Source organism: Marinobacterium ramblicola, assembly GCF_019084545.1.
Classification (GTDB): domain Bacteria; phylum Pseudomonadota; class Gammaproteobacteria; order Pseudomonadales; family Balneatricaceae; genus Marinobacterium_D; species Marinobacterium_D ramblicola.
The window spans coordinates 57,672-115,342 of record NZ_JAHREP010000001.1; the positions used below are offsets into that span (position 1 = coordinate 57,672).

Annotated in this window: 49 protein-coding genes (2 of these 49 cut by a window edge); 29 read left to right on the forward strand and 20 right to left on the reverse strand. The window is 58.0% G+C overall.

Annotated elements, in window-relative coordinates; translation table 11 throughout:
• The 6 genes from KQ940_RS00065 to KQ940_RS00090 all read left to right on the forward strand — a co-directional run.
• Window positions 1-405, forward strand: partial view of a two-partner secretion domain-containing protein gene (locus KQ940_RS00065; protein WP_217410611.1) — the 3' portion only. The gene continues 8,202 nt to the left of window position 1, outside the view; 405 of the gene's 8,607 nt are visible here — the last part of the coding sequence; its start codon lies beyond the left edge, outside the window; its stop codon occupies window positions 403-405.
• Window positions 406-426: 21 nt separating this feature from the next.
• Window positions 427-735, forward strand: a complete 309-nt coding sequence (locus KQ940_RS00070; RefSeq protein ID WP_217410612.1) for a DUF3467 domain-containing protein — start codon at window positions 427-429, stop codon at window positions 733-735.
• A 61-nt stretch (window positions 736-796) separates the two neighbouring features.
• Complete coding sequence (locus tag KQ940_RS23030; RefSeq protein ID WP_217410613.1) at window positions 797-2,533, forward strand: HlyD family efflux transporter periplasmic adaptor subunit; 1,737 nt, start codon at window positions 797-799, stop codon at window positions 2,531-2,533.
• A gap of 2 nt (window positions 2,534-2,535) precedes the next feature.
• Entirely contained in the window at window positions 2,536-4,680 is a 2,145-nt protein-coding gene (locus tag KQ940_RS00080; RefSeq protein WP_217410615.1) for a PqqD family peptide modification chaperone, read from the forward strand.
• Window positions 4,681-4,682: 2 nt separating this feature from the next.
• Complete coding sequence (locus KQ940_RS00085) at window positions 4,683-6,662, forward strand: preprotein translocase subunit SecA (RefSeq protein WP_217410617.1); 1,980 nt, start codon at window positions 4,683-4,685, stop codon at window positions 6,660-6,662.
• Between the two features lie 8 nt (window positions 6,663-6,670).
• Window positions 6,671-7,405, forward strand: a complete 735-nt coding sequence (locus KQ940_RS00090; protein ID WP_217410619.1) for an efflux RND transporter periplasmic adaptor subunit — start codon at window positions 6,671-6,673, stop codon at window positions 7,403-7,405.
• 84 nt (window positions 7,406-7,489) lie between these two features.
• On the opposite strand, the gene gltA is transcribed toward KQ940_RS00090, so the two are convergent.
• Complete coding sequence (gene gltA, locus KQ940_RS00095; RefSeq protein ID WP_217410621.1) at window positions 7,490-8,770, reverse strand: citrate synthase; 1,281 nt, start codon at window positions 8,768-8,770, stop codon at window positions 7,490-7,492.
• A gap of 431 nt (window positions 8,771-9,201) precedes the next feature.
• Between gltA and sdhC the strand changes: the two genes are divergently transcribed.
• The 10 genes from sdhC (at window position 9,202) to KQ940_RS00145 (ending at window position 20,924) form a co-directional block, all read left to right on the forward strand.
• Window positions 9,202-9,579, forward strand: a complete 378-nt coding sequence (gene sdhC, locus KQ940_RS00100; protein WP_217410623.1) for a succinate dehydrogenase, cytochrome b556 subunit — start codon at window positions 9,202-9,204, stop codon at window positions 9,577-9,579.
• The gene (sdhD, locus tag KQ940_RS00105) at window positions 9,573-9,920 is read left to right on the forward strand and encodes a succinate dehydrogenase, hydrophobic membrane anchor protein (RefSeq protein ID WP_217410625.1); all 348 of its coding nucleotides are present in this window, start codon (window positions 9,573-9,575) and stop codon (window positions 9,918-9,920) included. The genes sdhC and sdhD overlap by 7 nt, the downstream gene beginning before the upstream one ends.
• Window positions 9,921-9,923: 3 nt before the next feature.
• Window positions 9,924-11,696, forward strand: a complete 1,773-nt coding sequence (sdhA, locus tag KQ940_RS00110) for a succinate dehydrogenase flavoprotein subunit (protein WP_217410626.1) — start codon at window positions 9,924-9,926, stop codon at window positions 11,694-11,696.
• 12 nt (window positions 11,697-11,708) lie between these two features.
• The gene (locus KQ940_RS00115; protein ID WP_217410627.1) at window positions 11,709-12,413 is read left to right on the forward strand and encodes a succinate dehydrogenase iron-sulfur subunit; all 705 of its coding nucleotides are present in this window, start codon (window positions 11,709-11,711) and stop codon (window positions 12,411-12,413) included.
• A gap of 294 nt (window positions 12,414-12,707) precedes the next feature.
• A complete protein-coding gene (locus KQ940_RS00120) occupies window positions 12,708-15,539 on the forward strand; it encodes a 2-oxoglutarate dehydrogenase E1 component (RefSeq protein WP_217410628.1) in 2,832 nt (943 codons plus the stop codon).
• Between the two features lie 48 nt (window positions 15,540-15,587).
• Window positions 15,588-16,814: a 2-oxoglutarate dehydrogenase complex dihydrolipoyllysine-residue succinyltransferase gene (gene odhB / locus KQ940_RS00125; RefSeq protein WP_217410629.1), complete on the forward strand. Its 1,227-nt coding sequence runs from the start codon at window positions 15,588-15,590 to the stop codon at window positions 16,812-16,814.
• Window positions 16,815-16,855: 41 nt separating this feature from the next.
• On the forward strand, window positions 16,856-18,295 hold the full coding sequence (lpdA, locus tag KQ940_RS00130) for a dihydrolipoyl dehydrogenase (RefSeq protein ID WP_217410630.1): 1,440 nt from the start codon (window positions 16,856-16,858) through the stop codon (window positions 18,293-18,295).
• A 124-nt stretch (window positions 18,296-18,419) separates the two neighbouring features.
• The gene (sucC, locus tag KQ940_RS00135) at window positions 18,420-19,586 is read left to right on the forward strand and encodes an ADP-forming succinate--CoA ligase subunit beta (protein ID WP_217410631.1); all 1,167 of its coding nucleotides are present in this window, start codon (window positions 18,420-18,422) and stop codon (window positions 19,584-19,586) included.
• Window positions 19,586-20,467 (forward strand): succinate--CoA ligase subunit alpha, encoded by an 882-nt coding sequence (gene sucD, locus KQ940_RS00140; RefSeq protein WP_217410633.1) that lies wholly within the window; start codon window positions 19,586-19,588, stop codon window positions 20,465-20,467. The genes sucC and sucD overlap by 1 nt, the downstream gene beginning before the upstream one ends.
• Window positions 20,468-20,615: 148 nt before the next feature.
• A complete protein-coding gene (locus KQ940_RS00145) occupies window positions 20,616-20,924 on the forward strand; it encodes a c-type cytochrome (protein ID WP_217410635.1) in 309 nt (102 codons plus the stop codon).
• Between the two features lie 28 nt (window positions 20,925-20,952).
• Here KQ940_RS00145 and KQ940_RS00150 read toward each other — a convergent pair whose 3' ends face one another.
• Window positions 20,953-22,179 carry an EAL and HDOD domain-containing protein gene (locus KQ940_RS00150; protein WP_217410637.1) on the reverse strand — a complete coding sequence of 409 codons (1,227 nt, stop codon included), beginning with the start codon at window positions 22,177-22,179 and terminating at the stop codon, window positions 20,953-20,955.
• A 319-nt stretch (window positions 22,180-22,498) separates the two neighbouring features.
• On the opposite strand from KQ940_RS00150, the gene KQ940_RS00155 reads away from it, so the two are divergent.
• Window positions 22,499-23,398 carry a GGDEF domain-containing protein gene (locus KQ940_RS00155; RefSeq protein ID WP_217410638.1) on the forward strand — a complete coding sequence of 300 codons (900 nt, stop codon included), beginning with the start codon at window positions 22,499-22,501 and terminating at the stop codon, window positions 23,396-23,398.
• 137 nt (window positions 23,399-23,535) lie between these two features.
• Here the strand turns inward: KQ940_RS00155 and hisC are convergent, their stop codons facing one another.
• Window positions 23,536-24,609, reverse strand: a complete 1,074-nt coding sequence (hisC, locus tag KQ940_RS00160) for a histidinol-phosphate transaminase (protein WP_217410639.1) — start codon at window positions 24,607-24,609, stop codon at window positions 23,536-23,538.
• 218 nt (window positions 24,610-24,827) lie between these two features.
• On the opposite strand from hisC, the gene KQ940_RS00165 reads away from it, so the two are divergent.
• On the forward strand, window positions 24,828-25,598 hold the full coding sequence (locus tag KQ940_RS00165; protein WP_217410640.1) for a GGDEF domain-containing protein: 771 nt from the start codon (window positions 24,828-24,830) through the stop codon (window positions 25,596-25,598).
• A gap of 19 nt (window positions 25,599-25,617) precedes the next feature.
• Here the strand turns inward: KQ940_RS00165 and KQ940_RS00170 are convergent, their stop codons facing one another.
• On the reverse strand, window positions 25,618-26,097 hold the full coding sequence (locus KQ940_RS00170) for a MarR family winged helix-turn-helix transcriptional regulator (protein ID WP_217410641.1): 480 nt from the start codon (window positions 26,095-26,097) through the stop codon (window positions 25,618-25,620).
• Window positions 26,098-26,381: 284 nt separating this feature from the next.
• Between KQ940_RS00170 and ectA the strand changes: the two genes are divergently transcribed.
• Genes ectA through KQ940_RS00190 form a run of 4 tightly spaced genes read left to right on the forward strand, consistent with a single transcriptional unit; the run spans window position 26,382 to window position 30,126 of the window.
• Window positions 26,382-26,900 (forward strand): diaminobutyrate acetyltransferase, encoded by a 519-nt coding sequence (gene ectA / locus KQ940_RS00175; RefSeq protein ID WP_217410642.1) that lies wholly within the window; start codon window positions 26,382-26,384, stop codon window positions 26,898-26,900.
• Window positions 26,901-26,931: 31 nt separating this feature from the next.
• Window positions 26,932-28,206, forward strand: a complete 1,275-nt coding sequence (gene ectB / locus KQ940_RS00180; RefSeq protein WP_217410643.1) for a diaminobutyrate--2-oxoglutarate transaminase — start codon at window positions 26,932-26,934, stop codon at window positions 28,204-28,206.
• A 59-nt stretch (window positions 28,207-28,265) separates the two neighbouring features.
• Complete coding sequence (locus KQ940_RS00185) at window positions 28,266-28,673, forward strand: ectoine synthase (RefSeq protein WP_217410644.1); 408 nt, start codon at window positions 28,266-28,268, stop codon at window positions 28,671-28,673.
• A complete protein-coding gene (locus KQ940_RS00190; protein ID WP_246589569.1) occupies window positions 28,666-30,126 on the forward strand; it encodes an aspartate kinase in 1,461 nt (486 codons plus the stop codon). Before KQ940_RS00185 ends, KQ940_RS00190 begins: the two co-directional genes overlap by 8 nt.
• Window positions 30,127-30,244: 118 nt before the next feature.
• Here the strand turns inward: KQ940_RS00190 and KQ940_RS00195 are convergent, their stop codons facing one another.
• Together KQ940_RS00195 and KQ940_RS00200 are read right to left on the reverse strand one after the other, a co-directional pair.
• A complete protein-coding gene (locus tag KQ940_RS00195; protein WP_217410645.1) occupies window positions 30,245-30,436 on the reverse strand; it encodes a PA3496 family putative envelope integrity protein in 192 nt (63 codons plus the stop codon).
• Between the two features lie 247 nt (window positions 30,437-30,683).
• Window positions 30,684-32,417 (reverse strand): PHA/PHB synthase family protein, encoded by a 1,734-nt coding sequence (locus KQ940_RS00200; RefSeq protein ID WP_217410647.1) that lies wholly within the window; start codon window positions 32,415-32,417, stop codon window positions 30,684-30,686.
• 415 nt (window positions 32,418-32,832) lie between these two features.
• Between KQ940_RS00200 and KQ940_RS00205 the strand changes: the two genes are divergently transcribed.
• A complete protein-coding gene (locus KQ940_RS00205) occupies window positions 32,833-35,568 on the forward strand; it encodes a bifunctional acetate--CoA ligase family protein/GNAT family N-acetyltransferase (RefSeq protein WP_217410649.1) in 2,736 nt (911 codons plus the stop codon).
• Window positions 35,569-35,575: 7 nt separating this feature from the next.
• Here the strand turns inward: KQ940_RS00205 and KQ940_RS00210 are convergent, their stop codons facing one another.
• Window positions 35,576-35,866, reverse strand: coding sequence for an ArsR/SmtB family transcription factor (locus tag KQ940_RS00210; RefSeq protein WP_188747694.1), 291 nt, complete (start codon window positions 35,864-35,866; stop codon window positions 35,576-35,578).
• A gap of 284 nt (window positions 35,867-36,150) precedes the next feature.
• Between KQ940_RS00210 and KQ940_RS00215 the strand changes: the two genes are divergently transcribed.
• Genes KQ940_RS00215 through KQ940_RS00225 form a run of 3 tightly spaced genes read left to right on the forward strand, consistent with a single transcriptional unit; the run spans window position 36,151 to window position 40,869 of the window.
• Entirely contained in the window at window positions 36,151-38,736 is a 2,586-nt protein-coding gene (locus KQ940_RS00215) for an efflux RND transporter permease subunit (RefSeq protein WP_217410651.1), read from the forward strand.
• Between the two features lie 16 nt (window positions 38,737-38,752).
• Complete coding sequence (locus KQ940_RS00220; RefSeq protein WP_217410653.1) at window positions 38,753-39,559, forward strand: outer membrane lipoprotein-sorting protein; 807 nt, start codon at window positions 38,753-38,755, stop codon at window positions 39,557-39,559.
• A complete protein-coding gene (locus KQ940_RS00225; protein ID WP_217410655.1) occupies window positions 39,556-40,869 on the forward strand; it encodes a hypothetical protein in 1,314 nt (437 codons plus the stop codon). Before KQ940_RS00220 ends, KQ940_RS00225 begins: the two co-directional genes overlap by 4 nt.
• A gap of 2 nt (window positions 40,870-40,871) precedes the next feature.
• Here KQ940_RS00225 and KQ940_RS00230 read toward each other — a convergent pair whose 3' ends face one another.
• Together KQ940_RS00230 and KQ940_RS00235 are read right to left on the reverse strand one after the other, a co-directional pair.
• Window positions 40,872-42,134: a GGDEF domain-containing protein gene (locus tag KQ940_RS00230; protein ID WP_217410657.1), complete on the reverse strand. Its 1,263-nt coding sequence runs from the start codon at window positions 42,132-42,134 to the stop codon at window positions 40,872-40,874.
• A 92-nt stretch (window positions 42,135-42,226) separates the two neighbouring features.
• Entirely contained in the window at window positions 42,227-42,634 is a 408-nt protein-coding gene (locus KQ940_RS00235) for a YgaP family membrane protein (protein ID WP_217410659.1), read from the reverse strand.
• A gap of 136 nt (window positions 42,635-42,770) precedes the next feature.
• Here KQ940_RS00235 and KQ940_RS00240 point away from each other — a divergent pair, with 136 nt between their 5' ends.
• Window positions 42,771-43,676, forward strand: a complete 906-nt coding sequence (locus KQ940_RS00240) for a universal stress protein (protein ID WP_217410661.1) — start codon at window positions 42,771-42,773, stop codon at window positions 43,674-43,676.
• A gap of 18 nt (window positions 43,677-43,694) precedes the next feature.
• Here KQ940_RS00240 and xthA read toward each other — a convergent pair whose 3' ends face one another.
• Entirely contained in the window at window positions 43,695-44,510 is an 816-nt protein-coding gene (gene xthA / locus KQ940_RS00245) for an exodeoxyribonuclease III (protein ID WP_217410913.1), read from the reverse strand.
• 191 nt (window positions 44,511-44,701) lie between these two features.
• On the opposite strand from xthA, the gene gor reads away from it, so the two are divergent.
• Window positions 44,702-46,069: a glutathione-disulfide reductase gene (gene gor / locus KQ940_RS00250; RefSeq protein ID WP_217410663.1), complete on the forward strand. Its 1,368-nt coding sequence runs from the start codon at window positions 44,702-44,704 to the stop codon at window positions 46,067-46,069.
• A 53-nt stretch (window positions 46,070-46,122) separates the two neighbouring features.
• Here the strand turns inward: gor and KQ940_RS00255 are convergent, their stop codons facing one another.
• Both KQ940_RS00255 and KQ940_RS00260 read right to left on the reverse strand, forming a co-directional pair.
• Window positions 46,123-47,160, reverse strand: a complete 1,038-nt coding sequence (locus tag KQ940_RS00255) for a GGDEF domain-containing protein (protein WP_217410664.1) — start codon at window positions 47,158-47,160, stop codon at window positions 46,123-46,125.
• A 52-nt stretch (window positions 47,161-47,212) separates the two neighbouring features.
• The gene (locus KQ940_RS00260) at window positions 47,213-48,379 is read right to left on the reverse strand and encodes a cation diffusion facilitator family transporter (RefSeq protein ID WP_217410665.1); all 1,167 of its coding nucleotides are present in this window, start codon (window positions 48,377-48,379) and stop codon (window positions 47,213-47,215) included.
• 511 nt (window positions 48,380-48,890) lie between these two features.
• On the opposite strand from KQ940_RS00260, the gene KQ940_RS00265 reads away from it, so the two are divergent.
• Complete coding sequence (locus KQ940_RS00265; RefSeq protein ID WP_217410666.1) at window positions 48,891-49,772, forward strand: bile acid:sodium symporter family protein; 882 nt, start codon at window positions 48,891-48,893, stop codon at window positions 49,770-49,772.
• Here KQ940_RS00265 and queE read toward each other — a convergent pair.
• From queE to KQ940_RS00305, 8 genes are all read right to left on the reverse strand, one after another.
• Entirely contained in the window at window positions 49,769-50,401 is a 633-nt protein-coding gene (gene queE, locus KQ940_RS00270) for a 7-carboxy-7-deazaguanine synthase (protein ID WP_217410667.1), read from the reverse strand. The genes KQ940_RS00265 and queE overlap by 4 nt on opposite strands.
• 6 nt (window positions 50,402-50,407) lie before the next feature.
• Complete coding sequence (locus KQ940_RS00275) at window positions 50,408-51,325, reverse strand: recombination-associated protein RdgC (protein WP_217410668.1); 918 nt, start codon at window positions 51,323-51,325, stop codon at window positions 50,408-50,410.
• 107 nt (window positions 51,326-51,432) lie between these two features.
• On the reverse strand, window positions 51,433-51,975 hold the full coding sequence (locus tag KQ940_RS00280) for an adenine phosphoribosyltransferase (protein ID WP_217410669.1): 543 nt from the start codon (window positions 51,973-51,975) through the stop codon (window positions 51,433-51,435).
• 238 nt (window positions 51,976-52,213) lie between these two features.
• Window positions 52,214-52,990 (reverse strand): fumarate/nitrate reduction transcriptional regulator Fnr, encoded by a 777-nt coding sequence (fnr, locus tag KQ940_RS00285; protein ID WP_217410671.1) that lies wholly within the window; start codon window positions 52,988-52,990, stop codon window positions 52,214-52,216.
• 83 nt (window positions 52,991-53,073) lie between these two features.
• Complete coding sequence (hemN, locus tag KQ940_RS00290; protein WP_217410672.1) at window positions 53,074-54,465, reverse strand: oxygen-independent coproporphyrinogen III oxidase; 1,392 nt, start codon at window positions 54,463-54,465, stop codon at window positions 53,074-53,076.
• A gap of 75 nt (window positions 54,466-54,540) precedes the next feature.
• On the reverse strand, window positions 54,541-55,209 hold the full coding sequence (locus KQ940_RS00295) for a sulfite exporter TauE/SafE family protein (RefSeq protein WP_217410673.1): 669 nt from the start codon (window positions 55,207-55,209) through the stop codon (window positions 54,541-54,543).
• Complete coding sequence (gene ccoS, locus KQ940_RS00300) at window positions 55,202-55,417, reverse strand: cbb3-type cytochrome oxidase assembly protein CcoS (RefSeq protein WP_217410674.1); 216 nt, start codon at window positions 55,415-55,417, stop codon at window positions 55,202-55,204. Before ccoS ends, KQ940_RS00295 begins: the two co-directional genes overlap by 8 nt.
• Before the next feature lie 25 nt (window positions 55,418-55,442).
• Window positions 55,443-57,671: the 3' portion of a heavy metal translocating P-type ATPase gene (locus tag KQ940_RS00305; protein WP_217410675.1), read on the reverse strand. 222 nt of this gene lie beyond the right edge of the window; 2,229 of the gene's 2,451 nt are visible here — the last part of the coding sequence; its start codon lies beyond the right edge, outside the window; the stop codon is at window positions 55,443-55,445.

The window sequence follows — 57,671 nt, forward strand, 5'->3', positions numbered from 1 at the left end:
CAGGCTGACCTGGTGTATGGCGGTGAGGTGATCAACGCGGCGGGTCAGGGCGGCTATGCGCTGCTGACAACGGATCAGGTGGCAACGGGTAATCTGAGCATCGAGACGCCGGTGATCAACCTGAACACCGGTGAAGAGTTCAGAATTTCGCTGGCCAAACTGGTGGGCGAATCTGAGTTGGTGAGCGTCACCGTTGACGGCGGTCCGCTGCCGGTCTGGATTGAGCTGATCGGCACCGATCTGTCGGCACGTCTGTCGGGGATCATTCCGGCGGGCGCGAAACCCTTCGTCGTTCAGATTGAAACGAAACATCCGTTGACGGGCGCGCTGCAGATATTGAAACTGCTGATCGTCCCGGTCGAATCTGAGGAAAATGAGGGCACACAGGAACAGACTTCTGTGTGACCTGTAATTGAGGAGTAAATAATGTCTGGAACAGGGGAAGAGAAAAACATGAGTGAACAGCAGGCCACACAGCCGGTCGTGCCGAAGGTCAAGTGGAATGATTCCGAGATGAACTCCACCTATGCCAATGTCTGCAATGTCATGGGCACCCGTGAAGAGATCATGGTACTGTTCGGTTCCAATAAAAACTGGCAGGGTAACCAGGAAGAGGTGGAAGTGATGCTGTCCCAGCGCATTCTGCTGACTCCCTATGCTGCCAAGCGTCTGCAGATCATGCTGGATATGGGACTGAAGGAATATGAAAAACGATTCGGTGAAATCAAACTCTGATACGCCGAATCCGGAAAAATATATGCACTGGTTCAGGCTCCTCCATGAGGAGACTGATCCGGTGTTTTTTTCGGCCTGGTTTAACCTGCTCAACGATGGAGTGGGTGGCATCCAGGAAGGTGTTTTAGTTCTGGGGCCCGCCAATACCGGGCCGTTCGAACCCAGGGCATCCTGGCCCTACAAGACCCCCTGCAGTGAATCGCTGATGCTCGCCGCGGAGCAGGCTCTGGAGCAGTGTCGCCCGGTGATGCAGCGCGCCGACGGCCGTCTGCTGTTCGCGATGCCGGTGGTGCGACAAAACGATCTGATGGGCGTACTGGCGATATCTCCCTTATCGCCGGGGCTATCGATTCAACAAAAAAACTGGATTCAGTGGGGACTGGGCTGGCTGTTCGGGCATGCCTTGGTTCAGACCGGCAGTGGCGAAGGCGAACTCAACGAACGCCTGATTCTGTTGCTGGAACTGCTGATGTCGTCGCTGGACAGCGATGATCTGGAGCAGGCGGCGCAGACGGTGCTTTCGCAGGCCAGCGTTAGCCTCAACTGCGACCGTATTGCACTGGGTTTCTCCCATAAGCGGGGGATCAAACTGTTCAGCCTGGCAAACGTGGCTGAGTTTTCCCGCAAGATCGATCTGGTGCTGGATCTCGAAGCGGCGATGGAGGAGGCGGTCGATCAGGGTGAAGCGGTCTCCTGGCCCGGTTCGGAGGATAGTCTGGTCATCTGTGACGCCCATAAGGCTTTGGCGGAGCGTCAGGGCAACCATACCCTGCTGTCGATCCCCTTTATTCGCGATAGCGACCAGTACGGCGTACTAACGTTCGAGTGGGCGGATATCCCCGAGTCTGAAAACCTGGAGCTGGCGACGGCGATGGCGCCTATTCTCGGCCAGGTGCTGCTCAAGGGCAGAAACCAGGATAAGGGTGTGCTGGATATCACACGCCACGCGCTGGTGGCCCCATTCAAGCGTATCTTCGGCGCCGGTTATCTCGGTACCAAGATGATCGCTGCAGGCGTGGTGGTGGCGGCACTGTTTTTCAGCCTGGCAACCGGCGAATTCAGAATCGATACCGATGCGCGTCTTGAGGGGGCCGTTAACCGTTCGCTGGCGGCACCGTTTGATGCCTATCTGGAGCAGGCGATCCTGCGTGCCGGACAGGTGGTGAAAGCGGGAGATCTTTTGGCCAAGCTGGACGATCGCGACATGCGGCTGGAGCTGGTCAAGCTGGAGAGCCAACAGGCACAGTATACCCGCCAGCTGCAGTTGGCGCAGGCGAGTTGGGATTCGGCGCAGGCCGGGGTGGTGTCGGCACAGCTGGGGCAGGTAGACGCCCAGTTGAACCTGGTACGGGCGATGCTGCAGAGAACCGAGATACGGGCACCTTTTGATGCACTGATCACCAGCGGCGATCTGTCCCAGGATCTTGGACTGCCGATCTCCAAGGGACAGGTTCTGTTTGAGCTGGCACCGCTGGCGGATTACCGCCTGGTATTGGATGTACCCGAAACTGACATCGGCTTTCTACACGTGGGCGAGCGCGGCGAACTGGTACTGAAGGCGTTTCCGGATCAGCCGACCCTGTTCGAGGTGTCGCTGATCACGCCGCTGGCGGAGGCACGGGATGGGAAAAACCTGTTCCGGGTGGAGGCCAGGCTGGATGAGGTGACCGAGGGGATGCGTCCCGGTCTGGAAGGGGTTGCCAAGGTGAGCGTGGATCAGCGCAAGTTGATCTGGATCTGGACACGAGAGTTGCGCCAGTGGTTGACCCTCTCTCTCTGGAAGTGGTTCGGGGTCTGAATATGTCGTCACTGTTTTCCGCGTCCTGGTATCGCACCGCGGAGCTGGTTCCCCGGCTCAGAACCCAGGCGCGCATCTTTCGACATATCTACCGCGGCGAGGTGTGGCGCGTCGTTCAGGACCAGAGCAGCGGTAAGTTCCTCCGTCTCAACGCCCAGGCTTACCGTATTCTAGGGTTCATGGATGGCCAGAGAACGCTGGAGCAGATCTGGCAACTGGCCTGCGATACCATGGGGGATGACGTCCCCGGGCAGGATGAGATCCTCCAGCTGATGACCCAGCTGCATAACGCCGGCGTGTTGATTACCGGGCAGGTGCCGGATCTGGATGAGCTGCAGGAGCGTACCCGGCAGTCGCGGCGCAACCGGATCAAGCAGTACCTCTCCAACCCGCTGGCACTGAGGATTCCGCTGGTAGATCCCGACCGCTTTCTGGCCCTGCTGGTCGGCTGGGTGCCGGTGTGGATGCGTCCTGTTCTGCTGGCTCTGTGGGGGATGTTGATTGCCTTCGGCGGCTGGCTGGCGTTTGTGCATTGGGAGGGGCTGACCGCCGATGTGGGGCAACTGGTGTTCACCCCCCAATATGTACTGACCCTGCTGCTGGTCTTTCCGGTGGTCAAGGCGATCCACGAACTGGGGCACGGTATCGCGATCAAGCTCTTCGGCGGCCAGTGTCACGAGATGGGGATGATGCTGCTGGTGATGATGCCCGTGCCCTATGTAGATGCGAGTCACGCCACCGGCTTCGTGAGCAAGTACCAACGTATGATTGTGGGTGGCGCCGGCATGATGATCGAGCTGGCGCTGGCATCGGTCGCCCTGTGGATGTGGACCTGGGCCGAGCCGGGGCTGCTGCGCGTGTTCCTGCATGATGTGGTGATCCTGGCGGGCGTGACCACACTGATCTTCAACATCAACCCGCTGTTGCGGTTCGATGGTTACTACATTCTCTCGGACTGGCTGGAAATACCGGGGCTGGGACAGAAGGCCAACCAGTATCTGGGTTACCTGTGTAAACGCTACCTGCTGAATATCCGTCGTGGCTTGCTGCCTCCGCGCACCACCGCTCGTGAGCCCGGCTGGCTGACCGCCTATGCCATCGGCTCCTTCTGCTACCGTATGGTGCTGGTGTTTACCATCATCATGTTCGTCGCCACCCAGTTCTTCATTATCGGCATCCTGCTGGCGCTCTGGGCGGCGTACATGATGTTGCTGCTGCCGTTGATCAAGCTGATCAAGAGTATCCTACGCGATCCGCTGATCATGGAGCGGCGACTGCGTCTATATGGCCTTACCGGCCTGGGACTGGCCGTGCTGACCTGGTGTTTGGTGCTGGCCCCGGTACCGTCCGCCACACTGGTGGAGGGAGTGGTCTGGATGCCGGAACAGTCCCGCATCCGCGCCCCGCAGGCCTGCTTTGTACGTGAGCTACTGCAGGAGCAGGGCGATGTACGCAAAGGGCAACCGCTGATCCGTTGTGAGGATGAGATCTTGCCGACGCGGCGCGAGGTGCTGGCGCTACGCAAGCAGGAACTGCTGGCGCGTCAGGTGATTGCTCAGCGCACGGATCAGGTCGAGGCCCGCCTGCTGGAGGAGGAGCTGATCAGCGTTCAGACCCAGATCGACGATCTGGATGCCCGCATCGAGCGCTTCACGCTGGTGGCGCCGCTGGATGGCCGTTTCGTACTTCCGGGCTCCTTGGATCTAGTGGGGCGCTGGTTCCAGCGCGGGGAGGTGATTGCCCATATCATCGACCCCGAACGCTACACCGTGATGAGTGCGGTACCGCAGATGAGTATCGACCGAGTGCGGGCGGACAGTCAGCAGGTGCGGCTGCGTCCGGCAGACGATATCGAGCGCGAGGTGACCGCCGGCGTGCTGCGTGCGGTACCGGCGGCCACCAAGCGTCTGCCGAGTCTGGCGCTGGCGCTCCAGGGCGGCGGCAACATCGGTATTGAACCGGGGTTGCAGGAGCCGATGGCGCTGGAGCCGCTATTCCTGTTGGAGCTGAAGGCTGCATCCGTCCAACCGATCAGTACCGCGTTGGGCGGGCGGGTCTATGCCCGCTTCGAGCATACGCCGGAGCCGCTGGCGATGCAGTGGTATCGTATATTACGTGACCTGTTCATCCGCAAGTTCGGGGTCTGACCATGTTTTCTCTGTTGACCTCGGCCGAGCGCTATCCGCAGAAACTCGATTGGGACGAAGTGCCGATGCTGGAGCAGGCCTGGCACTGGCTGGCGCTGCACTGGAGTCGCTATGTCCGCCTGTCGACAAGACGGCAGCGCCGTTTCGTGCAGCGCGTGAGCGCCTATGAGGGACGGTTCAACGCGCTGGACGAGTCCGGGCTGAAAGCCCAGCTGCAGACGGTGCGCCTGGGGCTGCGTCGGGAGGGTATCCATGACGAGCAGGTAGCACCGGCTTTCGCCCTGATCCGTGTGGTGTCGTCTCGCGTGTTGGGGATGCGCCATCACGATGTGCAGATTCGCGGCGGCTATGTGTTGATACATGGCTGCATCATCGAGATGGATACCGGAGAGGGCAAAACCCTGACCGCAACTCTGGCCGCTATCGTCATGGCGCTGGCCGGGCGTCAGGTGCAGGTGGTAACGGTCAATGATTACCTGGCAGGACGTGATGCCGAGGAGATGGCACCTCTGTATGAGTGGTTTGGCCTGACCACCGCCACGGTGGCCGAGGATGCACCGCGCGAAGTGCGTGAACGGGCCTATCGCCACCCCATTGTCTACTGCACCGGCAAGACGCTGGTGTTCGACTACCTGAAGGATCGTCTCGTGCTGGGGCAGCAGCTATCCCAACTGGGGATCCGGCTGAAGGATTTTATCCGCAATCGTCCCGGCGGCGAGTTGCTGCTGCCGGGGTTGCAGTTTGCTATCGTCGACGAGATCGACAGTGTGCTGATCGATGAGGCGCGCACCCCGCTGATCATATCGGCCAGTGACGAAAGTTCCCGCCACGAGGAGTACTACGGAGAGGCACTGACGCTGGCCAGGTCGCTGCTGCTCTATACCGATTTCGTGGTCGATTCCCGCAAGCGGATCGAGTTGACCCGCGGCGGGCGGGAGCGTCTTGCCGAGCGGGCGCAGGCTCTCGAACCGCTCTGGCACAACCAGTTTCGCCGTGAGGAGTCGGTGATCCAGGCGCTGACCGCCCTGCACAACTTCTTGCGCGATGAGCACTACATCGTGCGTGACGACAAGGTGATGATCGTCGATGAGCATACTGGTCGTGTGATGCCCGATCGCTCCTGGGAGAAGGGACTGCATCAGTTGATCGAACTCAAGGAGGGGGTCCCGGTGACACCGCCAAGGGTGACCCTGGCCAAGATCAGTTTTCAGCTGTTCTTTCGCCGCTACGTGGGGTTGGCCGGTATGACCGGTACCGGGCGCGAGGTGGCGGCGGAGATGGGCCATGTCTACGACCTGCTGTCGGTGCGTATCCCTCCTCATCGTCGCAGCCGGCGTATACGGCAAGGGTGCCGGGTGTTTGCGACCGCCGATCAGAAGTGGCAGGCTCTGGTTGAGACGTTGGCGCAGATGCAATCCAGGGGACAGCCCGTCCTGGTGGGAACGCGGACCATCCACGCGGCGGATGAGCTGGCGGAAAGACTGACAGCGTATCGCATCGAGCATCAGCTGCTGCACGCCAATCAGGATGTGGAGGAAGCCATGATCGTGGCCGAAGCCGGCAAGCATGGTCGTGTGACCATTGCCACCAATATGGCCGGTCGGGGAACCGATATCAAACTCGCCGACGGGATCGATACCCTGGGCGGTCTGCACGTGATCCTGACGGAGCTGCATGACAGTGCCCGCGTGGATCGGCAGTTGGTCGGTCGCTGCGCCCGTCAAGGGCAGCCGGGGAGCTGGGAGGAGATCCTGTCCCTGGAGGACGAGCTGCTGCAGGTGCTACCCAAGAGGCTGCTGAAGGCTTTGTCGCGACGGCTGCAAGGGGCACCGGACAGTAGGGTGTTGCAGTGGGTCGCTCGACGGGTTTACCAGTTGGCGCAACAAAGGGTTGAGCGCAGCCACAAGCGGATCAGGCGGAGCCTGCTCAGGGCCGAGTTCCAGAGCCGCCGTTCATTGTCATTTACCGGAAAATCGGAGTAGTTATCCAGATGTCTAAACAGCGCTATTCTCTGCTTCTCCTGCTGGGCTGTCTGTCCGGCTGGGCGCGGGCGGAGCCCATACAGGTTCTCAGCTGCTATCTGGAGCCCTCTGCGGATGTCACCGTGGGTACCACGGCAGAGGGGCGTCTGACCAAAATGCTGGTGGATCGCTCTGACCACATTAAAAAGGGTCAGCTGTTGGCCGAGCTGGATTCGGGACTGGAGAAAGCCTCGGTCAATACCAAGGCGGCTCAGGCGGCCTATGCTGATCGGCGGCTGGAACGGATCCGTGACCTGTCGGCGGCCAAGTTGATCACCGATCAGGAGGTGGACGATATCCGTACCGAGAAGTCGGTCGCCAACCTGGAGCTGCGCGAGCGTCGGGAACAGCTTAAATTGAAATCGATCACCAGTCCGATCGACGGTATTATCGTCGAGCGCATGGTGGCGGAGGGGGACCTGGTCAAGGGTGGCGAAGTGGTGCGTATTGTCAGCCTCGATCCCCTGTATGTTGAAACCGTGATGCCGCTGGAACGTTTCGGTACGCTGGCCAAAGGGGACCGGTACAGGGTGAAACTCCAGCACCTGGAGACGATCCACGAGGCGAAGGTGATCAATGTCGACCCCATCGTCGATGCGGCCAGCAGCACCTTCCGGGTCCGCTTACAGATCGACAACCCGGATTATAAGATCCCGTCGGGACTGAAGTGTCAGTTGCTGGCTGTAGATGCCGCGGGGGCCTGATTTGCAAGAGGCTTGCGTCAGATATTGCTATGGCTAGAAACAAAACTGCCCGCAAATGCGGGCAGTTTGGTCGGGCCTGAGCGATTACTTGGTAGGGTAGTCGCGGAGTTTCGGGCCGGTATACAGCTGACGCGGACGACCGATCTTGTTCGGGCTGGAGTGGAACTCGTTCCAATGAGAGATCCAGCCGATAGTGCGTGACAGGGCGAAGATCACCGTGAACATGTTGGTCGGAATGCCGATCGCTTTCAGGATGATGCCTGAGTAGAAGTCTACGTTCGGATAGAGCTTGCGCTGTACGAAGTAGTCATCTTCCAGAGCGATCTGCTCCAGGCGCTTGGCGATCTTCAGCAGAGGATCGTTTTCGATGCCCAGTTCAGCCAGAACTTCGTCGCAGGTTTTCTTCATTACTTTGGCGCGCGGGTCGAAGTTGCGGTAGACGCGGTGGCCAAAGCCCATCAGGCGGAACGGGTCTTCCGGATCCTTGGCGCGATCGATGAACTCAGGAATATTCGCTTCGTCACCGATCTCATTGAGCATTACCAGTACCGCTTCGTTGGCGCCGCCATGTGCCGGTCCCCACAACGCGGCAATACCTGCAGCGATACAGGCGAACGGGTTAGCGCCGGAAGAGCCTGCCAGTCGGACGGTGGAGGTGGAGGCGTTCTGCTCGTGGTCGGCGTGCAGGATGAAGATCTTGTCCATGGCGCGCGCCAGGGTCGGGCTGACCTTGTAATCGCCGCAGGGGGTGCCGAACATCATGCGCAGGAAGTTTTCCGCATAGCTTAGCTCGTTCTGCGGATACATGAACGGCTGGCCGATGGAGTATTTGTAGCACATGGCTGCCAGGGTCGGCATTTTGGCGATCAGGCGATAAGCACAGACTTCGCGGTGGTGGGCATCATTGATGTCCAGGGAGTCGTGATAGAACGCAGACAGTGCGCCGACCACGCCACACATGATGGCCATCGGGTGCGCGTCACGACGGAAGCCTTTGAAGAACTGGCTGAGCTGCTCATGCACCATAGTATGGTTGGTGACGGTGTTGTTGAACTTCTCCTTCTGTTCCGGAGTCGGTAGCTCACCGTTGAGCAGCAGGTAGCAGACTTCAAGATAGTCGGAGTGTTGGGCCAGCTGTTCGATAGGGTAGCCGCCGTGAAGCAGGATCCCTTTTTCTCCGTCGATGTAGGTCAGCTTGGATTCGCAAGCTGCTGTTGATACGAACCCGGGGTCATAGGTGAACAGGCCCTGTCCGGTCAGAGGACGGACATCAATTACGTCCGGACCTTCCGTTCCGCTATACACTGGAAGTTCGATCTCTCCTTCCAGACCATCGACTGTCAAACGTGCTTTCTTGTCAGCCATTCGAGGCTCCTATCATTCAGTTGTAATAGCTGCGACTTGTTGTCAGCCGCTTGTTTCGGTGCGCAGGATCAGCTGAGCCCCGAATTGAGTGAGCATCCACTATAGTGTTTGAAGCGTGATTGTCAATTTAGTCATTGGGTTAATATGTTGCAATGCATCATGAGTAAAATTGCAATCTAATCAATGCCGTTAAGCGGATGGTCCGGCGCTTATGGTGAGAGGGGTTTTGCGCTTTCAGTGTATTGGACTTAAGGCTAATGCGGGTTCCGCTTCGTTGTGTTCGAAGGGCGAAGTGTCTATACTTCCGCTCCTGAAATGACTTCTAAAAGCAAAATATATGAGCTCATTTCAGGCATCTCGAGGTACTACTCTCTGAGCACTTCCAAGCAACCGAGCCTTGCAACAGGGCCGCAAGAGTGTGAACTAGAGCCGTGAACAAAAAAAGACCTGTAAATCTAGATCTGCGAACTATTAAACAGCCACTACCGGCGATTACCTCCATCCTGCACCGTGTTTCAGGTGTCGCGCTGTTCTTCGGCGCCATCTTCATGGTGTATGCGTTGGGTCTGTCGCTGGAATCTCCTCAGGGCTTTGCAGAAGCCCAGGAGATGCTCCAGGAGTCATTCCTGGCAAAACTCATTGCATGGGGTCTGGTATCAGCACTGCTTTACCATTTCTGCGCAGGGATCAAGCATTTGATTATGGATGCCGGGTACTGTGAAGAACTGGAAAGCGGTCAGCGTGCAGCCAAAGTAACGCTGGTCGTTGCGGTGGTAGCGATCCTTCTGGCGGGGGTGTGGATATGGTAACTAGTATTACAAGCTTCGGCCGCAGCGGTCTTTATGACTGGATGATGCAGCGCATTACCGCCGTCGTCCTGCTGGCTTACACCGTTTTCATGATTGGCTACCTGCTGTTCAATCCGGATCTGGATTACAACCAATGGAGAGGGCTGTTCGATGGCACCGGTATGCGTATCTTCTCGCTGCTGGCTCTGCTCTCGATGGTAGCGCATGCCTGGATCGGTATGTGGTCGGTTTCCACCGACTATATCAAGCCGACCGGTGCTCGTTTCATATTCCAGTCCGTATGTGGCCTGCTGGCGTTTATCTACGTTGTGTGGGGCATCCAGATTCTTTGGGGTATCTAAGACATGTCTAAACTGCGTACGCTCTCTTTCGACGCGATTGTGGTCGGCGGTGGCGGTGCGGGCATGCGTGCTGCGCTGCAGCTGGCACAGTCCGGCCTGAACACTGCTTGTGTGACCAAGGTTTTCCCGACTCGTTCCCACACCGTTTCCGCTCAGGGTGGTATCACTTGTGCGATCGCCAGTGCCGACCCGAACGATGACTGGCGCTGGCACATGTACGATACCGTCAAGGGCTCCGATTATATCGGTGACCAAGACGCTATCGAGTACATGTGCTCGGTCGGTCCGCAGGCGGTATTCGAGCTGGATCACATGGGTCTGCCGTTCTCCCGTACCGAAACCGGTCGTATCTATCAGCGTCCGTTCGGCGGTCAGTCCAAGAACTTCGGTGAGGGTGGCCAGGCTGCCCGTACCTGTGCTGCCGCCGACCGTACCGGTCATGCGCTGCTGCACACCCTGTATCAGGCCAACATGAAGGCGGGTACCACGTTTCTGAATGAATGGTATGCCGTTGATCTGGTCAAGAACGCCGATGGCGCTGTTGTCGGCTGTATCGCGATCTGCATCGAGACCGGTGAGACCGTCTATATCAAGGCCAAGGCGACTGTGCTGGCCACCGGCGGTGCCGGTCGTATCTACGCCTCTACCACCAACGCTTTGATCAACACGGGTGATGGTGTGGGCATGGCGCTGCGCGCAGGGGTTCCGGCGCAGGATATGGAGATGTGGCAGTTCCATCCGACCGGTATCGCCGGTGCGGGCGTTCTCGTGACCGAAGGTTGTCGTGGTGAGGGTGGCTACCTGATCAACAAGAACGGTGAGCGTTTCATGGAGCGCTATGCGCCGAACGCCAAAGACCTGGCTGGTCGCGACGTTGTGGCTCGCTCCATGATCCTGGAGATTCTGGCCGGTAACGGTGCCGGTGAGAACGGTGATCACGTGTTCCTGAAGCTTGATCATCTGGGTGAGGAGGTTCTGCACTCCCGTCTGCCGGGTATCTGTGAGCTGTCCAAGACCTTCGCCGCTGTCGATCCGGTGAAAGAGCCGATCCCGGTCGTACCGACCTGTCACTACATGATGGGTGGTCTGGCCACCAATATCGGTGGTCAGGTGCTTGCGCCGGATGCCGAGGGTAACGACCGGATCGTTAACGGTCTCTACGCCTGTGGCGAAGTGGCGTGTGTGTCCGTGCACGGTGCGAACCGCCTTGGCGGTAACTCTCTGCTCGATCTGGTGGTATTCGGTCGTGCGGCGGGTATGCAGATCGAGCAGCAGATGCGTGAAGGTTACGAAGTGACCGATGCGACCGAAGCCGATATCGAAGCTGCAATGGCGCGCCTGAATCGCGTGAACAACAGCACTGGCGGCGAGAGCATTGCCGATGTGCGCAAGGATCTGCAGAACACCATGCAGCTCTACTTCGGCGTATTCCGCGACGGCGAGAGCATGGAGAAGGGGCTTGAGCTGCTCCGGGGTATCCGTGAGCGCGTTGCCAATGTTCATCTGGAAGATAAGAGTCAGGCATTCAATACCTCTCGTATCGAGGCGCTTGAGCTTGAAAACCTGATGGAAGTGGCAGAAGCGACCGCGATCGCCGCGGTAGAGCGCAAAGAGTCTCGCGGTGCGCATGCCCGTAACGACTTCACAGAGCGTGATGACGAGAACTGGCTGTGCCACTCTGTCTTCTTCCCGCAGGATAAGCGCATCGGTAAACGTGCGGTTAACTTTGCGCCGAAGACGATGGAGCCGTTCCCGCCGAAAGTTCGAACTTATTAAGGGGCTGGTACGATGCTGGTAAGTGTATATCGCTATAACCCTGAGATTGATGATGCGCCGTACATGCAGGATATCCATATCGATATCCCGGGCGGCAAGGACATCATGGTGCTGGATCTGCTCCAGCTGCTGAAAGAGAAGGACCAGACACTGGCATATCGTCGCTCCTGCCGTGAGGGTGTTTGCGGCTCCGACGGTATGAACATGAACGGCAAGAACGGTCTGGCCTGTATCACGCCGTTGTCGGCGGTGGTCGAGGCGGACAAGCTGGTGCTGCGTCCGTTGCCGGGGCTGCCGGTCATTCGTGACCTGGTGGTCGATATGACCCAGTTCTATCGCCAGTATGAGAAGATCAAGCCTTACTTGATCAACAACACGCCGGCGCCGGCTATCGAGCGTCTGCAGTCGCCGGAAGAGCGTGCCGAACTGGATGGGCTGTACGAGTGTATCCTCTGTGCATGCTGTTCAACCGCCTGTCCGTCGTTCTGGTGGAATCCGGATAAGTTTGTCGGGCCGTCCGGTCTGCTGCAGGCTTATCGCTTCCTGGCGGATAGTCGTGATACGGCAACCCGCGAGCGCCTGGCTGATCTGGATGATCCGTTCAGCGTATTCCGCTGCCACGGCATCATGAACTGTGTCAATGTCTGTCCCAAGGGGCTTAACCCGACCAAGGCGATTGGCAAGATTCGAAACATGCTGATCCAGCAGGCGACCTGATCCGGGGCTTGAAAAAAGCGGCACTTGGTGCCGCTTTTTCTTTGTCTGGAAGGAGGCAATCCGCCAATGGGTCGGAAAAGGTGAAAAAAGGGGGAACTTTAGTATTATCCGCGTCGACAAGCTGTGTTAAGGCTGGATGAAAAGTCGTAGAATATTCCCCGCAATTTTGCGCGACCCGTTAGATTGCAGCTGAATAAAAAGTCAGTAATTCAAAGAAGGGGCGGTGGAATTCGTGAGCAGGAAATGGTGCACCCTGAGCGCGCCCTCGACCCCTGAAGCCAGGGTGATATCATAATGCAAGACGGCATAATGGAGCTGATGTGGAAAAACGCCCATCTGTACGGTGGCAACCTTTCCTACGTCGAGCAACTATACGAAACATATCTGATGGATCCGAACGCCGTTCCACAAGAGTGGCGTGAAGAATTTGACCGGCTTCCGAAAGTCGGCGACAGCATCTCTCAGGACGTTCCCCACTCTCCCATTCGGGAACACTTTCTCTACCTTTCCAAGAATCAGAAGCGCGCTCAGCCGGTAGCTGTCAGCAGTGTCAGCTCGGAACACGAGAAAAAACAGGTTCGTGTGCTGCGTATGATTAACGCCTACCGCGTGCGTGGGCATCAGGCTGCTAACATCGATCCGTTGGGGCTGCTTGAGCGTGAGCACGTGCCCGATCTGGAACCGCGGTTCCATGAGTTGTCGGAAGCGGATTACGACACGGTATTTCAGCTCGGTTCACTCTTTTTCGGTAAGGAAGAGGCGCCGCTGAAAGAGATCCTGGCTGACCTCAAGAAAACCTACTGCACCACCGTCGGCGCTGAGTACATGCACATTGTCGACACCCAGGAGAAACGCTGGATTCAGTCTCGTCTGGAGCCTGTTCGTTCCCATCCCGATGTCGAGCACGAGAAGAAATTGATGGTGCTCGAGCGCTTGACCGCCGCGGAGGGGCTGGAAAAGTACCTGGGCTCTCGTTATGCCGGTGCCAAACGTTTCGGTCTGGAGGGTGGAGAGTCTCTCATCGTGTCGCTGAATACGCTGGTGAGACGTGCCGGCAAGCAGGGCGTGAAAGAGATTGTTATCGGCATGGCCCACCGCGGTCGCCTAAACACTCTGGTCAATATCTTCGGTAAGAACCCGGCCGAGTTGTTCGGCGAGTTTGAAGGTAAGAAACTGGTCGAAACCTCTGGCGACGTTAAATACCACCAGGGCTTCTCCTCCAACGTGATGACCGAGGGTGGCGAGGTGCATCTGGCGATGGCTTTCAACCCGTCGCATCTCGAGATCGCGGCTCCTGTTGTTGAGGGCTCTGTACGCGCCCGTCAGGATCGTCGTAAAGATACTGTCGGCACTACTGTGCTGCCGGTGAACCTGCACGGCGATGCCGCGTTCGCGGGTCAGGGTGTGGTCATGGAGACACTGCAGATGTCTCAGACCCGGGCCTACAAGACCGGCGGCACCATCCATATCGTTATCAACAACCAGGTCGGCTTTACAACTTCCAAGAAGGAAGATGCGCGCTCTACCGAGTACTGTACAGATGTGGCGAAGATGGTTCAGGCGCCGATCTTCCACGTTAACGGCGATGATGCCGAGGCGGTACGCTTTGTAACGCAGCTGGCCGTTGATTACCGCAACGAGTTCAAGAAAGACGTGGTCATCGATCTGGTGTGTTACCGTCGTCGCGGTCACAACGAAGCGGACGAGCCGTCAGGCACACAGCCGCTGATGTATGCCAAGATCAAGAACCACAAAACGACTCGCACGCTCTATGCTGAGCAGCTGATCAGCGAAGGGGTGGTCTCGGCTGATGAAGCCGCCGAGATGGAGAAAGAGTATCGCCGCGCGTTGGAAAATGGCGAGCACGTGGCCAAGTCATTGGTGTTGGAACCGAACACCGAGCTGTTTGTCGACTGGCGCCCCTACCTGGGCCATGAGTGGAGTTTCGAGTGCGACACGCGTGTCGACATGAAACTGCTGCAGGAGCTGGCAAACAAAACCTGCGAGGTGCCTGAAGGCTTTGCTGTGCAGCGCCAGGTGCAGAAGATCTACGAAGATCGTAAAAAAATGGCGGCCGGTGCAATGGAAGCCAACTGGGGCTTCGCCGAGACGCTGGCGTACGCCACTTTGCTGGCGGAAGGACATCCAGTGCGTCTGACCGGCCAGGATGTTGGTCGCGGTACCTTCTCACATCGCCATGCCGTGCTGCATAACCAGAAGGATGCGTCGACCTATGTGTCGTTGCAGAATCTGGCTGAGGGGCAGCCCCCGTTTGATATTTACGACTCTCTGCTGTCTGAAGAGGCTGTGCTCGGGTTCGAGTATGGCTACGCGACTACCACACCCAACGCCCTGGTGATCTGGGAAGCGCAGTTTGGTGATTTCGCCAACGGTGCACAGGTGGTTATCGATCAGTTCATCACGTCAGGTGAGCAGAAGTGGCAGCGCCTTTGTGGCCTGACCATGCTGTTGCCGCACGGTTTCGAAGGTCAGGGGCCGGAGCACTCCTCTGCGCGCCTTGAGCGTTACCTGCAGCTGTGTGCCGAGCACAACATTCAGGTCTGCGTACCGACCACGCCGGCACAGATCTTCCATCTGTTGCGTCGTCAGGTCGTGCGCCCGCTGCGTAAGCCGCTGGTTATAATGTCGCCGAAATCGCTGTTGCGCCATAAGCAGGCGATCTCCACTCTGGAAGAGTTGGCTGAAGGCAGTTTCCAGCCGGTAATCCCGGAAGTCGATGCTCTCGACCCGAGCAAGGTCAAGCGCTTGGTACTGTGCAGCGGCAAGGTCTACTACGACCTGTACAACCGTCGTGCCGAACTGGCGAAAGATGATGTCGCGATTCTGCGTATCGAGCAGCTCTATCCGTTCCCGGAGGAGATTTTGCTCAACATTATCAGCCAGTACACCAACCTGGAATCGGTTGTCTGGTGCCAGGAAGAACCGATGAATCAGGGCGCCTGGTACTGCAGCCAGCACCACATGCGTAATGTATTGCACAAGCTCGATCCCAAGCTGTATCTGGATGGGGTAGGTCGCCCACACGCGGCGGCACCGGCTGTTGGCTATATCTCTGTTCATCTTGAACAGCAGGAGCAGCTGGTTAACGAGGCAATCAACGGTTAATGACAGTTCGTTAGCAGAAAAAACGAGCACAGTATTTAAGGAATTAGCATGTCCATCGATATCAAAGCGCCAACTTTTCCGGAGTCCGTAGCGGACGGTACCGTTGCAACCTGGCACAAGCAGCCTGGAGAGGCTTGCTCTGCTGATGAACTGATCGTCGATATCGAGACCGATAAAGTGGTTCTCGAAGTGGTCGCGCCTGCCGACGGTGTGATCAAAGAGATCATTAAGGGCGAGGGCGACACCGTTCTCAGCGATGAGGTGATCGCAATTTTCGAAGAGGGTGCAGCCGGCAGTTCCGCAGCCGCGTCTGCTCCTGCGGCTGCAGCAAGCAGCGCCGAAGCTTCTGCCGGTGAAACCGGTGAAGGCGACAAGATCGGTCCGGCGGCTCGCAAGCTGATCGACGAGAACAATCTGGATGCCAAGGCGATTCCGGCTACCGGCAAGAATGGCGGCATCACCAAAGAGGACGTTCTGAACTACCTGAAGAGCAAGCCGGCTGCTCCGGCGGCTGCATCCGCACCGGCAGCGGCTCCGGCAGCGGCTGTAGCGGTTAATGTCCCGGCGGGCGAGCGCACCGAAAAGCGTGTGCCGATGACGCGTCTGCGTGCGACCATCGCCAAGCGCCTGGTCGAAGCGCAGCAGAACGCCGCTATGCTGACCACCTATAACGAGGTCAACATGAAGCCGGTCATGGATCTGCGCAAGCAGTACAAGGATCTGTTCGAGAAGACCCATAACGGTACTCGTCTCGGCTTCATGTCCTTCTTCGTCAAGGCGGCTACTGAAGCGCTCAAGCGTTTCCCGGCAGTCAATGCGTCCATCGACGGCAACGACATGGTCTATCACGGTTACCAGGATATCGGCGTGGCCGTATCCACCGATCGCGGTTTGATGGTGCCGGTGCTGCGTGATACCGACAGCATGAGCCTGGCCGACGTCGAAGCGACCATTGCCGACTTCGGTAAGCGTGGTCGTGATGGCAAGCTGGGTATGAACGATATGCAGGGCGGTACCTTCACTATCACCAACGGTGGTGTGTTTGGCTCGCTGATGTCCACCCCGATCCTGAATCCGCCGCAGACCGCCATTCTGGGTATGCACAAGATCCAGGAGCGTCCGATGGCAGTAAATGGACAGGTTGTTATCCTGCCAATGATGTACCTGGCCCTGTCATACGACCATCGTATGATCGATGGCAAGGAGGCGGTACAATTCCTCGTCACCATCAAGGATCTGCTGGAAGATCCGGCACGTATGCTGCTGGACGTCTAAGCGGGCCCACAATCGAACGAGTGAACAGACAGGATTAAGTGATGTCAGACAAATTTGATGTAATTGTTATCGGTGCAGGACCTGGTGGATATGTTGCGGCTATTCGTGCCGCTCAGTTGGGTCTGAAGACCGCTTGTGTCGAGAAGTGGGTTGACGAAAAGGGCGCTGCTGTTCTTGGCGGTACCTGCCTCAACGTCGGATGTATCCCGTCCAAGGCGCTGCTGGAAACTACCCATAAGCTGCATGAAGCGCAGCACGGTTTTGCTGCCCAGGGTATCGTTGCCGATAATGTGCAGATCGATACCAAGAAAATGGTCGAGCGCAAAGATCAGATCGTCAAGAACCTGACCGGCGGTATCGGTGGCCTGTTCAAGGCCAACGGTGTGACCCTGCTGCAGGGCACCGGCAAGCTGCTTGCAGGCAAGCAGGTTGAGGTTACCGATAAGGACGGCAATGTCTCCGTTCATGGTGCCGAGAATGTGATTCTAGCGTCCGGTTCCGTGCCGGTCGAGATTCCGCCGGCGCCGCTGACCGAAGGTCTGATTCTGGATAACGCCGGTGCACTGGATATCACCGAGACGCCAAAGCGTCTGGGTATCATCGGTGCGGGTGTTATCGGTCTCGAGATGGGCTCGATCTGGGCGCGCTGCGGATCCGAAGTTACCGTGCTTGAAGCGATGGACGATTTCCTGGCTCTGGCCGATATCGATGTCGCCAAGGAAGCCAAGAAACTGCTGACCAAGCAGGGGCTGGATATCAAGCTGGGTGCACGTTGCACCGGTACCGAGGTCATCGATGGCAAAGAGGTGAAGGTCAAGTACACCGACGCCAACGGCGATCAGGAGATCGTCGTCGACAAGCTGATCGTCGCTGTCGGCCGTCGCCCGCAGACCAAGGGACTCCTTTCTGAAGATTCCGGCGTCAAGCTGGATGAGCGCGGTTTCATCTTCGTTGATGAGAACTGCCGCACCGACGCACCGGGCGTCTACGCGATCGGTGACTCCGTTCGTGGCCCGATGCTGGCACACAAGGCCTCGGAAGAGGGCATCATGGTTGCAGATATCATTGCCGGTCATAAGGCGGCGATGAACTATGACTGCATCCCGAACATCATCTACACCTTCCCGGAGCTGGCCTGGGTAGGTAAGACTGAGCAGGAGCTCAAGTCTGAAGGTGTTAAATATAAAGTCGGCAAGTTCCCGTTTGCGGCATCTGGCCGTGCGATGGCAGCCAATGCTACCGACGGTTTCGTCAAAATGATTGCTGACGAAGCAACTGACCGCATTCTGGGTGTTCATATGGTTGGCGGTATCGCCTCCGAGCTTATCGCTCAGGGTGTGATCGCAATGGAGTTTGCCTCCAGCGCCGAAGACCTGCAGCTGACTGTTTTCGCTCACCCGACAGTCAGTGAGGCGGTGCATGAGGCGGCACTGGCCGTGGACAACCACGCTATCCATATCGCCAACCGCAAGAAGCGTTAATTCTGAGGGTTGCGTTACGCGGGCCGGACCAAAAGTCTGGCCCCTGTGTGATTGCACGATGATAGCGCGTGGGGAGGTCATCACCCCCTGCGCATGTATAACCGACACAACAACGGATTAGAGCATGAACCTTCATGAGTACCAGGGTAAACAGCTGTTTGCCGCCTATGGTCTGCCGGTTTCCAAGGGAATCGCGGTGGATACTCCGGAAGCAGCAGTAGAAGCAGCCAAGCAGATTGGTGGGGACAAGTGGGTCGTCAAGGCTCAGGTACACGCCGGCGGCCGCGGTAAAGCGGGCGGCGTGAAGCTGGTTGACTCCCCTGAAGAAGCCAAAGCCTTCGCCGAAAAGTGGCTGGGCCAGCGTCTGGTGACCTACCAGACAGACGCGAACGGTCAGCCGGTTTCCAAGATCCTGGTTGAAACCTGCACCGATATCGCCAACGAACTCTACCTGGGTGCCGTCGTTGACCGCTCCAGCCGTCGTATCGTTTTCATGGCCTCCACCGAAGGTGGTGTCGAGATCGAGAAAGTAGCTGAAGAGACGCCTGAAAAGATCCTCAAGGCCACTATCGATCCGCTGACCGGCGCTCAGCCCTATCAGGGCCGTGAGCTGGCGTTCCAGCTGGGCCTGAAGGGTGACCAGATCAAACAGTTCGTCAACATCTTCCTGGGCCTGGCCAAGATGTTCGAAGAGAAGGATCTGGCGCTGCTCGAGATCAACCCGCTGGTGATCACCGAGCAGGGTAACCTGCACTGCCTGGATGCCAAGGTCGTTATCGACGGCAACTCCGTATACCGCCACAAGGATCTGCAGGCGATGCACGATCCGTCTCAGGACGATGCCCGTGAAGCTCGTGCGGCCGAGTGGGATCTGAACTACGTGGCGCTGACCGGCAACATCGGCTGCATGGTCAACGGTGCAGGTCTGGCCATGGGTACCATGGATATCGTTTCTCTGCACGGCGGTTTCCCGGCCAACTTCCTCGACGTGGGCGGTGGCGCTACCAAAGAGCGCGTTACCGAAGCGTTCAAGATCATCCTCGAAGACAGCAAGGTCAAGGCCGTGCTGGTCAACATCTTCGGTGGCATCGTGCGCTGCGACCTGATCGCAGAGGGCATCATCGGTGCGGTCAAGGAAGTGGGTGTAGAAGTGCCGGTTGTGGTACGTCTGGAAGGTAACAACGCAGATCTGGGTTCCAAGCTCCTGTCCGAGTCTGGCCTGGATATCATCGCCGCAACCAGCCTGACCGATGCGGCTCAGCAGGCGGTTAAAGCAGCGGAGGGTAAATAATGTCCATTCTGATCAACAAAGACACCAAAGTTATCTGTCAGGGTTTCACTGGTGGTCAGGGTACCTTCCACTCTGAGCAGGCGATCGCGTACGGCACCAAGATGGTTGGTGGTGTAACCCCGGGTAAGGGCGGTACCGAACATCTGGGTCTGCCGGTGTTCAACACTGTTAAGGAAGCGGTTGAAGCCACCGGTGCTGAAGCCTCTGTCATCTACGTTCCGGCTCCCTTCTGCAAGGACTCCATCCTGGAAGCGGCTAACGCTGGTATCAAGCTGATCGTCTGCATCACCGAGCACATCCCGGTAATGGATATGCTGCAGTGCAAGGTCAAGTGTGACGAGCTGGGCGTGCGTCTGATCGGCCCGAACTGCCCGGGCGTCATCACTCCGGGAGAGTGCAAGATCGGCATCATGCCGGGTCACATCCACCTGCCGGGCAAGGTCGGTATCGTATCCCGTTCCGGCACCCTGACCTACGAAGCGGTTAAGCAGACCACTGATGCAGGCTTCGGTCAGTCTACCTGTGTCGGTATCGGTGGTGACCCGATTCCGGGTTCCAACTTCATCGATATCCTGGCCATGTTCGAGCAGGACCCGCAGACCGAAGCGATCGTCATGATCGGTGAGATCGGCGGTTCCGCCGAAGAGGAAGCGGCTGCCTTCATCAAGGCCAATGTAACCAAGCCGGTGGTGTCCTACATCGCGGGTGTTACTGCACCTCCGGGCAAGCGCATGGGTCATGCCGGTGCGATCATCTCCGGTGGTAAGGGCACTGCGGACGAGAAGTTCGCGGCGCTGGAAGACGCTGGTGTGAAGACCGTACGCTCCCTGGCCGATATCGGCAAGGCGCTGTCCGAAGTGACCGGTTGGGCTATGAAGTAAGGGTTTTATCCCTCTCTCTAAAGGCAGCTTCGGCTGCCTTTTTTGTTGTACATCATGAGTGCTCGCATTGCTGGGCAATATCTGTTTTCTGGCCGATATATTTCTGCTTTGATAGACGAAAAATCGCCAGCAGCGGAGTTGATAACGCATGAATAGAGTAACAGCCCTTACCGTCACCGGCGCGATGCTTGCGCTTTTCGCGCAGGGATCCTTTGCACAGTCTGGCGAGGAGATCGTTGCTAAGCACTGTCAGGCTTGTCATGACGCAGGGCTTGGGGGTGCGCCTGCGCTCGGTGATAAGGCCGCTTGGGCTCCCCGGCTGGAGAAGGGCGTGGATGGAATGTTGGCAACGGTAATGAGCGGTAAGGGATCGATGCCGCCAAAGGGAACCTGTATGAGCTGCAGCGAGGATGAGTTACGCGCCGCCATCGACCATATGACCGCGGGGGTCCGCTGAGCGATTCGTCGGTTGATGTGGTGGGGCGTCAGTCGTTTATGGAGTCCAGCTGTGACATGGTATCGTTGACCCACTCCAGGCTGTCGATAAGGCAGCGTTGATATAGGGGGTGGTCAGATACCTTCAGTCTGGACCACTCTCCGTCGTTATAGGCGCACGCATTATTAAGTAATGCGCCGAGGGGGCCGTCTCCATCGCGAACGGCCAGTATTATCTGTTCGCTGACGGCGATCTGACGCAGGAGCTCCTCCTTTTCGATATCGAGAATGGCGTCCAGGCGACTCAGTAAGCCGCAGAGGAAGGCGCTGCTTGGCGGGGTCTCGGCATGGTTCAACTGCTCCGCCAGACGTTCGCACATTTTGGCCAGGACCAGGGTTTCCCTGACCAGCTCCGAAGGCTTCCGGCTTTGCCCCGAAAGCGCGATCAGCGAGATCCATTTTCTAATTTCAGCGAGCCCCAGAATGACCAGCGCTTCCTTGATGCTCTCAATCTTGCGTTGGCGTGAAAATGCCGCGGAGTTGACGATTTTAAGTAGCCGGTAGGTAAGGCTCGGATCTTGTCCGATCAGTGCTACGAGCTTTTCCGTATCGGGTTCGGCGCTGTTCAGTTCGGCCAAGAGTTGTAACAGGATCGTCTCATTGCTATCCAGTCTCCGGCCTTCAACGATCTCGGGTCTGCGCAGAAAGTAGCCTTGAAACAGCTTGAAGCCGAGATCGATGCACTCGCGCAGCTGCTCGTAGGTCTCGATCTTCTCCGCCAGCATCGTGAGTGGAAATCGCCTTAGCTGCCTAACGGTGTAACGCACACCGGACATGCCCAGCGCGAGAACGTCGACTTTAACGATGTCGGCCAGGGCCAGTAGAGGGTCGTACTTGGGCGAGTACTCGAAGTCGTCGAGTGCAATCCGATAGCCCGCCTCTTTGTACCGTTTGACCGACTCAATCAGTGTCTCGTCGACGGTGACATCCTCCAGTACCTCAATGACCAGTTGACGATGCGACATCGCCGGCAGGGAGTCCGTTTCGAACATCTCTCTGGGAAGGTTCAGGAAAGCGGGTAGCTGACGGCGCTCCTGGTTGGCGATTATGCTGGTATAGGCGTTCACCAGTACATTCGATGTGGCGTGATGGCCATTGAATACATTGGCGATCTCTTTTTCGTCGTCCGAGCGGTATAACAGCTCATAAGCAACCACCCGAAGCTCCTTGTCGAAGATCGGTTGCCTTGCCATCAGTACCTGGGATTGATCCGGCACCACCTGACTCCCTGTTCATATAGTGATCTGTCGCCACAATATCACAATTAATTACTAAGGCTAGGTGACGGCTAAGATTTACCTCCGGGCAAAAGCGATATCGGTTCCGCAAAGGTGTCGCCAGGTCTTGCTAATTAGGTTGCTGTGGTCATGCGAGTGGCCGTGTTGATTTGGTCGGCAGGCGTTGACCAGTGTTCATTGCTATGATTAACAACACTTTGATCTAAGACGATAATCCGGTAGTTTCTGGTATAGCCCTTGGCGACGGAGCCTGAGGCTCGTGAAGTTAATTGGGATATGGAGCGCGGGGAGAATAGTGATGACACAAGAGGTCGAAAATCGGGCGGAGCGGTATCAGGCAATACTTGAGGTATCGAGGGATCTGCTGATGGTCCTTGATGGCGAAAGGGTGGTCATGTGTCGGGCCGGCGAGTCAGAGTGGCTGAATGAATCGGTTGTCACGGGGCGAGATCTGCAAGCTCTCCTCGCCGAGGATCTCCTGGCCAAAATTCGTGCTGTTATCACGCTCGCTCAAGCCTCGCCAGGCGCAGTGCAGTCGCTTGAATATGTGCTTCGCCCGGAACACCTGCCGATGTTGCATGAGGCAGGGCTGCGTGAGCCGATCTGGTATGAGGCACGCTTCGTCGCAACCCCTTCCGGCGAGATGATCTGGAGTGCACGTGATATCAACGAGCGCAAGAAGCTGCAGCGTAAAGTAACCAACCAGGCGCAACGCGACCCGCTAACGGGAGCGTATAACCGCCGTGCACTGCTGACGGTGATGGAACAGACCGTGGCGCAGGCGCAGCGCTATGACTGGACCTGCAGCGTGTTGCTGATCGACGTGGATGACTTCAGTAGCATCAATGAGCAGCATGGTTGGGATGCCGGTGATCAGATGCTGCAACAGATCGTAACGGGCTTGTATAAGCTAAAGCGTACCGCTGACTTTCTGGCGCGGTACGGAGATGATCAGTTGGTGCTGTTCCTGCCTGAAACCAATCATGAGCAGGGGGTTGCAGCCGCGGAGCGAGTGCGTCGCCTGATTCTGGAGCTGGAGATGCCGTATCCTACCGGGGAGCTGCGTTGCACTGCCAGTGTTGGTGTGGCCGGCATGAGGGGAATAGAGGACAGTGCGTCCGAGATGCTCAAGCGCGCAGAGGAGAGTTTGTTTATAGCCCGTAATAGTGGTGGCAATCGTGTGGAGGGTGAAGCCTGAGCTGTCTGAGAGGCCCTTGTCGCACTTTTCAGGTACAGGTGTCTGTGTATCACAACTGCTGAAAAGCCTTGCGCCCTGGGCGAAGGCTTTTCCTGTCCTGCACGCTGGGCCCGGCGTGCAGGGGAGCTCGGTAGCGATCAGCGCGTGCGGGCAATGTGCGGATGAGCTTCCAGCGCGGTTACCAGGCGCTCCATCTCCTCATCCGTTCCGACCGAGATGCGCAGATAATCTGCAATCGCCGGCTTGTTGAAGTGACGTACCAAGATCTTTCGTTCGCGCAGGTAGCTCATCAGCTCGGCGCCGCCAAGCTGGCAGTGGCGCGCGAACAGGAAGTTGGTGCTGGAGGGTAGCACGGAAAAGCCCAGCTCCTCGAGCTGCCGGGCGCTACGGTCTCGGGTTTCGATGATCTGCTCGCAGGTGCGTATGAAGTACTGCTGGTCCGATAGTGAGGCGCATGCCGCTTCGATTGCGAGCATATCCAGCGGGTATGAGTTGAAGCTGTTTTTTACCCGCTCCAGAGCATCGATCAGTTCCGGGTGGCCGAAGGCAAAGCCGATGCGCAGGCCGGCAAGTGAGCGCGATTTGGAGAAGGTCTGCACGACCAGCAGGTTTGGGTAGGCGGCGATCAGCGTCTTGGCACTCTCGCCACCGAAGTCGATATAGGCTTCGTCGACCAGGACCAGGCTGTCGGTATTGCGCTGCAATAGTGCCTCGATCTCGTCGAGTTCTACGGCGATCCCGGTGGGGGCATTGGGATTGGCAAAAATGATTCCACCATTGTCGATAGCATAATCGCTCAGGCGAATGCGGAACTGCTCGTCGAGCGGCACCTTGCGGAACTCGATATCAAATAGATTGGCATAGACGTCGTAGAAGCTGTAGCTGATTCCCGGCATCAGCAGGGGGCGAGGCTGGCGGAAAAAGGCCATGAAGGCCAGTGCCAATACCTCGTCAGAGCCGTTGCCTACAAATACCTGCTCCTGGCTCAGCTCGTACTCCCTTGCCAACGCTTCTTTCAGCCTGCTTGCGTTGGGGTCGGGGTAGAGGCGCAGACGTTCGGTCGGGAAGTGTCTGAGTGCATCCGAAACGGCTGGAGAGGGTGGGTAAGGGTTTTCGTTGGTATTCAGTTTGGTCAGCCCTTCGATGCGCGGCTGTTCACCGGGAGTGTAGGGCTCCAGTGACTGAATGGCGGGACTCCAGAATCTGTTCATTGCGGATCGCTCTGTGTGTTGCAGTGTGCGCTTGAATATAGAGCAGGCAAGGATAGCAGAGCTGTCACAGGTGGAGAAGCGCCAGGTCTTGCGCTCCGTTATGGGGGAGAGCGGCTATAGTGGAGTCAGTAATCCTGTAATCAGCAGCGTTGTATTGTTTGCGCCCGGCGCTGGTAGAATTGCGCTGGAGATTCTGAGATCTGTCTGTAGGGGTGGATTTGCGCCAGTTTAAGCACAAGTATCTTGATGTTCGTCGATTTGGCAGCGAGCTGTTGTTGGCGGCTTTGCTGTTCCTGTCCGTGTATCTGATCTCATCCGAGCTGGATCTTGCCGACTCTCTTTACGCCTGGACGCGCCACTTTGAGGCGATAAATCTGGACGAGTTGCTGATCAGCCTCTGTCTGGTTGGCCCGTTCTATCTTATGCTCTTTGCTTATCGCCGTTTGTTGGAGATTCGTGCGTTGGTCGAGGAGGCCAATACCGATGTTCTGACCGGTATATTGAATCGACGGCGCGCCATGGATGTGCTGTCGGGTGAGGTGCGTCGGGCGCATCGCTACAGGCGGAGGTTGTCGGTCATTCTTTTCGATATCGATCATTTCAAAGATATTAACGATGCCTTCGGCCATCCGGTGGGCGATCAGGTGTTGCGTCAGTTTGCTAGCCTTGTGGCCGGCCGGATACGTAACCTGGATCTATTGGCGCGCACCGGTGGTGAAGAGTTTATGGTCATTGCGACGGAAACGGCCGGCGAGGGGGCGGTCGAACTGGCCGAACGTTTGCGTATGGCGATCGAGTCCACCCATCTGGGGGTTGATCGAACGGTAACCGCCAGTTTCGGGGTGTCACAGCTGCGCCCGGGTGAGGGTTTTGCGGCGCTAATGCAAAGGGCTGACGAGCGTCTCTATTGGGCCAAGCGGGAGGGGCGTAATAGGGTGGCGGGGCCTCGTATGCAAAATGGCGCCAGTTCCTCTGATGCCACATCCTGAATCGGGGCGCGACCGCTGACTACAGCATGTGCCGATCGAGCGCGCCAATGTCGAGCATCGGTGCCGCGTCGATTTGATCAGCCTCCAGCAGCCCCGATACATGTTCGAGCGCTGCTATTATCATCGACTGCTCCCACTCTTTGAGGCTGGTGAACTTCTCGACGAACCGGTCTTGCAATGTCCTTGGTGCCGATTTTAGCAACTCCATGCCGGCCTGTGTCGGGCAGGCGAGCACCTTGCGTTTATCGCTCTGGCTGCGCTCCCGTTTTACCAGTCCTTTCAGCTCCAGTCTGTCAAGAATGCTGGTAACAGTCGCCTGCGCCAGATTCATCTTCTTTGCCAGTACACCAATGGTGATCGAGCCCTCGGTTTCGAGGGTCTGCATCGTCATCAGCTGAGGCATGGTCAGGCCAGTCATGCGGCTGAGTTGTTTGTCGTGCATGTCGGTTACACGAATGATCTGGCGCAAGAGCACCAGTACTTCCTGACTTCTAGGCATTGGCATCCGGGAGTTAGTCTGACGGGTGAATCAAATTCTGTTGCGGTTTTTAGCTTGATTTGCGGAGTGTCGCAATAGAAAGCTGGAATAATGTCGTAAATATATTGTAACGCGAAACAATGTAAAATTGCACTTGTGTTTCGTAATTTGCGTTTAAGCTATTGAAAAACAAATATTATGTGCGAGATAGTATGTTTTATATACGATTGTATGTGTGGTTGATTAATGTTCATCAATATGTTTTAAAATAATAAGCATCGCAATGCTAAGCAATCAAGGACGCTATGGATACCCATAAGAAAATTCACTTCCGGAGGCCTCGCGCTCAAGACGGTGCCGAGGTGTTTCGACTCATTGAACGTTGTCCCCCTCTCGATACCAACTCCATGTACTGCAACTTGCTGCAGTGTGGCGATTTTGCCGATACCTCAATTGCCGCTGTCGACGATGGCGGGCGTTTGGTGGGGTTTATCTCCGGCTACCGTCCGCCCGAACGCCAGGACACCCTCTTCGTTTGGCAGGTGGCCGTCGATCCTGCAGCACGTGGTCAGCGGCTCGGTAACCGAATGTTGATGGCGTTGGCTGACCGCCTGGCGGATGAGGGCGTTCACTTTATCGAGACGACCATAACGCCAGACAACCAGGCTTCGCAGTCGATGTTCGCGCGTTTCTTCTCCGCGCTGGGCGCCCCCGTCGAGGAGCGCGTTCTGTTCGCTCGCCATGAGCATTTCGATGGCGCCCATGACGATGAAGTGCTGTACCGCGCGGGGCCGTTCAATCTGGCTGTCGCGTTGGCGTCTTGAAGCAAATTACTCACTCAAGCAGGAGTTTTTAATGAATATTTTTGAGCAGGTTGAGTCTGAAGTACGTTCCTATTGCCGTTCGTTTCCAGTCGTTTTCAACCGGGCCCAAGGGGCTGAGCTCACTACTGAGGAAGGGCGTACTTACATCGATTTTCTGGCCGGTGCTGGAACGCTCAATTACGGTCACAACCACCCCGAGCTGAAGGATGCGCTGATCGACTACATCAGCTCCGAGGGGATTACCCATGGCCTGGATATGCATTCCAGTGCCAAGGCGCGGTTTCTCAAGACTTTCCATGAGTGGATCCTCAAGCCGCGCGGCATGGAGTCGTACCGTGTGATGTTTACCGGCCCCACCGGCACTAACGCCGTCGAGGCGGCGATGAAGCTGGCGCGCAAGGTTAAAGGACGCAGCACCATCGTTTCCTTTACCAACGGATTCCACGGTTGCAGCGGCGCTGCTCTGGCCGCGACTGGCAACCAGCATCACCGTGGCGCCATGGGCACCTCACTCGACGATGTGTTCCGCATCCCGTTTGACGGTTATCTCGGTGAAGGGGTAGATACGACGGAATACTTCGAAAAGCTGCTGAGCGATCCGAGCAGCGGACTGGATCATCCGGCGGCCGTTATCGTCGAGACCGTGCAGGGCGAGGGCGGTCTGAACGCCGCCAGTGCCGAGTGGCTGCGTAATCTGGAAGCCGTCTGCCGTCGCCACGACATGCTGCTGATCGTCGATGATATCCAGGCCGGTTGCGGTCGGACCGGAAGCTTCTTCAGCTTCGAAGAGATGGGCATTCATCCCGATATGGTGACGCTGTCCAAGTCTCTGAGCGGCTATGGTCTTCCCTTCGCGATTCTGACCTACCGGGAGGAGCTCGATATTTGGGAGCCGGGTGAGCATAACGGTACCTTCCGCGGTAACAATCTGGCTTTCGTGACCGCCGCCAAGGCTATTGAGCTGTTCTGGCGTGATGGCGAGTTTGCCGATGAGGTGAAGCAGAAGGCACGGCATCTGCGCAACGGACTCGAGCGCCTGATTCGTCGTTACGGCCAAAACAGCTTGAAACTCAAAGGACGCGGCTTGATGAGCGGCATTGAGTGCCCGGATGGCGAGATGGCGGGTGAGGTGATTCGCGACGCCTTCCAGAATGGCCTGGTGATCGAAACCAGTGGTGCTCACGATCAGGTCGTTAAGTGCCTGGTGCCGCTGACCATCAGCATGGCGCAGATCGATTTCGGTCTGGGGGTTTTGGATAAAGCCTTTGCGAAGGCGGTTGCCAAGCGCGAGCGTAAAGCGTCTTAAGCCGGCAGCGGGTTAATTCAAATTACTCATTTTCACAGCCCCTGGAGCAGGATGACGACATGATTGTACGTACGCTGAAAGAGTGTGCAGAAAACGGCCGCAAGATTTTTTCCGAAACCAATACCTGGGATAGCACGCGGCTCTCTTTGAAAGATGATGGAATGGGGTTTTCCTTCCATATCACCAACATCTATCCCAACTCTGAGACCCATATTTGGTATCAGAATCACCTGGAGACCGTCTACTGCATCAGCGGTTCCGGTGAGGTGGAGACCCTGGCCGACGGCAAGATCTATAAGATCGAACCCGGTACGGTCTATATCCTTGATAAGAACGACCGTCATCTGTTGCGTGGTGGTCCGGAAGGGATGCAGGTTGCCTGTGCTTTCAATCCGCCGCTGAACGGCAAGGAGGTTCACGATGAGAATGGCGTCTATCCGCTCGAAGCGGAGGTCGTCAATGCCTGATCGGAAGCGTGCCGCAGCGGGATTGCACAGCGTCGAGAAGATTGGCGGCACCTCCATGAGTCGATTCGCCGAACTGATGGATACGATCCTGATTGGCGGGCGCAAAGGGGCCGATCTTTATCAGCGGATCTTCGTGGTGTCTGCCTACGGCGGAATGACCAATCTGCTGCTGGAGCATAAAAAGAGCGGGGAGCCCGGTGTCTACGGGCGTTTCGCCAACGGCGAGCAGGAAGCGAGCTGGCACGAATCGCTCGACGGTGTGCAGCAGCGCATGCTGCAGATGAATGGCTCTCTGTTTGGTGAAAGCGAGACCTGCAAACGGGCGGATGCCTTTATCGCTGAGCGCATCGAAGGTGCGCGTAGCTGCATGCAGAATTTGCAGGCATTGTGCCGGTACGGTCATTTTCAGCTCACCGACCATTTGATGCGCGTACGTGAGATGCTGGCAGCGATTGGCGAGGCTCACAGCGCCCATAATACGGTGCTGGCACTGCGTGATGCCGGTGTTAATGCGCGACTGGTCGATCTGAGCGGCTGGCATGAACCTGAGCCGCGGCCATTCGAGGAGATGTTGGAGTATCACCTGAAAGATATCGATCTTGCCACGGAGCTGCCGATCGTTACCGGCTACACGCACTGCAAGGAAGGGCTGATGCGGACCTTCGATCGCGGCTACAGCGAGATGACGTTCAGCAAGATCGCCACCCTGACCAAGGCCAGGGAAGCGGTGATCCATAAGGAGTTTCATCTCAGTACTGCCGACCCCGGCATCGTCGGTCTGGACCGTATCGTCACCATCGGCCGCACCAATTATGATGTGGCCGATCAGCTCTCCAATCTGGGTATGGAGGCGATTCATCCCAAGGCGGCCAAGGGGCTGCGTGAACTCGGTATCGAGCTGCGCATCAAGAATGCGTTCGAGCCCGAGCATGCGGGTACGCTGATCAGTCAGGACTACTGCAGTGTCGAACCCTGTGTCGAGATCATCGCCGGTCGCACCGGGGTGATAGCGCTGGAGGTGTTCGATCAGGACATGTTGGGCGATATCGGTTATGAGATCGAGCTGCTGCAGCTGTTGCAGCAGCTAAAGCTCTCTGTGATCAGCCGGGACTCGGATGCCAACAGTCAGACCTACTATCTGTCCGGCACACGCAAGATGATCAATCGGGCGGTGCGTCTGATCGGAGAGCGTTACAGTGGGGCAGAGGTGCAGTTGCACCGTGTTGCCATCGTATCGGCGATCGGCTCGGATCTGAAAGTGTCCGGTATTCTGGCGCGCACGGTGTCAGCGCTATCGGACGCCAATATCAGCGTGCAGGCGCTGCACCAGTCCGTACGTCAGGTTGAGATGCAAGCGATCGTCCGGGAAGAGGACTATGAGAGCGCGGTTAAAGCGATGCACCATGCCCTGATCGAGAAAGAGGAGCATGGGGATGTCATCTGCGCTGCCTGATCCTGGATCGTATTGAACCCGGCAGCCGGATGATCGGCCGCAATCAATACAGCTCATAAGCAGATCGGCCCGCTGGCGTGTGGACGCGAGCGGGCCGATTCCGTTACAGATGAGGGGATCAGATACGGTCGTCGTAACCGTCGCTGATCTGACGCGCCAGTGCTCTCTCTTCCATCAGATTTTCAATCTGACGGCGGCGTTTGCCGTCGTAGCGTTGGCGGGTCTGTGCCACTTCATCATCGTCTGTAAGCTGTTCGCTCCAGTCATCCAGGTCGTCCAGAGATTGATCGACGCGAATTTTGGTGCCCATCGGCGGTATTCTCACGCTGAAAGTTAGCAGTACGCAGCATGCTGCGAATTCCTGGTTTTAAGAGTGAAAAACGCGACCCAGACACACTTGCGTTCGACTTGCGTTTTCCATACCTCTCTGGCGCGAATATAGATCAGCTTCGGCAAAAGCAGAAAATTGATTTTTGCTATCGATAAATTAAAAAAATCGTTTTTTAATCTATCGATCAATTTGCCTGAGAGCCCCGTCATCCGGGCGTTTCAGCATATCACTTCTCAAATACGTACTGTCCAGGTGCTGGGCAGATCGCAGTGTATCCAGCATCTGGATTCCCCATCGTCGGCGGTTCGACTTTCGCGCTCGAACGCTCCTCGAGCCATGCGCTCCAGGGTTCCCACCAGGAGCCCTCCTGCTGGGGGTAGCGATTGAGCCACTCGTCAGGGGAGATGTATTTGTCTTCGACACGGTTGAGCGCCATCCGGTAGCGGCGTCGCGGGTGGCCCGGTTCGCTGACAATGCCTGCGTTATGGCCACCGCTGGTGAGCACGAAGGTGAGGTCGGTGCGTATCAAGCTGTGCAGTTTGTACACCGAACGCCAGGGCGCGACATGATCTTTTTCGGTGGCAACGCAGAAGACCGGTACGCGAATGTCGCGTAGCGAAACCGGACGATCGTCGACGATAAAACGCCCGCTGGCCAGGTCGTTGCGCAGGAACATGCGTCTCAGGTATTGGGTGTGCATCTTGTAGGGCATGCGAGTGGAATCGGCGTTCCAGCTCATCAGGTCGTTCATGGTAGGGCGCTCACCGAGTAGATACTCGCTGACGATGCGTGACCAGAGCAGATCGTAGGAGCGCAACAGGGTGAAAGCGCCCGCCATCTGGCTGGTGTCCAGATAGCCACGATCCCACATCATGTCCTCCATATAGCTGAGCTGGCTCTCGTCGATAAACAGCATCAGCTCGCCGGCATCGGTAAAGTCGGTCTGTGCAGTGAACAGGGAGATGGACGCCAGACGCTCATCTTCGTCACGGGCCAGTGCGGCTGCGGTGGTCGCCAGTAGCGTGCCGCCCAGGCAATAGCCTGCGGCGTGTATCTTGCGGCCGGGCACAATGGCATTGATCGCCTTCAGTGCATCACGCACACCCCGATTGATATAGTCCTTCATCGCCAGGTCACGATCTTCGGCATCGGGGTTGTGCCAGGAGATCATGAACACCGTGTGCCCCTGTTCAACCAGGTAACGCACCATGGAGTTGTGGGGCGACAGGTCCAGAATGTAATACTTCATGATCCACGCCGGCACGATCAGGATAGGTTCGGCATACACCTCGGCGGTTTTCGGCGCGTACTGGATCAGCTCGATCAGGTTGTTGCGATACACCACCTGACCCTCAGTGGCCGCGAGGTTTTCGCCAACACAAAAATCCTTGCACTCGCGTGTGCGGCCCAACATATAGGACTGGAGATCCTCGAGCAGATTCTGCAACCCCTGTTGCAGGCTCCTGCCCCCGGTTTCGACGGCGCGATTGATGATCCTGGGGTTGGTCGTCGGGAAGTTGGTCGGTGACATCATGTCCAGCCACTGGCGGGCGGCAAAGTACACCACGTTTTCGTGATGCCGGCTGACACCCGGGATGCCCGTCGTGGCATAGTGCCACCACTGCTCGTGCATCAAGAAACCCTGAGCGATGGTGTTGAACGGGAATTTCGACCAGGCAGGATCATCGAAGCGCCTGTCTTGAGTTCTCGGCTCGATCAGCGGTGTTATCTCCGGGTCGCCGGCGGCTCGGGCGCTCCAGATCAGGTAGGCTTGATGCTTGCGCACCAGGTTTTCCAGCAGCTCGCTGATTTTGCCGGGCGAATGACCCAGGTGGATCAGCCAGTCCAGGTATGCCAGGGTGAGCGAGGCTGGCGATATGCCCTGGGTAAACCTTCCTTCCAAGGCATGAATGACGCGATCGACACTATTTTTAAGCTCGGTAAAGCTGGTTTGAGACATGAATCGGGACTCCTTGCTTCTGGCAGCGTGGAAAGCCTTTCTACCTTGCCGCAGGTACGGACGCTGCCGGGCGCAGGTGGTTTAAGTTGCGCTGCGCTACGACATGACGACGACGGCTGTCTATCCTTAATGGGCTGACGCTCAGTGGAATCACGCGACGCATTCAGTGCACTAGCTTAGGTGCGATTTCGACTAGGATCCAGATTGCGCGTTGCACAACGAAAAATGAACAGCTTTGGAAAGGATCCTGTCAGTCTGCGAGTATTGCGTTACTTGAATGAGATGACGAGTTGAAAAGATAGGTTCAGGTCATGGATCTGTATTTTTGCTGCAGATGCGAAGAGATAGTATTGGATTCCTGATCCACAGTCAGACATATTCCGAAGATCAGTTGGACGAATACAGGAACTGTCGCGTGTCTACCCGGTATTTGAAGCGCTTCTTTAAACCTAGGTCGATTGCAGTATTCGGAGCATCCGAGCGCGAGGACAGCATGGGCGGTATCGTGCTGAGAAACCTTCTCGACAGCGGCTACGAAGGCACCTTGATGGCCGTCAACTCCAAGGGGTACGACAGTGTCAACGGTGTCGCCTGCTACCTGGGGGTTGCCGAGCTTCCCGAGATGCCGGATCTGGCGATCATCTGTTCCCCGCCTGATGCTGTCGCGGGCATCGTGCGAAAGCTCGGTGCCAATATGGTGAAAGCAGCGCTTATCCTGACCGGTGGTCTATCGTTGCATCAGAGCAGTCATGCCCGCGCTCTGCGTGAAGAGGTGCGCGAAGCGGCCAAGCCATATGGCATTCGCATTCTCGGACCGGACTGCATGGGTATGCTGGTGCCGGGATCGAAGATGAACGCCAGCTACTCCCACGTCAATATTCTTAAAGGCAAGGTTGCCTACGTCGGTCAGTCGGGGCTGTTGGGGACGGCGATGATCGATTGGGCCAACGGCCAGGAGATCGGCTTTTCCCACTTCCTCACGCTGGGGGATGGTGTCGACGTGGATCTGCCCTCGATTATCGACTATCTGGCGCGTGACCCCTGGACCCATGCCATATTGCTGCAGATGGACAGGGTGATCGGCGACGCGCGCAGCTTTGTTTCGGCGATTCGCTCGGCATCGCGCAATAAACTGGTACTGGTGCTGAAGTCCAATATCATCCAGGATGCCGACCACCAGCTTGAGCTTGCCCGCGGGATCGCCGATCCCGACCTGGTTTACGATGCAGCGTTGCGCCGAGCCGGTGTGGTGCGGGTGGAAACGGCGGACGAGTTGTTCAACGCCCTGGAAACCCTGTCCCGGATGAAGCCGATGCGCGGCGAGCGACTGGCGCTGGTGTGCAACGGCATGGGACCGAATGCGCTGGCGACCGATCGCTTGCTGCGCAAGGGGGGGCAACTTGCCCAACTGACCGAAGAGACCGAGCAGCAACTGATTGAGCTGTTGCCACCGGAGGCGCGGGTACAGAACCCGGTCGACCTTAATGCCGACGCCGACCCGAAACGCTTTGCCGAAGCGATCCATGTGTTGACGAAGGATCCCAACGTCGATGCCGTGCTGGTGATCCATGCGCCGACCCGTCTGGCGGCCAGTGTCGATACCGCGGAGGAGGTGATCAAGGTCGCGCGCAAGACCCCGCGCAATGTGCTGACCTGCTGGATGGGGCGCTACTCGGCGATCGCGGCGCGCAACGCCTGCAATTCGGCGGGCATCGCGACCTTCCTCACGCCGGAGGAGGCGGTCAATGCCTTCATGCATATGGTGGACTACCACCGTAATCAGCAGGTGATGCGACAGACGCCGGCGCCCGTTCAGCAGCAGAATACGCCAAACAGGCGTCGTGCCGGCGAGTTGATCGCCGCTGCTCGTGAGGCGGGGCGTGATTACCTGCATCACGCCGAGGTGTCGGAGCTGCTTAATCTGTATGAGATCCCCACCGCCAATACACGTTACGCAGAGGATATCGCCGGGGTGGTGGAATGCGCTCGGCAGATGGGCGGTTCCGTGGCGGTCAAGGCGCTGCACAGCGCGAACGCATACCCGTTCAGCTACGACGACAGCGCGCATCAGCGCTGGCACGACCTGGCGCTTGATCTTTACTCCATCAACGAGGTGCGTCATGCGACTACGAAGCTGGCGTATCGAGTGGGCGAGCTGTATGCCACCGACCAGATGTTCGGGTTTGCCGTTCAGCAGATGAAGCGCGGTTTCCAGTCGCTGCAGATCAACGTCGGCATTACGCGCGACAGCGTATTTGGCCCGTTGCTGGTGTTTGGTGTCGGGGGCTATACCGTGGACGTACTGGCCGACCGCAATATCATGCTGCCGCCGCTGAATCTGGCATTGGCGCGAGAGATGGTCAAGCGCTCCAGAGTGTACCGTATCATCGCCGAGAACAGTTACCAGGTGGAGCGCGATCTGGATCAGCTGAGCGAGCTGCTGCTGCGTCTGTCCGATATGCTGGTCGACCAGCCTGAGCTCTGCACGCTGGAGATCAACCCGCTGCTGTTGAACAAGCGCGGCCTGCTGGCGGTGGACTACTCCGCATCGGTCGCAGAGCCGGGACGCTTGGCGATCAGTCCCTATCCCGAGCACCTGACCGAACAGATAGCACTGAAGCGTTCGGGGCGGCCGGCGACGCTGCGTGCCATCCGCGGTGAGGATGAGCCCGCCCACCTGGAGTTCTACAACAAGCTGAGTCCGGAATCGATTCGCCTGCGTTACTTCTACAGCCGCGGCGTACCGACCCATGATGAACTGGCCAATTGGACCCAGATCGATTACGACCGGGAGATGGCATTCATCGTCTCGGCGCCGCGGCTGGACGGCAAGGGCTACGAGACCTTGGGCGTAGCGCGTGCCGTGACCGATGCGGACAACGTGCGTGCCGAGTTTTCGGTCGTCATCCGGGATGATCTGCAGGGCGAGGGCTTGGGTGTGATCCTGATGCGCAAGATCATCGATTACTGCCGTTCGCGGGGCACCTTGGAACTGGCCGGATCGACACTGACCAGCAATAAAGGGATGCAGGCGCTGGCGCGCAAGTTGGGCTTCCGGATCAGCTATAACGCCGAAGAGGAGGTTGTAGAGATGAAAATGTTGCTCAATGAGCCCAGCGAGGACTGGCAGATCTACCGTCTGCAGCAGTAGGGGGCTGTCAGGGCAGGGTTTCCGGGCAGTACATCTCGTGCAGGGTTCGGATCAGCCGTTTGGCGGTATCCCCTTCGAGCGAGTAGTAGATGGTTTGTGACTCGCGGCGGGTTTTGACCAGGCCATCCTTACGCAGCACGGCCAGATGCTGGGACAGGGCGCTCTGACTCAGGTCCAGGCAGCGGTTGAGTTCGCTGACCGACAGCTCTTGGCCATCCAGATGGCAGAGAATCAGCAGGCGGCTGTCGTTAGCCAGCGCTTTCATCAATTGGGCGGCGCGAGAAGCGTTGGCCTTCATCAACTCTAGCGTTGGGTTTTCAGGCTGTATGTTACAGGCGGCGGGCTGCTCGGATACTTTGTTCACGGATGGTCTCCCCGGCGTACTTGGTCTTGAGGGTGTGTCGATACAGCAACAGCGGGTGTTTGGCTGGGGAACGCATTTGCCACGCTGAGTCGCTTGTTTCTCGGCAAAGAGTTTATCCCATCCTGACCACGGCGCTCAATTATTCATTCCGATTTGTAGTATTAGTAAATTCTAATATAATGCAGATAATCTAAACCGCAAATTGGGTACGAATCCAGATGAAGCTGCGTGACGCTCTGCTGACCTTCTCCGTAGATCGACCGAAATGGGTATTCGCATTGCTGTTGCTACTCTGCCTGCTGGCAGGGTTGCAGATCCCCTCGATCAAGGTCGATACCGACCCGGAAAATATGCTGCCGCACGACCAAGTGGACCGTGTCTTTCACGACCAGGTGAAAGAACGCTTTGTGCTCTACGACATGATCGTGGTCGGCATGGTGAACACCGAAAGCGAGGCCGGGATCTATAACCCCAAGTCACTGGAGGCGCTGCACCGGCTGTCGGAGCAGATTGGGCAGATGAAGGGGGTGGTGGCCAAGGATATGATGGCCCTGGATCGGGTCGACAATATCACCCAAGAGGGGCCGGGGACGATCCGTTTCGAGTGGATGATGCGCGATGCACCCACCACGCTGGTGCAAGCGGCGCAGATCCGTCAAGCGGTCGAGAGGTTGCCGCTGTTGGACAACACACTGGTCTCCGGTGACGGCCGTGCCGCAGGCATCTACGTGCCGATCGAGAGCAAATCGCTCAGTTACCAGTTGTCGCAGCAGATAGAGGAGGTGATCGCCAAGCTCGGTGTTGATGATCAGTTCCACATCGCCGGACTGCCGGTATCGGAGGACACCTTCGGCGTCGAGATGTTTGTGCAGATGGCGATCTCCGCACCGCTGGCCGGGCTGATGATCTTCATTCTGATGTGGGTGTTCTTCCGCAGCCTGCTGCTGATCACGGCGCCGATGCTGGTGGCGATGGCATCGGTGATCATCACCATGGGGCTGCTGATCGGACAGGGCTACACCGTCCACATCATGAGTTCGATGATTCCGATCTTCCTGATGCCGATCGCGGTGGTCGATTCGGTTCACATCCTGTCGGAGTTTGCCGACCGTTACCGTCCCGGTGAGAATGCCCGTCCCGCGGTGCTGGAGGTGTTGGGTCACCTGTTTACGCCGATGCTCTACACCTCGCTGACCTCGGCGGTGGGCTTCGCGTCGCTCGCCTTTACCCCGATTCCGCCGGTGCAGATATTCGGTCTGCATGTGGCGTTCGGTATCATGCTGGCGTTCCTGCTCACCGTAACTCTGGTGCCGGCCTACATCATCAGCCTGTCGCCGAAGCGGATGGCGCAACTCAAGGATCACAACATCCAGGAGGACGACAACAGTCGCCTGGGGCGGTTGATGGCCCTGATGGGTCGTCTGTCGATGCTCAAGGCGCGCCTGCTGATTGTGGCGTTCAGCCTGCTCACCGCTCTCAGTGTCTGGGGTGTAAGCCAGATACAGATCAATGACAACCCGGTACGCTGGTTCAAGTCGGATCACCGTCTCAGAGTCGCAGACCGGGTGCTGAACGCGCATTTCTCCGGCACCTACGATGCCTACCTGGTGTTCGATCGCGCCGCACAGGAGGATCCGGCTAGCGCGTTGAATAGCGAGCTGATGGCCGAGCTGGAGGCGGATCCGCGCGGTGCCCAGTTGAAGCCAGAGCTGCAGCAGATGATGGACGATGCGGCATCGACCGACTTCGATCAGTATGCCAGTGGCTTGGCCGGGCTGCTGGACGAGGCGAGCTTCTCCCGTCCGGCAGATGAAGAGGAGCTCTGGCTGGCGCTGTTCCGTCGGGTCGAGGCGGCGCAGATCGACGCCAAATATTTCCTCAACCCCGAGGTGCTCGCCTACCTTGATGCACTGGCCCGCGATCTTGAGAGTCAGGCGCAGGTGGGTAAGGTCAACAGCCTGCCGGTGCTGGTAAAAACCGTGTATCGCGAGCTGACCGGTGGTGGCGATGAGCAGTTCCGGCTACCTGACTCGGCGCGCGGCGTGGCGCAGACGATTCTCAGCTACCAGTCATCTCATCGTCCGGACGATCTCTGGCACTTTGTCACCCCGGATTATCGCTCGACGCTACTCTGGTTGCAGTTGAAGAGCGGCGATAACCAGGATATGACCGATGTGATCAACCATGTTAGCGCCTATATCGACGCGCACCCATTACCGCAGGGGTTGAGCGTCAACTGGGCGGGTCTGACCTATATCAACGTGGTTTGGCAGGAGCAGATGGTCAACGGCATGCTGAAGAGCCTGATGAGCGCGTTCGTCATGGTGCTGGTGATGATGATCGTACTGTTCCGCTCGTTCAGTATCGGCCTGCTGGCGATGTTGCCGTTGAGCGTCACCATACTGTTTATCTACGGCCTGATCGGGTTTGTCGGCAAGGACTATGACATGCCGATCGCGGTGCTCTCGGCGTTGACGCTGGGGCTGTCGGTGGATTTCGCGATCCACTATCTGGAGCGGGCAAGGGCGATCTACCGTCAGTGCGGTAGCTGGCCAGAGGCGATCGCCGAGATCTACAAGGGGCCATCCCGCGCGATCAGCCGCAACGCCATCGTCATCGCCATCGGCTTTACCCCGCTGCTGTTGGCGCCGTTGGTGCCCTATATCACCGTCGGCTTCTTCCTGGCGTCGATCATGGCGGTATCCGCCCTGGTAACCCTGCTACTGTTACCGGCAGTGATTACACTGATCGGTAATAAAGAGAAACTTTTCGGTACCCGGAATCTAGAACATGAGTCAGCCTGAAAGAGGAGGTCTGAATATGAGGACTTCAATGTACGCCCTGTCACTATTTTTCACCGGTGCGCTCTGGGCCGGTACCGCCTTGGCGGCGGATCTGACCGATGTGGATCAGATCGTCGACCAGGCCAACCATGCTGCCTACTATCAGGGCGAGGATGGGCGCAGTGAAGTGCGGATGGTGATCCGTGATGATCAGGGGCGCGAACAGCTGCGTCAGTTCACTATCCTGCGCAAGGATCTGGCCGATGGCGGCGATCAGAACTTTTATGTGGCGTTCAGTCGTCCAGCGGATGTCCGCAACACCGTGTTTATGGTTGCCAAACATGTGGATCGGGATGACGACCGCTGGCTCTACCTGCCGGGGCTTGACCTGGTCAAGCGGATCTCCGCCGGCGATAAGCGCACCAGCTTCGTCGGCTCCCATTTCTTCTACGAAGATGTGTCCGGGCGCAACCCGGCGGAGGACCGCTTCGAGCTGATGGAGACAACCGCCGAGCAGTATCACCTGAAGGCGACACCGAAAGATCCGCAGAGTGTGGAGTTCAGCCAGTACCAGCTCTGGATCGATAAAGCCACTATGCTGCCTGTGCGTATCGACTACTTCGATTCCGGCGCCGAGCCCTACCGTCGGGTGGAAGCGCTGGAGATACAGGATATCCAGGGTTTCCCCACCGTGGTCACCAGTCGGGTGTCGGACCTGCGCGGCGGGGGCGCTACGACGATGGAGTTCGGCTTTATGAAGTACGATATCGGGCTGCCGGATGAGGTGTTCAGCGAACGCTCGCTACGCACCTTGCCGCGAGACTGGCTGCGGAGGCCGCAATGAGACGTACGTTAGCGGCGTTGCTGGCGCTGGGACTCAGCTGGGGCGCTCAGGCAGCATCAGAGAGCGGATCGACAGAGCAAGGTGATGCCTGGGGCTCAGACGCCTGGGGTGATGATAGCTGGTCGCAGGAGGAGAGCGGGCCGGCGCTGCATGGCTTTTATGAAGCGGCGGTCGGCGGTCGGTTGCAGGATGATCCGGCGCTGGCGGACGATAAAACCCTGGCAGAGCTGCGCAGCCATCTCGAGTGGGAGCGCAGCGTTGGCTCCACGCACTACAGCCTGAAAGGCGATCTCTATGCCGATGGGGTTGAGGATGGACTGCAACTCGATCTGCGCGAAGCGACGGTGCAACTGACGCCCCTTGAGTGGCTCGATATCCAGGCCGGTCAGCAGGTGTCGACCTGGGGCACGGGGGATATGCTGTTTCTCAACGATCTCTTTCCCAAAGATTGGAAATCCTTCTTCTCCGGGCGCGACGAAACCTATCTCAAGGCACCGGCGGCCAGTATCAAGGGCAGCCTGTTCGCGGACAGCTTCAGCCTCGATCTGATCTGGACACCGCTGTTCGAGCCCGATCGTTATATCGACGGTGAGCGTTTCAGCTACTTCTCTCCCCTGAGCGGGCAGCAGATGGCGGCGCCTGATGGCGTCATCCATGCGGACGAGCCTGATCGCTTTCCGGAAGATGGCGAGCTGGCGGCGCGGCTGTATGGGCGTCAGGGAGGTCTGGAGTGGGCGTTCTACGGTTACCGCGGATTCTGGAAACAACCGAACGGACTGAACGGCGCTGCTGAGCCGATTTTTCCGCGGCTGGACGTGTTTGGTGCCAGCCTGCGCGCGCCGTTGGCCGGCGGTATCGCCAATAGCGAGATCGCTTGGTACGAGGGGCAGGATGAGCGCGGCGACGATCCCTTGATTGCCAACGATCAACTGCGCTGGTTGGCCGGTTACGAGCACGAGCTGGTGCCCCGCTTGACCGGGTCGATGCAGTACTACCTCGAGTGGATCCAGGATTACGATAAGTTGAAGGCCAGTTCACCGGCCCAGTATCGACCGGACGAGGTTCGTCAGGTGGTTACCCTGCGCCTTACCTGGAAGCTGATGCGCGATAATCTGACGCTGTCCTGGTTCAACTACTGGTCGCCGACCGACGAAGATTACTATCTGCGTCCGTCGGTCAGCTACCGACTGGACGACAACTGGACGCTGAGCGCCGGAGCGAACCTGTTCGGTGGCGAACAGGAACACACCTTTTTTGGCCAGTTCGAGGAGGGGAGCAATCTCTGGGCGAGGGTCCGCTACGGATTCTGAGTTCAGGCGACCGCGCGGCGACGCTGACGTCGCGGGTCGGGGCCGTCGGTCATGACGCGGTTGCGGCCCGCGCCCTTGGCTTTGTACAGCGCCTTGTCCGCGCGCTTGATCACCATCTCCGGCCGCTCATCGGCTTCGCGCCAGGCGATGCCGATACTGATGGTCACGCTGACCTGCTCGGTATCCCGCGCACTGTTTTCGCGCGCCTGTTTCCCCTGGCGGTTGCTGCGTGGACGTTGTGGCGCACGCACGCGCATCGGATACTGCTCAACGCGCTGGCGAACCTCATCCAATGCCTCGACGACCTCCTCTTCACGGCGGCCGCTGAACACGATGGTGAACTCTTCGCCGCCGTAGCGAAACAGGGTGCCACCAGCCTGCACTTTACGTAGCTGAGTTGCCACCATGCGCAACACCTGGTCACCCACATCGTGGCCGTAGGTATCGTTAAATTTCTTGAAATGGTCGATATCGAGCATGGCGATGCCGTAGTGTCGGCCAAGTCCAGCCAGCTTGTGTTCCAGTGCGCGACGCGCGGGTACCCCGGTCAGGGTGTCGACAAAGGCCATGGCATAGATATGGCTGATCACGGCGATGATCAGCAGCGTCGGCGCAAGTATCAATAGCTGTGTGCTGAGGTGGCTTTGCTTCAGGGTACTGATGGCCAGCATCTGCGCCAGAAGCGAACCGAACAGGGCGATCTCGTCGGCGGTACGTCGGGTGATCGTCAGCAGTAGACTTAACGCCAGTACCGGCGCACCGATCCAGACACTGCCACGATTAAGCAGGGAGTCTTCGCCCAGGGTTTCCAGCAGCGAGGGGTGCAGGTCGGGGAGCCAGCTGCCCAGTTGGCCCGGTACCAGCCACATGCCCAGCAGAACCGCAGAGGGGGCCAGGGTCAGAATCAGTTTAACGACGCCTCTGCGGCACAGCGGAGAGGTATCCCGCTGTATCAGCAACCAGCCGTGCACCAGTGGGATAACGAGGCTGGTCAGCGTGAACAGTACATAGGCATCGGGCTGATCTACGCCTTTCGACCTGGCAGTCTGTATCAGATAGGCCGTGAGTCCGAGGTGAGCGGCGGCCAGTGCGATACGGCCGCGCTTGAACCCGGCTGCAAGCAGGAAGGCAAGCAGCGCGAGCAGTATCGGCAAGCTACTGACCAACTGCTGCAGAGCCGGATCGAGCGAGCGCAAAGAGGGGGCAACCGCCCAAGGCAGTATCAGCAGAAGCAGCGGCAGGTAGAGACGAAAGAGTCTAAACAACGGCGGAACGTTCCCTGAAAATCCTGCCGGAATACTACCACGAAGGTGAGCGGCCCGCATGCGGACCGCCGATAAATTTCCAGGATGGCGATTCAGTGTGCCGGTTGTTTAAAACCGAGCAGGCGCGACAGCATGATCGCCGGACACCACCCGGTGAACGCAGACTGCACCAGGCTCAGCCCGAGAACGCCGGTAACCAGTAACAGCTCGACCGGCAGATTGAAGATAAAGACCAGTGCCAGTGTCAGCAGTACCAGTGAGCCGGCGATCATGTGAACGCCCTGATGGACGCTCATGCCGTGCCGGCAGCGCTCCTCTTTCAGGCCCAGGGCTCGGAAAATACTCATGGCAGGACACCAGTTGGTGAAAGCGGATTGCAGCAGGTTCAAGCCGACAAAGGCGGTCAGATAGTAACCCCAGGGGTGAACGCCATAGCCGATCGCCAGGCTGATCAGAATGACAGAGCCGGCCATTAGGCGCAGGGCAGCGTGGAGATTCATACCTTAGTATCCTATATAAATTAGATTGTTCTAATATAGCAGCAAGTTTTGCGCTGTGCCAAGGTTTAGATTGGGTCTGGAGTGCCATTAGGCACTATGCTACGAAAAGGGATCGGTCTTTCAGGGGAGTGCGAGCATGTTCCACAAGCTACTGGTCAATATCGACGATGATACCGAGCATCTACCGATGGTGGAGAAGGCCGCCCGGCTTGCCGCCTGTGAAGGGGATCTGGAGCTGTTCTGCGTTGCGTTTCAACCGCTGATTCGCTCGGCGGGGGTATTCAGCGAAGAGGCGGAGCGGCGCTCGCGGCATGCCTATATGACGCAGTGCGAAGGGCGTCTGGATTACCTTGCCGATCGCATCCGCCTGGATCCGTCGCGGGTGGGGACCGATGTGTGCTGGGATGAGAACCGGGCCGAGGCGGTGTTGCGCAAATGTGAGCGCTACAGTGCCGACCTGCTGGTCTACCCGGTATCGACACAGCCGGTACTGCTCCATCATCTGCTGGCACCCGAGGACTGGAGGGTGCTGCGCAAGTGCCCGGTGCCACTGCTGCTCAGCCGAGACCGCAATTGGCCCGAACATCCGCGAATAGCGGTGGCGCTGGACCCTTTTCATCCGCTTGATGAGCCTGCCGCTCTGGATGGGAAGCTGTTCGGAATCGCCCACCGTCTGGTGCGTGAACTCGAAGGCGAGCTGCACGTGCTGCATGCGTTCAATGCCTTACCTCAGTCAGCTGTGTTCGATGAGCATCGGATCACCGATTTTGCAGGGCTGCAGGCGAATGTTGCCAAGGAGCATCGCGAGCGGCTTGAAGCACTGCTTGCTCCCTGGCAGAAAGAAGCCGGGGCTGCCCTGCTTCATCTGCTTGAGGGTGAGTTGCACCAGCGGGTGCCGCGCATATGCGAGGAGCAGCGTATCGACCTGCTGATCATGGGTAATGTGCGCCGCGGACTGCTCGAACGGCTGTTGGTGGGCAGCAGCGCCGAACGGGTTCTTGACCGTATTCACTGCGACCTGATGGTGGTCAAGCCGGATTGAATCAGGCCCCTGAACTCATCAGATGTCGAAACAGGCCCAGATCGGCGCGTGATCGGAGGGCTTCTCCATGCCACGAATCTCATAGTCGATCCCGGCTTCGGTGCAACGGTCGAGCAGCGTCTTGGTTGCCATGATCGCATCGATGCGCAGACCGCGTTTCGGGTCGTCTTCGAAGCCACGGCTGCGGTAGTCGAACCAGCTGAAGCGGTCATTGCACTCGGGATGGCAGTGGCGGAAGGTATCGTGTAACCCCCAGTCGTAGAGACGTTGCAGCCATTCGCGCTCCTCTGGCTGAAAGCTGGTTTTACCCGTTTTCAGCCAGCGCAGGCGGTTGGCTTCACCGATGCCGATGTCGAGATCGGTCGGGGAGATATTCAAGTCACCCATGACGACCAAGGGCTGCGATGCCGAGCACTGGTTTTGCAGGTGTTCGAGCAGGTCGGCATAGAATTTTCGTTTGGCCGGAAACTTGATCTCGTGGGCGATATTCTCGCCCTGGGGAAAATAGCCGTTGATAACACTGAAGCGCTGGCCGGTGTCGCTTTCGTACTCGCCGATGATCAGCCGGCGTTGTGCCAGCTCATCGTCACCGCTAAACCCTTTCTGAATCGACAGCGGCGGGCGACGCGATAACAGACATACGCCGTAGTGCGTTTTCTGACCGTAGTACTCGGCGTGATAGCCAAGAGCCTGCATCGCTTCAATCGGGAACTGATCGTCCGCGACCTTGCTCTCCTGTATACCGATGACGTCCGGCGCATGACGTTCGACTAGGGCTTCGAGTTGGTGTTGGCGGGCGCGGATACCGTTGGTATTGAAGGACACGACTTTGATCACAAGCTGAAACTCCCTGAAACAGTGCGGACAGTCGCCGGATACTAGCAAAAATGGGACAGGCCATGCGCGGGGATATGATAAATTTTCTCTATATGGGGCTTTTACCCGTTCAATTGGCATGATCGAGGCTGAAGGCGGTATGGTCTACAGCAGTAAAATGGATATGAATCGTTATTGGGAGCACGTGCGTGGCAGAGTTTGATTATGAGTTGTTTGTTATCGGCGCCGGTTCCGGCGGTGTACGTGCCGGCCGGATGGCCGCGGCCAAAGGTGTCAGGGTCGCAATTGCCGAAGACCTTTACTTGGGTGGCACCTGTGTCAATGTAGGTTGCGTACCGAAAAAACTGTATGTCTATGCATCCCACTACGCGGAATCTTTCCATGAGGCCCGCGGCTTCGGTCTGCTGGCGGAAGACGTCAGCTTTGACTGGTCAGTACTTAGAGACCACAAAAAGTCGGAGATCGCGCGGCTCAACGGTATCTACGGCAATCTGTTGCGCAACTCCGGTTGTGACATCATCGATGGGCGTGCCCGTATTAGCGGTGCTCACAGCGTCGAAGTGGCGGGCAAAACCTACACCACCGAGCGGATATTGGTGGCGACCGGCGGCTGGCCGTTCATCCCCGAGTTTCCGGGTAGTGAGTACGCGATCAGCTCCAACGAGGTATTCGATCTTGAGCAGTTTCCAAAGCGGGTGATCGTGGTCGGTGGCGGCTATATCGCGGTTGAGTTTGCCGGTATTTTTGCTGGACTTGGCGCGCATACAGAGCTGCTTTATCGCGGCGACATGATTCTGCGTGGTTTCGATAACGAGGTGCGCGAGTTCACGGCGCAGGAGATCGCGAAGAAGGGCGTCAAGCTCAACCTTAACGCCGATATCGTCAAGATCGAGAAACTGGGTGATGGGGCCTTGGCGGCGGAACTGGCCGATGGTCGGGTGCTGGAGGCGGATCAGATCCTCTACGCCACCGGACGTACACCGAAGACGCAGGGGCTGGGGCTGGAGCAGATCGGCGTCGAACTGAGCAAGTCGGGTGCCGTGGTCGTCAACGACAACTTCCAGAGCAGTGTGCCCTCGGTCTATGCCATCGGCGATGTGATCGACCGGGTACAGCTGACCCCCGTGGCCTTGGCTGAGGGGATGGCACTGGTGCGTCATCTGTACGCGGATGGCGATGCGCGGGTGGATTATGAGTTGATCCCGACGGCAGTGTTCTGCCAGCCCAATATCGGTACCGTCGGACTCAGCGAAGAGCAGGCGGCGGAGCGCTACGCCAAGGTCGATGTCTATCGATCCGAGTTTCGGGCACTGAAACACACCATCAGCGGCAGCGACGAGCGCACCCTGATGAAGATGATCGTCGACAGCGAAACCGACCGGGTTCTCGGTGTGCACATGGTGGGCGCCGAAGCCGGCGAGATCATCCAGGGTATCGCGGTGGCGTTGAAGGCCGGTGCGACCAAGGCGGTGTTCGACAGCACCATCGGCATACACCCGACGGCCGCCGAGGAGTTCGTCACCATGCGCGAACCGGCTCGACGCCTGGGGCGCTAAACGCCTTGCCATCGTTTTAACACGCAACGCGGTGCCCAGAGGCACCGCGTTTTTTATTGGCCGTCGGGATTCCTGCAGACGCGGTTGCGGCCCTGTTGCTTGGCCTGATATAGCGCCTGATCGGCGCGTTCGATCAGTGTCGGCAGATTGTCTTCAGCACGCAGGCAGGTGATGCCGAAGGACGCCGTGATCGAGCTGATCACTGAACCAGAGCTTTTCTGGCGGATACGGATAGCTTCAACCCGCTTGCGCAGCCGCTCAGCCACCTCTGCTGCGCTCTCATCGTCAAGGCCCGGACCGATTACAGCGAACTCCTCGCCGCCAAACCGCACCGGAATCAGTGGCTCACAGCACTCATCCTTCAGTATCCGGCCGACATACTGCAGCACCTTGTCGCCCATCAGGTGGCCGTAGGTATCGTTGAAACGTTTGAAGTGATCCACATCGAGCAGGATAAGGCTCAGCTTCTGCAGGGAACCGAGCTGTATCAGCTGCTCGAGCTCGGTGTCGAATACACGACGGTTGAACAGACCGGTCAGCACATCCACGCTGGCGTCCTGCCGTGTCTGTTGCAGCTCCTGCTTCAATGCGGCGATCTCCGATTGAGCGGCGTCTATCTGTTGTTGAAACAGCCGGGTAGCGTCGTTGATCGCTTCGGTCCGCAGGGAGAGCGTACGGATGATCGATTCCAGCGGCAGCGGATCACTTTCTGTCGCGTGGCAGTCGGTCAGAGCGTCGAGGCTTTCACGCAATACGGCGGAGTAGCTGTCGGTTTGCTCCCAGGCGGCCGATGCCTGTTCGTGAAGGGTGTTGACGAGATTGACCAGTCCGTTGTGGATCTCCTCGGTGTCCTTCGAATCGTCATGCACCAGATGCTTGCGGAAGAGTTGCTCGCTGAGCAGGTTGGGGCAGGTGCCGTAGGTTTGCAGTGTGGAGTCCAGCGCGGTATTCAGCTCCGGCAACTGGTTGGAAACATAGGCGTACCACAGCGCGTAGTTCAGCGGATTGGGCGGGATACGGTTTCGCACCATCAAGGGAACCGCCTGGCGGAGATAGTCGGCGGCTTGACTGGGGGTCTCTTTGTACTTCATTAGAGAACTTCCTGTAACGAACATTCATCCCGCTTGGGACTGATAAACGGCGCTATGCGGCGGGTAACCACAGGTGAAGTCGGCGAAACCAGAACTGGTTATCGAGCTGTTCCGCCAGGCGCGATTCGAAGTCGGTTGGCGAAAGCCCGTTCCGTTGCAGTAGATTACGCAGCTCGCTGGACGCCTTGATGTCAATATCGATGTATTCCGGATGGTAGTACAGGGTCAACTCATATTCGGGACACTCACCCAGCTCGCGACTGATCACGGCATCGACATGTTGAGTGATCTCGGCACGAGGCGGCATGGTCAGACTGTTTTCATCCGGATAGACCTGATCATCATACGTATCGATGTGAAAAATCACATGTCCTATATCATCGAAACGGTCCTTGAGCCTCAGTACTGCAACATCGCCGATATAGTGCGCCTCGGCCGCGCTAAGATGGGGCGCAACCTGCAGATGCATCTCCAGCATGCTCTGGCTGCCCATGGCGCGGCTTTTGAAACTGTGCACGCTGTCGATGCCATTGACGGACATGATCGTTTCCCGCAGCTCCTTGACCTTGCTCTCCGGTAGCGCTGTATCCACCAACTCTTCAACACTGCGTGCGACCAGGTCCCAACCGATCTTGCCCACCAGCAGTGCCACCAGGATTGCCGCCAGGCCATCAAGCCACCAAACGCCCAGCATCGCGCCGGCCACCGCGATGAGTACCACGACCGATGACAGCGCATCGCTGCGGCTGTGCCAGGCATTGGCGATAATCAGGTCGGATTTGAGCGCTTTGCCGATACGCAGGGTGTATTGGAAGATCCACTCCTTTCCGAGAATGGAGGCGGCGGCGGCAACCAGAGCCGGCCACGTAGGCAGAGGCGGTCGGGTCTCGGCGAACAGGCGCAGGATGCTCTCATAGGACATCAGCCCGCCGACCGCGATCAGGATAAGGCCGAGCACGACCGTGCCGACGGTTTCAAAGCGGGCATGTCCCCACGGATGGTTACGGTCAGGGGCCTGATGGGAAAGGCGCAGTACCGCGATAACCATAAAGTCGGTGAGCAGGTCGGAGAGGGAGTGAAGTCCGTCGGCAACCAGCGCAGCAGAGTTGGCAAAGATTCCGATGATGATTTTCAGCGTGCCCAGTACGGCATCGATCACCGATCCTATCAACGTGACCCGCTCGGCTGCTTTACGGCGTTGGTCTAACTGTTCCTGCATATGTGATCGCCCATATCAACTTTCCATACTGCGCCGAATTTTACAGTGCCAATAGGGAAAGATGCCAGAAACGCCGCCGATCTATGGGATGTAAAGCGAATGAAACAGGGGCAGGCATTGGAAAACGTTCCGCATGCACCATGGATGTCGCAAAGGTTACAAAACAGTGTTGCCTTAATCCAATGCGATATAACCGGGATTCTATTCATGCAGAGCTCTTGGTGCATGGGTAACTTATTGATTAAAAATAGCAAAAAACAAGTGGTTAAAAAATGATCAATCCGAGTAAGGTGACGTAACGATGGGAGCTTGGGAGGTGTTTTGTGGCAGTTTGCACAGTCTTATCCACAAGAGATGTGGGTAGTGGCTGTAAGCCCCCGTGATTGCTGATGTGTATCTTTTGTGAACAGTTTTCAGAGACACGGGAGAGGTGAGGACCAAGTCTCGGACTAGTAGAGGAGTGAAACTGGCTGTAGACTCGTCCGGATAACTAGAACGGACATCGCAGCGAATGGAAGCCTCCTCTCTCAGTCAGCTGGTGTTACCGGCGGCGCTTTTCATGATGATGCTTGGTATCGGCATAACCCTGCAGGGGGCTGATTTCAAGCGAGTGTTCACTGCCCCTCGCGGGCTGTTACTCGGCGCTATCGGACAGCTGGCGCTGTTGCCGCTGCTGGGTGTTTTGGTTTGCGGGTTGTTCGCATTACCGCCTCTGGTGGCGGCGGGCCTGATGATCGTCACTTTCGCGCCAGGTGGCGTAACCTCAAACATGATCACCCTGATATCACGCGGGGATATGGCGTTATCGGTAAGCCTTACCGCGTTGAGCAGTCTGGTCGCCCCCTTTACTCTGCCCCTGTTGACCGCCCTGGTGCTGGCGAAACTGGATCCGGGCACTCAGCTCAACGGATTTCCCTTGCTGCCATCCATTGTAAAGTTGGCGACTGTCACCCTGCTGCCGGTGTTGCTGGGGCTGGCGCTGCGTACGCGTTTTCCTCTGGTGTGTCAGCGTTTGCAGCCTGTGGTCAAGGTGTTGGCGGTGCTGGGGTTCGTCCTGATCGTGGTTGGTATCGTGCGCGCGAACTGGGAGAGGTTGCCGGCCCTACTGGCGCTTTATGCCCCCGCCGTGATGGTTCTTGCGGTGATCGCCATGGCGCTGGGTGCGCTGTTGGCGCGTATGGGAGGACTGGGGCCGGCGGGGCAGCGCACGCTGGCGATCGAAGTTGGCATTCAGAACGCCGGCACGGCATTAATGGTCAGCAGCTCGCTGCTGGGCAGCGTCGAAATGTCCGCTATCGTGCTGATATACGGCGTCCTGATGCAGGTTCCGGCCGCCTTGCTGATGATCTTCAGTAATCTTCCCGTTCGCCCCGGAGTAGTGCAGGCAGATTAGTCGATGCCGACTATTTTGTGGGTCTGCAGGCTCAGTCGCCACTGTTGATGCGCCATGCAGTACTCGATGCAGCGTTGCGTATTACTGCTCTGCAGAGGGCCGTCCATCGGTTGCAGGAAAAAGTGATCGAACGCCAGCGCCTCAAAGCGCGTCGGTAGCGCCAGTGGCTGTGGATAGACCAGTTTAAGTTCGTTGCCCCGAGTAATGACCAGATCCGTTGCTGCCTTGGGGCTGACACATATCCAGTCGATTCCCGCTGGCAGAGGGCGCGTACCGTTGGTTTCTATGGCTATCTCGAAGCCTCGCGCGTGCAGGGCGTCGACCAACGCTGCGTCGACCTGCAGGGCAGGCTCGCCGCCGGTGCAGACCACGTAGGGGATGCCGCTATGGGTTTGTGGCCAGAGTGCGGCGATCTGATCGGCCAGTTGCTCGGCATCTCGATATTTCGCGCCGTGTCGGCCACCGGTACCAACGAACTCGGTATCGCAAAAGTCGCAGATGGCACCGGTTCGATCCTGCTCGCGCCCAGACCAGAGGTTGCAGCCGCTGAAGCGGCAGAATACCGCTGCACGGCCGCATTGAGCGCCTTCCCCTTGCAGGGTATAGAAGATCTCATAGACGGTGTACATGGCGTCTCAGGGCTCCTGCTCGCCATCGAAGGCGGCGAGAATCTGCGGGATCAGCCGGGTAAACTCCAACCCCAGTTGCGTCACATCGGCATCAAGGGCCGCCAGCTCCTCCTCTGGAGCCTGCTCCTCCAACTGATCCCGATATTCGTCGGTTCGTTTAAGGCGGTGCAGGGTCAGGTCATCGTGCAGCACCAGGCGTATCTGCTGCTCCCAACACAGGGCCAGACGGCTTACTCTCATGCCGCCTTCGATGTGCGCCCGAATCTCGTCACTGGTCAGTACCTGACCCTTGACCCGAATAACACCGCTTTCGTCGCCCAGGGTATCCTTGAGCTCGCATTCCTGCTCCAGCTCAAACCCCTGGGGTAGGGCAGGCTCGCCCATGACCCAGCCTGACAGGCGGTCGCTGGGGGCATGGTTCACTTCCGGCAGACGAACACGTAGCGAACCAAGTGCATCCCTGAGTTCGGACAGCAGCTGCTCGGCGCGGTTCAGCGATGAGGCATCCACCAGTATCCAGCCCTGCTCCGGTGAGATCAGCGCGTGTGTAGGGCGGCGCCGGGTAAAGGCGCGGGGCAGCAGCTCGAATGTGACCTCGTCTTTCAGTTGGGCGCGCTCTGTCCTGTAGACCTTGCGATCCTCCTCCTGCTCGATCTTTTCCACCTTTTCGTTGAGCGCGTCACGTATAACGCTGCTTGGCAGTATGCGCTCCTCCTGCTGCAGACAGATCAGCAGGTAACCGTTGCTGACGAATACCGGCGTCTCGGTTAAGCCATAGGTGGGAGAGGTCCAGCCTGAGCGCTTCTGCTCATGTCGGTTGCATGGGGTGAACGGCTTGCTCTCCAGCGCCTGTTCGAGTCTCTGCGCATTGAACTCGGCATCGGGCGAGAAACGGTACCAGACAGCATTTTTAAACCAGAGCATCGAGCCTCCTGATCGGTACCCTGATGACAGGGTAAGAGAGTAGAGGCGCGCATTATTGTGGGCGAGGGGCCGGGATGCAAGTTTTCCGGCCCGCTATCCGTTTGTCGTTATACGCCTTCGTAGGCGATCAGGGTGTGGACCGGTACCCCGGTTTCCTGGATGCGTGACGACCCCTGAAGGTCCGGCAGATCGATCAGTGCGGCCGCCTCGATCACCTCGGCGCCGAGTTTCTTGATCAAGGTACAGGCGGCGAGGATGGTGCCACCGGTGGCAATCAGGTCGTCGAAGATCAGTACCCGATCACCGGGGCCGACGGAATCGGTTTGCATCTCGACGGCAGCCGTGCCGTATTCGAGCTCATACTCCTGATGAATGGTGTCGCCGGGCAGTTTGCCCTTCTTGCGCACCAGCACCAGTGGCAGATTGAGCTGGTGTGCCAGAATCGAGCCGAACAGGAAGCCGCGAGCATCGATGCAGGCGATGTGGGAGATATCGATATCCAGATAGCGTTGGATAAACGCATCGGCCACCATGCGCACGGCGCGAGGGTCCTTGAAGATCGGCGTCACGTCCCGGAAGATCACGCCGGGCTCCGGCCAGTCCGGCAGAGAGCGGATGATTGATTTGACGTAAAACTCGTCATAGGACATCGGGGGTAGGCTCCTCGGCTCTATGTCTTATAGGTTTGGAATTGAATCCTGTGTATTGCTACTGAATTTTGCGGCGGCATGCTCGTTGAGTTGATCTAACTCAATGTGTCATGGGCGCGATAGATGTCTAATAGCAAGCGTTGGGTTACACATTGAGATGGCTACTTCATTGTGCAACTGTACTGGCGCCTATCCTTTCCGGTTAAGCGCCTTTTTTATTGTCTTCGGTTCGGGTCGGTTAAACCTGCTGCGAGCTGCTGCCTTCGGCATTCTCGAACGGGTTGCACTCACCCGCCAGGTCATACAGTTCCGGCAGGCTGACCAGCTCGATCTCCTTGCCGTCAACCCGGATCAGTGACATCGCCTGAAAACGAGTGAAAATACGGCTGACCGTTTCCACGGCAAGTCCCAGATAGTTGCCGATCTCGTTGCGGGACATCGACAGGCGGAACTGGCTGGCGGAGTAACCGCGAGCCCGGAAGCGGGACGATAGCTTGATCAGGAAGGTGGCGACGCGCTGTTCCGCGTTCTTCTTCGACAGCAGCATCATCATCTGCTGATCGTCACGCAACTCCTTGCCCATGGTGCGCAGCATCTGCCGCCGAAGCTCCGGCATCTGGCCGGCAAGGTCATCCAGTCGCTCGAACGGGATTTCGCACACGGTAGTGGTTTCCAGCACCTTGGCGGATACCGGATAGGTAACCCCGTCGACGCCGCTCATGCCGACCAGCTCCCCGGGAAAATAGAACCCGGTGATCTGCTCTTCACCTTCATTGGTCAGTGTGTAGCTCTTGATCGTGCCGGCACGCACCGCGTAAACCGATGAAAAAGCTTCGCCCTGATGAAACAGGTGCTCGCCTTTTTTCAGCGGGCGACTCTTCTCGATGATGTCATCGAGCCGCTCCATCTCCGTCATGTTCAGTGATACCGGCAGGCAGAGCGAACTTAGGCTGCAGGTGTTGCAATGCACCTGCTGTAAGCTTCGCAGCTTGCCCTCACATTTATGGTCACCCATGGGATTGTCCCTTTTTTGCGTTGGGTTAAATCAGGCTACGCGTTGCATTATGTAACATTTGCCGGTGGCGTTGAAGTGCGCCCCTAAATGATGCGTGAGTAGCGGGCCGTGGCCTGTTCGCGCGGTATGTAGGCGTCGAAGGCCATGCAGATACGCCTGATAAGCAGGCGTCCCGCGGGGGTGACACGTATGGTTCCTGTGCCGAGCTCCACCAGTCCATCTGCGGTAAATTGCTTCAGATCTTCGAGTTCAGCCTGGAAATATTGACTAAAGTCGATGCCATACTGTTGTTCGATCCGCTTTTGCTCGAGTTCGAAATGGCAGATCAGCGAAGTGATGACGCTACGTCGAATATGGTCATCCCGGGTCAGTGTGACGCCGCGGCGAATAGCGTGTTGATGATCCTCGACCGCCTGGGTGTAGGCACTGATCTCATGCTCGTTCTGATAATACACATCGCCGATCTGGCTGATCGCGGAGACGCCCATCGCCACCAGGTCGCAGTCGGAGTGCGTGGTGTAGCCCTGGAAGTTGCGATGCAGTTGCCCGTTGGCTTGGGCCAGGGCCAGTTCGTCGTCCGGTTTGGCGAAGTGATCCATGCCGATGTACACATAGCCGGCGTCCAACAGACGCTCGATGGTGCTCTGCAGGATCGCCAGTTTGGTTTCGGGGGAGGGCAGGTCCTCAGCCCTGATATGGCGCTGAGGGCGGAAACGATCCGGCAGGTGAGCGTAGTTGAATACCGAAAGCCGATCCGGTGACATCTCGATAATCGTATCCAGCGTGGCGTTGAAGCCCTCAAGTGTCTGGTGCGGCAGGCCATAGATCAGGTCCATGTTGATCGATTTGAACCCCAGCTTGCGTGACGTATCCAGCACTCTTCGAGTTTGTTCGACGGGCTGGATCCGGTTGACCGCTTCCTGCACCTTGGGATCAATATCCTGCACGCCCAGGCTTACGCGGTTAAAACCGATCTCGCGCAGCACCGCAAGCGATTGGTCCTGCGCCTCACGGGGATCGACCTCGATGGAGTAATCGCCCTGATCATCATCGCGCAGGTTGAAGTTGCGCCTCAGTGCGCTCATCAGCTCTCGCATCTGCTCATCGGAGATAAACGTGGGGGTGCCACCGCCCCAATGCAGCTGGTTAACCTGTCGGTTGTCGCTGTAGAGCTGTGACAGCTTCTCCATCTCCCGATACAGGGTATCAAGATAGGGCTGAGCCTTGTCCCGGCGACGGGTGATCACCTTGTTGCAGGCGCAGTAGTAGCAGACATGCTCGCAAAACGGAATATGCACATAGAGTGACAGCGGGCTCTGTTTGTCGGCACTCTGGCGCGCTTTTTCGATCAAGGCATCGGCGGATAGTTCCGGGTCGAACTGCAGCGCGGTGGGGTAGGAGGTATAGCGTGGGCCGGATAGATCGTAACGGCGGATCAGGTCGATGTCCCACTGAATGCGGTTGGGGCTGCTCACTTCTGCTATGTCCTCGTTCAATTCTTGCGCGGAGCGACAGTATACCAGCCCTCCCGACAGGGCGCTTGATCGATATCAAAGGCTGCCTGCCAACGCGCCTAACGGCAGGGTGTAGATACCGAAGAGTATAATCATAATGCCGGCACCGCGCCTGATACCCTGTCTTTGCATCAACAGGCGCATCTGCTGTGCGAGTAAACCGGTGGTCAGCATGGCGGGAAGGGTGCCGATGCCGAAGCCGACCATCAGCAGGGCGCTATCGAACCAGTGCCCAGCAGCTGAGCTCCAGAGCAGGGTGCTGTAGACCAGACCGCAAGGGAGCCAGCCCCAGAGCGCGCCGAGGGCAAGTGCGCGGGGAAGCGTGTCGGCGGGAAGGAATCGCGCCGCAAGGGGGCGCAGGTAGCGCCATAAAAAACCGCCCGCCCGCTCCAGGTGCGTAAGCAGTTGCCACCACTGCGCTACATAGCATCCCATGGCGATCAGCAGCAGTCCGGCCAGTGTGCGTAATACGATGGTGGCGCCAGCACTGCTGAGCTGGTGGCCGATCAGGCCGATCAGCGCACCTGCGATCGCGTAGCTTGAGATCCGCCCGATGTTATAGGTGAGGATCAGCCAAAACCCGCGGCTGGCCTTCGTCTGGTTCATGCTGACGCTGGCCGCGATGCCTCCGCACATGCCGACACAGTGTGTCGCGCCGAGCAACCCCAGTATCAGCGCAGTGGAGAACGCGAGAGAGTCAGGCATCGGTTGAGTCGTTATCGCTGTTGTGCTGTTCTTTCTTGTCGATTTTGGCGTCCTCGGGTATCAGGTCCTCGTCGTCGTCGTAGAGGATGCTGTGTGCCGGCGACTCCAGATCGTCGTACTGACCCGTGTTTACGCTCCAGAAAAACGCCCAAATGGCGATGCTGGCAAGGATGATCGCGATGGGGATCAATAGATAGACGATGCTCATAACGGGCTTTCCTAAGTTCTCTGCGTCAACTTTTCGCTTTTGGCCTGCGACTCAGGCGCAATGCGTTACCGACGACAACCAGGGAGCTGGCGGACATGCCGATCGCGGCCATGTAGGGCGCGATGAAACCGGTCGCGGCGAGTGGCAGTGCAAGCAGGTTGTACAGCACGGCCCATGTTAAATTCTGGCGTATGATCGACCGTGTCATGCGCGCCAGACGAACCGCCTCAACCAGGCGTGTCAGGTCATTGGCGATCATTACGGCATCGGCATTGGTTTTGGCCAGATCGGTGGCGCCAGCCATGGCGACCGAGACACGCGCACCGGCCAGGGCAGGAATGTCATTGATACCATCGCCTACCATGATCACTTCGGCACCTTCACTGGCAAGTCGGTTCAGTATCTGCAGTTTCTGTTCCGGCGATACGCCCTTGTATAGCTTATCGATATGCAGAGCGCTGGCAACCCGCTCCGCCGAGGCGGAACTATCGCCAGTGAGCATTACGCTATTCAAGCCCAGTTGGCGAAGCGTATCGATGGCGGAGCCGGCTTCCGGGCGAATCTGGTCATCCAGGCGGAACCAGCACAGTGCCGATTGCTCACTGCACAACAGTAGCCAGAGGCCGTCTTCGCTCGGCAGTGCCGGCATGGAATCAGGGATAAGCCCGGCGGCGAACTCTGGCTGGCCGATACGGTAGCGCATGCCGTTGTACACCCCTTCCAGGCCCTGGCCGAGGTGGTTCTTAACCTCCTGGGCTCTGTTTAGGGTAAAAGGTATGAAGGCGCGGGCGATCGGGTGCTCGGACTCCGCCTCCAAGGCAGCGGCGATATTGAGCAACGTCTGTTCTGGCGCCTCTGACAGGGGCTTGATCTCGTGGATCTGCAGGTTGCCTTCGGTAAGCGTGCCGGTCTTGTCGAATACGATGTGGGTCGCGGTCGCGAAACTTTCGAGGACGTGGCCGCGGCTGATCAATACACCCCGTGTACGCAGTGTGCCGGTTGCTGTCGTCAAAGCGGTCGGCGTCGCCAGCGAAAGCGCGCAGGGGCAGGTGACCACCAGTACCGACAGGGTGATCCAAAACGCATTGGCGGGGTCGATAAACCACCAGCTGGAGGCCACCACTGTCGCCGTAAGCAGCGTGGCGGCAACGAAATAGCGCGAAACCCTGTCAGCAATGCGTGCCACTGCGGGCTTCTCGGCCTGGGCGCGATCCAGCATGCGCACGATGGTGGAAAGCCGTGACTCGCCCCCGGTTTCTGTCACCTCGATCTCGATCGGGTGCTCGATGTTCTGGGTGCCGCCGACCACGGCATCGCCGATCCCTCTGGAGAGCGGGAGGTACTCTCCGGTCAGGGCCGATTCGTCGACCGACGTCTGGCCTTTGCGCACTATGCCATCCGCCGGGATGGTGTGTCCTGGTTTGACCAGAACGAGGTCACCCTGGCGCAGCTGCGTGGCAGACACCAGCTGTTCGTTGTTACCGACCAGCCTGATTGCGCTGTTGGGCAGCAGGTTGAGTAGGGCATTGCCAGCGCGTCCGGTGCGATGGCGTGCCTGCATCTCCATGAAGCGACCGACGAGCAGGAAAAAGGTGAACATGGTGACGGAGTCGAAATAGACTTCGCCGCTGCCTGTGATCGTTGCCCAAGCGCTGGCACAGTAGGCGGCGACGATCGCCAGCGAAACCGGAACATCCATGCTCAGTTGCCGGGTTCGCAGATCACGCAATGCCGCATCATAGAAGGGGCGGGCGGAATACAGCGCCACCGGGGTTGCCAGAACGAAAGAGGCCCAGCGGATAAAATCCACGATACGCCCCTCCATGGAGGCGCTGATATCACCGGCATAGAGTGCCGCGGCGAGCATCATCACCTGCATGGTGCCAACACCGGCAACGCCCAAGCGTCGGATGGCGCGCTTGCGCTCCTGTGCCAGCAGCTTCTCTTCGCTGTTGGGCTGGTAGGGGTGGGCCTGATAACCGATGCGGTCGATTTCGGCGAGCAGGGCGCTGAGCTTGGTGACATTCTCGTCCCAGTTCAGTCTGGCGCGGTGGGTGGTAAGGTTGACGCTGGCGTCGGTGACGCCGGGCTGCTTCTTCAGGTGATGCTCAAGCAGCCAGACACAGGCGGCGCAGGTGATCCCCTCCACCACCAATAGTGCCTCACGGGTGGAGTCGCCCGTGGCATGTACGAAGCTTTGCTGAACCTCGGGGTCATCGAACAGGCTTAGCTCAAGCGCGCGTTGGCCGGCGTT

What these genes read in the sequence shown, in the direction of transcription:
- KQ940_RS00070 (WP_217410612.1), top strand. Translation starts at nt 427, where the DNA reads ATGTCTGGAACAGGGGAAGAGAAAAACATGAGTGAACAGCAGGCCACA.
- KQ940_RS00080 (WP_217410615.1), top strand. Translation starts at nt 2,536, where the DNA reads ATGTCGTCACTGTTTTCCGCGTCCTGGTATCGCACCGCGGAGCTGGTT.
- KQ940_RS00085 (WP_217410617.1), top strand. Translation starts at nt 4,683, where the DNA reads ATGTTTTCTCTGTTGACCTCGGCCGAGCGCTATCCGCAGAAACTCGAT.
- KQ940_RS00090 (WP_217410619.1), top strand. Translation starts at nt 6,671, where the DNA reads ATGTCTAAACAGCGCTATTCTCTGCTTCTCCTGCTGGGCTGTCTGTCC.
- gltA (WP_217410621.1), bottom strand. Translation starts at nt 8,770, where the DNA reads ATGGCTGACAAGAAAGCACGTTTGACAGTCGATGGTCTGGAAGGAGAG.
- sdhD (WP_217410625.1), top strand. Translation starts at nt 9,573, where the DNA reads ATGGTAACTAGTATTACAAGCTTCGGCCGCAGCGGTCTTTATGACTGG.
- sdhA (WP_217410626.1), top strand. Translation starts at nt 9,924, where the DNA reads ATGTCTAAACTGCGTACGCTCTCTTTCGACGCGATTGTGGTCGGCGGT.
- KQ940_RS00115 (WP_217410627.1), top strand. Translation starts at nt 11,709, where the DNA reads ATGCTGGTAAGTGTATATCGCTATAACCCTGAGATTGATGATGCGCCG.
- KQ940_RS00120 (WP_217410628.1), top strand. Translation starts at nt 12,708, where the DNA reads ATGCAAGACGGCATAATGGAGCTGATGTGGAAAAACGCCCATCTGTAC.
- odhB (WP_217410629.1), top strand. Translation starts at nt 15,588, where the DNA reads ATGTCCATCGATATCAAAGCGCCAACTTTTCCGGAGTCCGTAGCGGAC.
- lpdA (WP_217410630.1), top strand. Translation starts at nt 16,856, where the DNA reads ATGTCAGACAAATTTGATGTAATTGTTATCGGTGCAGGACCTGGTGGA.
- sucC (WP_217410631.1), top strand. Translation starts at nt 18,420, where the DNA reads ATGAACCTTCATGAGTACCAGGGTAAACAGCTGTTTGCCGCCTATGGT.
- sucD (WP_217410633.1), top strand. Translation starts at nt 19,586, where the DNA reads ATGTCCATTCTGATCAACAAAGACACCAAAGTTATCTGTCAGGGTTTC.
- KQ940_RS00145 (WP_217410635.1), top strand. Translation starts at nt 20,616, where the DNA reads ATGAATAGAGTAACAGCCCTTACCGTCACCGGCGCGATGCTTGCGCTT.
- KQ940_RS00155 (WP_217410638.1), top strand. Translation starts at nt 22,499, where the DNA reads ATGACACAAGAGGTCGAAAATCGGGCGGAGCGGTATCAGGCAATACTT.
- hisC (WP_217410639.1), bottom strand. Translation starts at nt 24,609, where the DNA reads ATGAACAGATTCTGGAGTCCCGCCATTCAGTCACTGGAGCCCTACACT.
- KQ940_RS00170 (WP_217410641.1), bottom strand. Translation starts at nt 26,097, where the DNA reads ATGCCTAGAAGTCAGGAAGTACTGGTGCTCTTGCGCCAGATCATTCGT.
- ectA (WP_217410642.1), top strand. Translation starts at nt 26,382, where the DNA reads ATGGATACCCATAAGAAAATTCACTTCCGGAGGCCTCGCGCTCAAGAC.
- ectB (WP_217410643.1), top strand. Translation starts at nt 26,932, where the DNA reads ATGAATATTTTTGAGCAGGTTGAGTCTGAAGTACGTTCCTATTGCCGT.
- KQ940_RS00185 (WP_217410644.1), top strand. Translation starts at nt 28,266, where the DNA reads ATGATTGTACGTACGCTGAAAGAGTGTGCAGAAAACGGCCGCAAGATT.
- KQ940_RS00190 (WP_246589569.1), top strand. Translation starts at nt 28,666, where the DNA reads ATGCCTGATCGGAAGCGTGCCGCAGCGGGATTGCACAGCGTCGAGAAG.
- KQ940_RS00195 (WP_217410645.1), bottom strand. Translation starts at nt 30,436, where the DNA reads ATGGGCACCAAAATTCGCGTCGATCAATCTCTGGACGACCTGGATGAC.
- KQ940_RS00200 (WP_217410647.1), bottom strand. Translation starts at nt 32,417, where the DNA reads ATGTCTCAAACCAGCTTTACCGAGCTTAAAAATAGTGTCGATCGCGTC.
- KQ940_RS00210 (WP_188747694.1), bottom strand. Translation starts at nt 35,866, where the DNA reads ATGAAGGCCAACGCTTCTCGCGCCGCCCAATTGATGAAAGCGCTGGCT.
- KQ940_RS00215 (WP_217410651.1), top strand. Translation starts at nt 36,151, where the DNA reads ATGAAGCTGCGTGACGCTCTGCTGACCTTCTCCGTAGATCGACCGAAA.
- KQ940_RS00220 (WP_217410653.1), top strand. Translation starts at nt 38,753, where the DNA reads ATGAGGACTTCAATGTACGCCCTGTCACTATTTTTCACCGGTGCGCTC.
- KQ940_RS00225 (WP_217410655.1), top strand. Translation starts at nt 39,556, where the DNA reads ATGAGACGTACGTTAGCGGCGTTGCTGGCGCTGGGACTCAGCTGGGGC.
- KQ940_RS00235 (WP_217410659.1), bottom strand. Translation starts at nt 42,634, where the DNA reads ATGAATCTCCACGCTGCCCTGCGCCTAATGGCCGGCTCTGTCATTCTG.
- KQ940_RS00240 (WP_217410661.1), top strand. Translation starts at nt 42,771, where the DNA reads ATGTTCCACAAGCTACTGGTCAATATCGACGATGATACCGAGCATCTA.
- KQ940_RS00255 (WP_217410664.1), bottom strand. Translation starts at nt 47,160, where the DNA reads ATGAAGTACAAAGAGACCCCCAGTCAAGCCGCCGACTATCTCCGCCAG.
- KQ940_RS00260 (WP_217410665.1), bottom strand. Translation starts at nt 48,379, where the DNA reads ATGCAGGAACAGTTAGACCAACGCCGTAAAGCAGCCGAGCGGGTCACG.
- KQ940_RS00265 (WP_217410666.1), top strand. Translation starts at nt 48,891, where the DNA reads ATGGAAGCCTCCTCTCTCAGTCAGCTGGTGTTACCGGCGGCGCTTTTC.
- queE (WP_217410667.1), bottom strand. Translation starts at nt 50,401, where the DNA reads ATGTACACCGTCTATGAGATCTTCTATACCCTGCAAGGGGAAGGCGCT.
- KQ940_RS00275 (WP_217410668.1), bottom strand. Translation starts at nt 51,325, where the DNA reads ATGCTCTGGTTTAAAAATGCTGTCTGGTACCGTTTCTCGCCCGATGCC.
- KQ940_RS00280 (WP_217410669.1), bottom strand. Translation starts at nt 51,975, where the DNA reads ATGTCCTATGACGAGTTTTACGTCAAATCAATCATCCGCTCTCTGCCG.
- fnr (WP_217410671.1), bottom strand. Translation starts at nt 52,990, where the DNA reads ATGGGTGACCATAAATGTGAGGGCAAGCTGCGAAGCTTACAGCAGGTG.
- KQ940_RS00295 (WP_217410673.1), bottom strand. Translation starts at nt 55,209, where the DNA reads ATGCCTGACTCTCTCGCGTTCTCCACTGCGCTGATACTGGGGTTGCTC.
- ccoS (WP_217410674.1), bottom strand. Translation starts at nt 55,417, where the DNA reads ATGAGCATCGTCTATCTATTGATCCCCATCGCGATCATCCTTGCCAGC.